Origin of the sequence: Flagellimonas okinawensis, assembly GCF_029194005.1 — a bacterium.
GTDB lineage: Bacteria > Bacteroidota > Bacteroidia > Flavobacteriales > Flavobacteriaceae > Flagellimonas > Flagellimonas okinawensis.
Genome location: NZ_JARFVA010000011.1, coordinates 1 through 57,671, shown reverse-complemented (window position 1 = coordinate 57,671; position 57,671 = coordinate 1). Strand labels below are relative to the sequence as shown.

Here is a 57,671-nt window from a genome sequence, read left to right as displayed (position 1 = left end):
AATATCTTTTCTCGATTTGATAGGTGCCTCGCTTACCTTGTATCAATTCTTGGAGTAATTTTAAATCGATTTCAAGGTCGTCTTCATGGGTGATGTCTTGGAATTTGAGACTCAGGAGCTCATCCTTGGAATATCCCAAACTATCGCAAAGGCTTTGGTTTACTTCCTTGAAACCTCCTTGTCTGTCAACCAAGGCCATTCCAATGGAAGAATTCTCCAAAGTGCCCTGTAAAGATTCCTCACTTTTGATCAATTGAAGTTCCGTGGTCTTCAAATTGGTGATATCCTCGTTGACACCGATCATTTTTATAGGGTTGCCTTCCATGTCACGAATGGTTGTCGCCTCGGCCTTTATCCATCTCACTTCCCCATTGGGCCATAAAACCCTGAATATCGTATCAAAATCCTTTATTCCTTTCATGGCGAGCTCTACTTCCTCGACCATCTTTTGCTTATCATCCGGGTGTACACAGGATTCCCAGGCATCGTATACCCCTTCGAAATCCGATTCTTGGATACCGTAGAGTAGATACATGTTGTGGTCCCAGTACACCTGGTCTTCTGGAATGTTATATTCCCATATACCGATCCCGGCACTTTTGGTCGCTAAGGACAGCCTTTCACTGACTTTGTTAAAATCGAGCTCTATGTTTTTCTGTTTGTCTATATCTTGGAATGTACCTACTATACGAACACACTTACCATAGATCATTTCCGGTTCTCCAATGGCCCTCACCCAAATTTCCCTGCCCTTGGCAGTCACGATAATTAGCTCCGTGTCCCAAGGTTTTCCGGTTTCAATGCCATTTTGTACCAATCGTGTGATGGTTTCCCTACTATGGCCCTCCTTATAAAATGAAATGCCTTTCTCCAGGTCGGGAACATAATCTTGGGGTACTTCATGTATTTCCTTGGTGATTTGTGTCCAATAAATACTGTTTTTTACCAAATCAACTTCCCATCCACCGATACGTGCCACCTCCTGTGATTTGATCAAAAGATCTTCCTCTCTACGTTTATGGGTAATATCCTCTAGGATGACCAATATACTGGGTGGCATGTCCCTATCTTCATGGATACTGCTGATTTTCCAATCATACCATATGGCGTCACCATTTTTTAGGACAAGGCGTTTGGTGCCGGACCTTTGTTCAATGCCCTCCAGGCAATATTTGATATCGGATTTCAGCTCATTTGGCAATTTGGGCATAGCCTCAAAAAAATCTTTGCCCTCAATATCATTGTCCAAATTGAATTGTTTCAACCATTCTTTGGAAAAATCGACAAAGGTGAGCTGTTCGTCCAATAGGGCAAAAGGAACCGCAGCATGATGGAAAATGGATGGGTTAACGGTCATTGAGGAATTCTTTTGATTGTTAAATTTATCAAAACAAGATTATTCCCACAATAGTATGTAAAAACTTCTTTTTTTTCTTGTACGTTTTGGAAAGCAACTTTCTCTTATGTCCTAAAGCATTGGACCTAAAACTTTCCAAACATTCTGGGCCACGATTTTTTGTCCCTTTACAGTGGGGTGGATACCATCACCTTGATTGAGTTCCGGGATTCCGGCAACATCTTCCAGTAGGAATGGTATTAATTCAATGTTTTCGGATTCGGCCAATTCTGGAAATATGTGTTCAAATTTTGAGGTGTATTCCGGCCCCATGTTGGGTGGGATCATCATCCCTGCAAGAACAATCCTGGCCTCTGGCAATTTGCTCTGTACTTTATTGACCATTTCCTTCAGGTTCTGCTCGGTCTCGGTCAGAGGTACGCCCCTGAGACCGTCGTTGGCCCCTAATTCAATGATGACGATGTCCACATCATCAGTCAGCACCCATTCCAATCTGTTTTTTCCGCTGGCCGTGGTCTCCCCACTCAATCCGGCATTGATCACCGTATAATCCAAATCCAAGGAATCGATTTTTTGTTGGATCAGAGCAGGGAATGCTTGGCTTACTTCCAGTCCATATCCGGCAGTTAGACTGTCACCGAAAAATAGGATCTTCTTATCGGTTCCACTGCTCTGGGTTACTTCCACCTCTTCCGCTGTCGATATGGCTGCGTCCTCTTTTTTTGGGCCTTTTTCACCACAACCCAAAAGGAGGGTCGTCAAAAAATAACAAAACATTAACGGGAAACTAAAGCTTGGGATTTTCTTGGTCATGGGCAATTTTAGTATTTTGAGAGTTTTAACCAAAAGCGTGTTATGTCAAAGATATTAAAAGTTCAGCAGCTCTCTAAAACCTACCGGAGCGGTGAGCACGACCTCAATGTTCTCAATGATGTTTCCTTTGAAGTGGAAAGTGGTGAAAGTTTTGCCATTGTCGGCCCCTCGGGAAGTGGTAAGACCACCTTGTTGGGTCTCTGCGCCGGACTGGACGTTACGGATAAAGGGGATATATGGCTGTGTGGACAAAACCTTTTTGCACTTGATGAGGACGGAAGGGCACGCTTGAGGAACGAGAACGTTGGTTTCGTATTCCAAGATTTCCAACTGTTGCCTACCTTGACTGCCCTGGAGAACGTAATCGTTCCCTTGGAGCTGAGAGGTGTGAAAAAGGCATCGGAACAGGGAAAGGAACTATTGGCCAAGGTCGGTTTGCAGCATAGGGAAGGACATTATCCGTCCCAATTGTCCGGTGGGGAACAACAGCGAGTGGCCCTTGCCCGTGCTTTTGCCAATAAACCTTCCATATTGTTCGCCGACGAGCCTACCGGGAACCTGGATGATGAGACCGGCACCAAAATAGAGGACCTCCTCTTTGAACTCAACAAGGAGCAAGGGACGGCTTTGGTCATTGTGACACACGATCTGGAACTGGCCCAAAAAACGGATAAGAGCATTCGCCTGAGATCGGGCAAAATCGAGGAAACCATTGGGTAATATGGAAAAGAAAAAAGCAGGATTTTCATGGTTGCTCAAAATGGCGTGGCGCGATGGTAAAGCAAGCTATGGTAAACTATTATTGTTCGTTTTTTCCATAACCCTTGGGGTCGCCGCCGTGGTGAGCGTACACTCCTTTAGTGGGTTGCTCAAGGAAAATATAGCTTCACAGTCCAAGGCCCTTTTAGGTGCGGACTATGTGATAGAGAGCGACAAGCCTGTCAACGACAGGGTAATCGCTGTAATGGACTCCCTTGGTGGGGCTGATGCCCGGGAAATCAATTTTATGTCCATGGCCGCTTTTCCTGGTAACGAAGGTACCAAGCTCATGGAGGTCAGGGGAGTGGAAGGCGGTTTTCCGTTTTATGGAGAATTGGAGACCGAACCCAACGATGCCGCAAAGACCTTTGCAAATGGTGGGGCCCTAGTGGACGCCACCACAATGTTACAACTCGGCCTTAAGGTGGGCGACAGTATCAAATTGGGCGCCGTGGTCCTTACCATTGCCGGTGAACTGGAGAACGTACCGGGAAGCACATCCTTTTTTGGGGCCATTGCGCCACCCGTGCTGATCCCATTTGGGCAAATTGCCTCCACTGGTCTTGTGCAGACCGGTAGCAGGGTCGAATATAAATATTACTTCAAGGCGGGGGAAAATGATGATATGGCCCTTTTGGACGATAAGTTAGACCCTGTGCTCGATGCCGAGGATGCGGATTTGGATACCCATTTGTCCGAAGCGCGGCGGTTGGGCAGACGCTATGAAAACTTTGGAAAATTCCTCAACCTGGTCGGTTTTATCGCATTGCTCTTGGGATGTGTAGGGATCGCGAGTGGAATGGGCATATATGTGCAGATGAAGATCAGGTCCATTGCCGTACTCAAGTGCCTGGGAGCCTCAAAACGCCAGAGTTACATGATCTTTTTCATCCAAATAGCCTGTATGGGACTGTTGGGCGGTCTGATGGGCACGGCCATTGGATACGGGCTCCAACAATTGTTTCCCATATTGTTGGGTGATCTTCTGCCCGTTGATGTCGCTATAACCTTTTCTGTTCAGAGCGTTGTGCTCGGGCTGTCCCTTGGATTGGCCATGTCAGTGCTCTTTGCCCTCTATCCTTTGATGAAAACGCTATATGTTTCCCCATTACAGGCCTTGCGCGTGGTACAGGAAACACAGTCCCGTTCCAAATGGGCGACCTCGGCGGTCGGGTTGGGCATTGTCCTGTTCGTGTTCTCCTTTTCCTATTGGCTCTTGGGCGATCTTATGCGTTCCCTGTTCTTTGTGGTAGGTTTGCTGGTCGTCTTTTTGATCTTGACCGCAGTGGCCCGTTTCTTTATGGCCCTATTGAAAAGGTTTTTCCCTTATTCGTGGAGCTTCATAGCCCGACAAAGCCTAAAGAACCTCTTCCGACCACAAAATCAGACCTTGGTGTTGGTACTTGCTATTGGTATCGGGACCTTTTTGATCAGTACCCTTTATTTTACAAAGGACATGCTCTTGGAAAAAGCGGCCATAGAGGACAGTGCCAACAGTGCCAATATGATTCTGATGGACATTCAGAACCAGCAGGTCGATGGGGTATCCAAAACTATATCCGATGCAGGTTATCCGGTAATAGATAACATTCCGATAGTGACCATGAGGGTGGAGGAAATTAAAGGCGAGCATGTGGATAAGATCAGAAAGGACACGACTTCCCAAGTGGGGCGTTGGATACTGAACCATGAGTTCCGGGTGACCTATAGGGAAAACCTTATCGGTTCCGAACGGATTTTGGAAGGTGATTGGGTCGGACAAGTGCAATCGGACACCAAGGTACCCATTTCCGTGAGCAGTGATTTTGCACGAATGGCAAAAGTGACCATAGGTGATCCTGTGGCCTTCAATGTTCAGGGAAGGATCATGAACACTGTGGTACAGAGCATACGTGAAGTGGATTGGAGCAGATTGCAGCCCAACTTCTCGATTGTATTTCCTTCGGGGATCCTCGAAAATGCCCCTCAATTTGGGGTGATGACCACCCGGACTACCGATGATATGGGATCGGCAAAACTTCAACAGCAATTGGTGAGGCAATTTCCCAATGTCTCCATATTGGACCTCAAGCGGATCCTGTCCCTTTTGGAGGATATTTTGGGCAAGATCGGATGGGTGATCAATTTTATGGCCTTCTTTAGCATCTTTGTAGGGGTGGCGGTTCTTATGGGAGCCATCTATAGCAGTAAGCACCAGAGGGTCAAACAAGGCGCTTTGCTAAGGACGCTTGGTGCCCAAGGAGGTCAAATTCTTAAAATGATCGCCATTGAATATGCCATCCTGGGGTTTTTGGGTGCGTTCATGGGTGTTTTGCTCGCTGTTTTGGGCAGTACCTTATTGGCTTATTTATTGTTCGAAACCGCTTTCTCTCCATCTTGGATTCCGTTCGTTGTCATATTACCGGCCATAACCCTCTTGGTTTTTGCACTTGGCGTGGGAAACAGTATCGGTATTGTCAGGAATTCACCACTGGCGGTCCTGAAAAAGGAAAAGGAATGATGGGTCATTACCATTATTGGAGATGCTTTCATGAATGGACCCTGCCACAGGACCCCATACCCTTGGAAGCTTTGAGCGTGAGACCTATTCTTTTTTGATGCGCAACCTGTAGCTTTATATTGACATGGGAAGAACAACTGGGATGTATGGATTTAGTTGTTGTATGGTAGCTGATTGGGTAGGTTCCATTATATAACGACTGTTCTCAGACCACTTACTTTTTAATCAATAGTCAGGTCCATATTGTACTGTAAGCCCCTTAAGAAGTCAAAAATTGACGTTCAGGGGGTCCGTATGGTTGTTGAAACGGTTTTATTTTTAAAAAACCTTGAAAATCACGTACTTAAATAGGCATGGTTCTTAAAGGGACCGTATCCATCAAATCAAGGTATGAGAAAAGAAACCATCTTGGGAATACATCCAAAGGTAGGCCGTTGGCGGAGCTTGGCCTTGTTTTTCCCCTTATCCGTAATTGTAACGCTCTGTTTGAACTGTTCCCCAAAATATTCAGAGATATCCCCTCCCATCAAAGAATATCAGGAATTCACGTCAACTGGGGACAGTGTCGTGACCGAAAGATGGTGGGAAGTTTTTAAAGATCAGCATCTGAACGCCTTGATCGATAGTGCCATGGAATCCAATATGAATTTGGCGGCCACATGGCAGCAGTTTTTGGCGACCAAGGCCTCCGTGAGATCACAGGCTTCCAATAAATGGCCTTCTCTAGAAGCCTCGGCCCAAACCGCAAGGACACTTCCCGAACCTGATTTTGTCGGTGGGGAAAATACGCAATTGGGATTCCTTTCCAGTTACGAGCTCGACCTATGGGGGCGAATCGGTACTGCTGTCAATGCAGAGAAATTCAGATCCGAGGCCAGTTATTTCGACTATCAAGCCCTTGCTCTTTCCCTATCGGCCGAAATAGCCGGTACTTGGTATCAATTACAGGCGGCCAAAGAACAATTGCGGATTACCGAAAATCAGATAAGGACCAATGAGGCCATCATCAAATTGATCCGTTCCCGTTTCGTGGGAGGACAGATCAGGGCCGTGGATATCTTGCGACAGGCACAACTGTTGGAGAGCACCCGCGAACAGAAGATCATTTTTGAGACCAATGTACGCTTGTTGGAGAATCAATTGGCCGTGCTCTTGGGCAAACAGCCCCAAGCCATGATCATCGAGACATCTTCTTCCTTGCCGACCATTTCCGGACTGCCCGAAATCGGTCTTCCTTTGGAACTGGTCAGGAGAAGACCCGACCTTAAACGTTCCTTCGCCCAGTTACTGGCCGCGGACAGGGATATGGCCTCCGCAGTGCAGAGCAAATATCCAAGGATATCGTTGAGCGGTAGAGGGCAATTGCGTTCCAATAATTTTGATAACCTTTTTGATAATTGGGCCTATTCCTTGGCGGGAAATATCCTAGCCCCTCTTTTTTATGGAGGTCGGCTGAATGCCGAAGTGGACAGGGCCACTGCTATCAAACAGCAACGGTTGTACGAATATGGACAGGCGACTTTGGTCGCTTTTCGTGAAGTCGAGGATGCCCTGGTCCAAGATATCAACCAGTTAGATCGACTGGAAAAGATCGAACGGCAATTGGAGCTTGCGGAAAAGAGCAATAAACAACTTCGAGTGGAATTTTTAAATGGGTTCAGTCCTTATCTGGACGTACTGTTGGGCCTGGACCAAGAACAACAGTTGAGAAGGGACCTGGTGGCGGCCCGATTACAACATGTACAGATTCGAATCGGCCTTCATCGCGCATTGGCGGGAGGATTTGATTCGGGAAGAGACATTGAAAATGGACAAAGTAAACTGGACGAACTCTATGAACAATAAAAAAGTACTCTATATCTGCCTGGCCATTTTGGCGGCAGGAGCATTGATCACGGTGTTGATATTTTCCACCGAGCCTGAAGCCCAAAGTGAAGGGGCATCGATTGAAACTGCTATTTTGGTCGATGTGGTAAGCACGGAGAAAGGTACCAACACACCGACCATCGTCGCTACCGGAACCGTACAGCCCGTGGAGGATGTGATCTTGAGTCCATTGGTGCCCGGACAGATTATCCGACGGGACCCGGCCTTTACCCCGGGGGGATTTGTCAAAAAAGGGGAGGTGCTCTTGCAGATAGACCCATCCGATTACAGGAATACATTGGAACTCAGGAAAAGTGAACTCCTTCAGTCGGAAACGGCCCTGGCCACTGAAATGGGACGCCAGCAAATTGCCGAACAGGACCTTGAACTCATCAACAACGATTCCCTCTTCGGGGACAATCCCCTTTCCGATAACGAAACACAATTGGTATTGCGCCAACCTCAGTTGAATGCCGTAAAGGCAAACATAGAGGCTGCCAGGGCCAATATGAACCAAGCTCGATTGAACTTGGAACGCACCACGATACGTGCGCCATTTGATGCCCATATCCTAACGCAGAATGTCACGGTGGGATCCCAGGTTTCCCAAGGTGATGCCCTTGGGCGGATTGTGGGGACCGATAGTTATTGGGTCATCGCCACGGTGCCCACATCACGTCTCCGATACCTCAAATTCCCAAGCTCGGGCAATGAAAAGGGTTCCGGGGTGGAAATCGAAAACCCTTCGGCATGGCCCCAAGGTGCCACTCGAAAAGGCTATTTGGATAGGCAGATCGGAGCCTTGGACGACCAGACCCGATTGGCCAGGGTACTGGTAAGGGTCCACGATCCCTTGGCAACAGGGACTGAGCTCGAGGGAAAACCCAAATTGATGATCGGAACCTTTGTTGAGGTCAATATCGAGGCCGACTCCATTTCGGATGTGGTCAGGCTCGATCGAGATCTGGTCAGGACGGATCAAACCGCATGGGTGATGAAAGACGGTCTGCTTGAAATAAGGGAATTGGATATTGTGCTCATCGATAAACAATATGCCTATATCCGTGAAGGGTTAAATGATGGGGACAAGGTAGTGACCACCAACCTCAGTACAGTGACCAATGGAATAGCACTGCGGACGGGCTCCGATGGGAACCCGAAAGGGGAAACGAAATAAGTTAAAGATGATGGAGGAAAAGGATAAGGAAAAGAAAGTCAGAAAAGAAGGGGCGATAGGCTATATGGCCCGGAATTCCATTGCCACCAATCTATTGATGTTGATACTGTTGGGTGGTGGTATATTTACCATGTACACAATTCAAAAGGAGGTGTTCCCTGAATTTCAATTGGATTTTGTGGATGTCTCCGTTGCCTATCCCGGGGCCTCACCGGCTGAGGTGGAGCAAGGTGTGCTACAGCCCGTCGAAGAGGCCGTTCGGAGCGTTCAGGGAATCAAGGAAATCGTTTCCCAGGCCAACGAGGGCTCAGGGGAGATAAGCATCGAGCTCATCGCCGGTTCCGAGCGGATGAAGGCTTTTCAGGATATCGATCAGGCCATCAACCGTATCCGTACCTTTCCCGATGATATCGAAAGGCCGGAGGTGAGCCTTAGGTCCCGCCAACGGGACGTTTTGCAGATCGGTCTGTACGGAAAGGCGGATATCTGGACATTGAGGATCCTGGCCGAGCGGCTCAGGACCATTCTTCTAAGCAATCCAGCGATCACCCAAGTGGAGCTCAACAATGTTCCCGACTATGAGACCCGCATAGAGATTACCCGGAACAACCTTCAAAAATATAACCTCACCCTTGGCCAGGTCGCCGACATCATACGCCAGAGCAGTAATGATGTTCCCGCAGGTGCGGTACAGACCCAGAGCGGTGAGATTTTGTTGCGTATGAAGGAGCGCAAACAATGGGCGGACGAATATGCAAACATTACCGTGGTCTCCGCACCCTCGGGGGCGAAGGTCAGCTTAGGGGATATTGCCACCATTACCGATGGTTTTGAGGAGACCGGTTTCCACGGCCAATTCAATCAGGAGAACTATGTGGAACTGCAGATTTTTAGGATAGGGGACCAGTCCCCCATGGAAATCGAGGACGTGGCCATGGGAATCCTTGAAGATTTTCAATTGCCACCAGGGGTAAAGTTCCGGACCGATAGCAATCGCGCCGCAGATTATCGTGAGCGTTTGTCGCTCCTTACCGAGAACGGAGTGCTGGCCATCATCATCGTACTGTTGATCCTTACCCTGTTCTTGGAATACAGACTCGCTTTTTGGGTAATGATGGGAATGACCGTTTCCTTTATCGGGGGGATGATATTTCTTCCCCTGATCGGAATCAGTGTGAACATGATTTCCATGTTCGGTTTTTTGGTCGTGCTCGGTATCGTTGTGGATGATGCCATCGTTGTGGGGGAAAATGTGTACGAATACCGTAAAAAGGGCCTAAGTCCCATCAAAGCGGCCATTGCGGGTACCAAGGATGTTTCCCTGCCCGTGGTCTTCAGTATAACCACTACCATTATCGCTTTTGTGCCGTTGCTGTTCATGCCAGGGGAAACAGGTAAGTTTTGGCAGCCATTGCCCGCCGTGGTAATCGTCATACTCGCTGTCTCCTTAATGGAGGCCCTGTTCATCCTTCCATCCCATTTGGCCCATTTGAAAAAGGATCCGAGCAAGAACAAATGGGTCCAAAAACTCGAGGGTTGGCAAGGTGCTTTTGCCAACAAATTCAATGAATTCGTGGATAAAAGGTACCGTCCCTTGCTCGACACTTGCCTAAGGCATCGTTACATTACCTTGTCCGCGGCCATTGCCCTGCTATTGATTGTCGGCGGTTATGGATATAGTGGGCATATGGGCATGATCATGATGCCCGAAGTGGCCGCGGACGAAATCGAGGCCGGTGTCCGTTTGCCCGTGGGTACCACCCCGGACCAAGCGGCCAAAGTGGCGCATGACATCTCCGATGCCACACAACGGATGTTCGAGGAACACGATCTGTACGAAGTGGCCGAGGGTATCAAGACCAATGTCAGGGGGCAGAACTTCATCGACGTCGAAATCGTAATGTTGCCACCGGACCAAAGGGATATCACCGCTGGTGAGGTTATTGCCCTGTGGCGTGACAACATTGGTGACATTGAGGGCGTCGATCAGATTACCTTTGAAGCAGAACGTGGTCCTGGTGGTGCCAGACAGGCCATTAGCATTGATTTGAGTCATACCGACATCAATGCACTGGAAAAGGCCAGTACCGCTTTTGTGGAACGTATGGAGGCTTTCTCGAATACCCGTGATGTGACGGATAATTACAATAAGGGAAAGCTGCAGTACGATTTTAAGTTGTTGCCACAGGGAAGGAACCTTGGATTGACCTCCAATGATGTGGGAAGACAGGTCAGGAACGGTTTTTTTGGTGCCTTGGCCATGAGGCAGCTCCGGGGAATGGATGAAATTGAAGTACGGGTAAAGCTACCTATGGAAGAGCGAAAGGACATCATGAACCTTGAAAATTTCCTTGTCAGGACCCAGGACGGGGTTGAGGTGCCCCTGATGGACGTGGTCGAGGTAAATCAGCGCGAGGCCTTTACCAGTATCAACCGAAGGGACGGACGACGGGTGGTCAATGTAGGGATGGACGTAGAGCCCGCCAATGCCGTGAACAGGGTAATTGCCAAGGTACAGGAGGAGACGCTGCCCCAACTCCGTGCCGACTTCCCGGGTATCACATGGACCTTTGAAGGGAGCCAGGCAGATATGCGGGAGAGCACCAGCACACTTCGTGCCGGATTTGCCATTGCCATGCTGTTGATCTATGCACTGTTGGCCGTTGCTTTTGGCAGCTACGTGCAACCTTTGATCGTGATGACGGCCATTCCTTTTGGTATCGTCGGTGCCGTCATAGGCCATATCCTTTTGGGTTACGACCTGTCACTTGTGAGCTTGATGGGGGTCATTGCCCTTTCAGGTGTTGTGGTCAATGATTCCCTGATCATGATCGATTATGCGAACAAACGCAGAAAGGAAGGGGACCCCATCTACAAATCCATACATGAGGCCGGATTGCGGAGGTTCCGTCCAATCATCCTAACCACCATGACAACCTTTGGTGGGTTGGCACCCATCATCCTGGAGACTTCCAGCCAAGCCTTTTACCTCATTCCCATGGCGATCTCCCTGGGATTCGGGATTGTATTTGCCACGGCCATTATCCTTGTAATCGTGCCCTGTCTGTATTTGATATTGGAGGATATCCGCCTTTACTTCCAAAAAGGAAGGACGGTAAGGGAAGTGGAGGTTGCCGAGAGTCCTTTGTCATAAATCGATTTATAATGCCCTTGGACAAAAGATGGAACCAATGATAGTGGATTTTAAAAGGTTGCGTATTTTAGTGGTATGCTCACCGAGGAGTTCCATATCACCAAATCAACGGGCGAAAAGGTCCGGTTTTCAGTGGAAAAGCTGGAAAGTTCCCTTCGCCATAGTGGGGCCACGGATGAAACGATCCAAGAAATCGTGCATCGGGTAGGGGATGAACTCTATCCGGGCATATCCACCAAGGAAATATACAACCGAGCCTTTGCCCTTTTGAAGAAAAAGGAATCCGTTTTCGCATCCAAATACAAATTGAAAAAGGCCATTTACGAATTGGGGCCCACGGGTTTTCCCTTTGAAAGGTTCGTCAGTGGAGTTTTGCATTATTCGGGCTACCGAACCAAAGTGGGCGAAGTGTTGCAGGGAACATGTGTTTCCCATGAAATAGACGTGATCGCCACCAAAAATGGGACCCTCAACATCATTGAATGTAAGTTCCATGGAGAGGACGGCCTAAAATGCAATGTGAAAGTTCCGCTGTATATCCATTCCAGGTACATGGATGTCAAACCTCCCCTCGATAAAGAAAAGGATGGCGGTTTTGAGGATACACGGGCATGGTTGGTGACCAATACGCGGTTTACCCAAGATGCCCTTGCCTACGGACAATGCGTCGGGCTCTACCTGTTGAGCTGGGACTTTCCCTTTGGTGATGGTCTCAAGGAACGGATAGATAGGCTGAAGCTCTATCCCATCACTGTATCCACATTGCTATCCGGTCGTGAGAAACATTTTTTGCTCGATCGGGACGTGGTCCTGTGCAGGGAATTGATCAAGAACAGTTTTTTACTTGACCATCTCGGGGTATCCAATGGTAGAAAACAACGGATATTAAAGGAAATGAAAACATTGTGCAAACTCTAAGATGATCATGGAAAGACTTCAAGTACATTTTTTGGGAGCTTCAGAGACCGTTACAGGTTCCAAGTTCTACCTACATACCGAGGAGATAAGGCTCATGGTGGACTGTGGCCTTTTCCAAGGGGTAAAGGAGCTTAGGAAACAAAACTGGGAATCATTGCCCATAGCGGTCAAGGATATAGACTATGTCCTGCTTACCCATGGGCACCTCGACCATTGCGGATACCTTCCGTTGTTGGTTCGCCAAGGCTTTCGGGGCAAGGTGTTGGGAACCGCACCTACCTTGGAAATCGCTAGGATCATACTGGAGGACAGTGCCAAGATACAGGAGGAGGAGGCCGAAAGGGCAAATAAGGAGCATTACAGTAAGCATGATCCCGCACTGCCATTGTATACCAAAGCGGAAGCCTCCTTTGCCATGAATTTTTTTGCCCCGGTGGAGGAGGGCCACGAGGTGGTCCTTTCAGATCATTGTTCCGTAAGGTTCCTGGCCAATGGGCATATCCTTGGTTCGACCTATCTGGAAATCGACCTATTTGGTAAACGTCTGGTCTTTTCGGGCGATGTGGGAAGACAACGGGATGAATTGTTGGACGCTCCCAAGCGACCGGAATGGGCCGATTATCTTTTTGTGGAAAGCACTTATGGTGATAGGCTGCATCCCGATGAGGACGTGGAGGAGATTTTGACAGGGCTAGTACGCGATACACTGAAGCACAAAGGAACTTTGATCATACCGTCGTTTGCCGTGGAACGCTTACAGTCTTTGATGTATCAACTTTGGAAACTCTACCAGCGCAACCGTATTCCAAACATCCCCATTTTTGTCGATAGCCCTATGGGAAACAACGTACTGGAAGTTTTCAAGAAATTCCCCGACTGGCATAAACTCGGTCCTTCGGAATACAGGAACATGTGCAACCATATCAATTTGGTAAGTTCCTATGCGGAAACATGGGAGACCATTGACGACCCTAGGCCCAAAATCGTCATTGCAGGAAGTGGAATGGTAACGGGAGGACGCGTGCTCACTTATATCAAACAACTGGCCGATATCCAGACCACAACTATTTTATTGGTCGGGTTTATGGCCGAGGAGACCCGGGGAAGAAAATTGTTGGAAGGGGCCCAGGAACTGAAAATATATGGAAAGTATGTTCCCGTTAAGGCCAAAGTACATCATTTGGAAAGCCTTTCCGCACATGCGGACCAAAAGGAACTACTGACCTGGATGGGGAACATCAAAAATGTTCCTGAAAAGGTTTTCCTGGTCCATGGGGAAAAGTCCGCAATGGAAGCCTATGGAAAAAAAATTCGGGAAGTCCAGGGATGGGACTGCCATATACCTCAAATGAACGAAATGGTCGAAATCCTGCTCTAAGACATGGGATATCCTACAATTTTTCACCGTAACTGAGGTCCCCGGCATCACCAAGCCCGGGAATAATATATCCCTTGCTGGTCAAGTGTTCGTCCACGGCCGCGATCCAAAGATGGGTATCCTTTGGGAATACCTTTTCGACTTTGGCCAGGCCCGACTTGGAACCGATCACCGAAATGATATGGATCTGTTTGGGCGTCCCATGGCTCTTGAGCGAATCCAGCACGTTTTCCAAAGTTTTTCCGGTGGCCAACATCGGATCGGTCAATACCAAGATCTTGTCGTCCAAGGCGGGTGCGGCAAAATATTTTACAATGACCTCAAAGGCATCATCGTTGTTGGGATGGTGTCGGTATGCCGATATAAAAGCGTTCTCGGCCCCATCAAAATAGCCAAGAATGCCATGGTGCAACGGCAGCCCTGCCCGCAATACCGAGCAGAGCACAAGCTTTTCGGTGCATAATAAGGATGTTTTGGTGCCCAATGGGGTCTTTACCTCGCTTTCCGTGTACCCCAAGGATTTGCTCATTTCGTATGCCAGTACTTCACCAATTCGTTCAATGTTCCTACGGAAACGCATTGGGTCTTTTTGGATGTTCACATCCCTTATCTCCGCGATAAAGGTGTTGAGTATGGAGGGGGACTGGTCAAATTGATGGACGATCATATCGGTACGCTTGTTTTTCTCTTAAAGGTAATCCTTGCTCCCCAGATATAAAAGTGAAATTCCGATTCGAGCGGTCGGACCAATCCTGATAAAGGTCATTGGCGATAACCGGTAATTTTACCGAAATTTGAGTATGACCGTCGATGTGGCGGTAAAGGAGTTCAAGAATTCAGATTGTTGTATCGAGCTATGGAATTTATCGATTATTACAAGGTACTTGGAGTGGATAAAAAAGCGTCCACCGAAGACATTAAGAAGGCCTATCGCAAATTGGCGAGAAAATACCATCCAGACCTCAACCCGAACGATAAGGAGGCGGAGATGAACTTTAAGCGGGCCAACGAGGCCAATGAAGTATTGTCGGACCCCGAAAAAAGAAAGAAATACGATGAATACGGCCAAGACTGGCAGCATGCCGAGGAGTTCGAAAGGGCGAAACGCTCCAGGGCCCAACAAGGTCGACAAGGTGATCGATCGGGTTACACCTATAGCCGAACAAGCGGTTCCGATCAAGATTTTTCGGATTTTTTTGAATCCATGTTCGGAGGAGGTGGCCAAGGTTTTGGAGCCGGGGGACAGCGTGTACGTTTTAGGGGCCAGGATTACAATGCCCAATTGCAACTGTCTTTGATGGACGTATATACGCCCCAAAAACAGACCCTTACGGTGAACGGCAAAAATATTCGCCTGACCATACCGGCCGGTATCGAGGATGGACAGACCATCAAGATAAAGGGACATGGTGGCCCCGGAATCGAAGGGGGACCGGCAGGAGATCTATATATAACCTTTTCGATCGTCAACCATACCGCCTTCAAACGGGATGGGGCAAACCTCTATAAAACGGTAGAGGTTCCCTTGGTAAAGGCAGTCCTCGGCGGTGAGATACAGGTGGAGACCTTGACGGGAAAGGTAAAATTGAAAGTGGCAGCGGGAACCGATAACGGTACCAAGGTAAAATTGAAGGGCAAGGGGTTCCCTAAATACAAGAAAGAGGGACAGTTCGGTGACCTGTACCTGACCTATCAGGTCAAAATACCCAAGCAACTGACACAGGAACAGCGCGAACTGTTCGAATCCCTTGAGAAAACCAACCTAGTTTAGACGTCATGAAACAAGATAATTATATTTCGGTAAAGACTTTTTGTAAGCTCCATGGGGTGGGCGAATCCTTTGTTCATACGCTTTGCGAGTACGAGATCGTGCAAGTGGAATATGGACAGGAGGAAAGCCGCTTCCCTATCGAGGAGCTTCCCTTGATGGAGAAAATGGTGCGGTTGCACAACGAGCTTGAAATCAACCCGGAGGGCATACAGGCCATTTATCACCTGCTGGGACAAGTGGAAAGCCTACAACAGGAAGTGGCCTCCTTAAAAAAGAGACTTGAGGCACTGGGTTAGCTTTTATGGAGCCCAAGGGTTTATGACCTTGGTCATAGGAGCCCTTGATGATGTTGATTAATTTTAAGGTCAACATTAAAACAAATGGAAGCTGTTGCCGGCATAGGACTTTTGGAAACTGCCTTTGTATGGAAGGAACGGCACTATTTTGTTCAAACACTGGACATCATGAAAAAAATATTGGTACCCATCGATTTCTCGGAACATTCCGAATACGCACTTCAAGTAGCCTCCAAAATAGCCAAACAACATGGAGCAGGTATCATATTGCTCCATATGATCGGAATCTCCGATTCGGTATTGGCCAATTCTGAGATAGCCGAGGAGGCCGAGGCCAAATACTTTCTAAAGCTCGCCAAGGAAAAGATCAAGGAGTTCACCAAAAGGGAATATCTCAAAGAAGTGCCCGTTGAGGCCATAATCCAGAATTACAAGGATTTTGAGGAGGTGAACAATGTGGCCAGGGAGCAGCATTGCGATCTTGTGGTGATGGGTTCCCATGGGACAAGTGGTTTCAGTGAACTGTTCGTCGGTTCCAATACCGAAAAGGTGGTCAGGAGCTCGGAATTACCGGTGATCGTAATAAAGGGCGAGCACGAGGATTTCAAGATCGCAAAAATGGTCCTTGCCTGTGATCTTGGAAAGGAGAGCATTCCCGTTTATACCAAGGCCAAGGCATTCGCGGATCTTTTTTCCGCATCCCTCGAGGTGGTATATGTAAATACCGCGGGTGCCAATTTTATGGGATATGACGATGTGGAGAAAAGGATGGAATCCTTTAAGAAAGCATTGGGCCAGGAGGTCAAGGTGAATTTCTACAACCACCATAGTGTGGAACGGGGGATTTTGAACTACTGCGCTGAACAAGGGGCCGACCTATTGGTGATCCCCACCCATGGCAGGAAGGGGCTCGCACATTTTGTAGTGGGCAGTTTGGCCGAAAATGTATCCAATCACGCGAAAATGCCAGTGATGACCATCAAGCTGTGATCATTTGTCAAAAAGTAACTGAAGGCGTCCCAATAAGATCAGTTCGGACTTGTTGCTACCGGAGAAGGCTGCTGCTATTGCCCTGGAGGTGGACATGGCCAAATGTTTTATGGCCGGTGTAAAGGCTACTTTGTGGTCCATGTAGAAGGCTTCGAACTCTTCATAGATCTCTTCCTGATCCTTTTCATATTCCAACAGCCAGTCAAAAACGGATATGATCTGGAAAGCCGCATCGGTGCCATAGGCGTCCTCTATATCATCGACATCCAGCCAATGGTCCTTGACCACTTCATTGAGTTTTTCCATTTCCTTCATATGTACGCTGTGGTCGGCCATGGCAATGGCGTAGAACAATTTGCCCAGGTTTTGGTACAGTTTATTGCCGAGTTCTTTTTTGGATTCCAACATTTTCTGTAAATTTTCAGTGATCGATCTTAAATATACTCATGTAAATAATTTCCCCCCATGATCTAAATCAGTAAATTTATTTATTGTTTTGGAACTGTTCGCAAAAAGTAACGTACTAGGAATTTTGTCGGAGGCCATCTCCGAGGGCATCCTTATTGTCAATGATCAACAACTGATCACGGCCAGTAACTCAGCGGCCAACAAAATGTTCGATTATGAGACCGGGGAACTCAATGGCAAGCCCCTGCAAGATCTGATTCCCGAACGTTTCAAGCACAGGCACGATACCTTGGTGTCCGATTTTATCGCCAAGGGGAAATCCAGGCAAATGGGACCGGAAGTAGACCTTTTGGGAGTCCGGAAGGGAGGGGAGGAGTTTCCCTTGGAAATCAGCTTGAACCCATTCAAACTATTACAGAAGCATTATGTGCTCGCCCTGATCAAGGATATCACCGAACGTAAAAAGGCGGAACAGACCATTGACTACTGGTTCCAGATCTTTGATGAATCCCTCAATGAAATCTATGTCTTTGATGTGGAAACGTTTACCTTCATCAACGTCAACCGTGGGGCACAGCTCAATCTGGGCTACCAGATGGAAGAACTGAGCGATATGTCCGTAATGGACATCAAGCCCAAGGTCACCATCGATGTCATGAAGCGATTGGTCTCGCCATTGCTCTCCTCAAGACGGGAAAAGGTGATCTTTGAAACGGTCCATGAACGAAAGGACGGGACCCGCTATCCGGTAGAGGTCCACCTGCAATTATCTTCGATAGGGAAAAGAAAGGTTTTCGTGGCCATTGTGCTGGACATCACCGAAAGAAAGAACTATACCGAGCAACTTGAGCATACGGTCGAGGAACGGACACAACAGTTGCAACAGGCCTTGAAGGCGGAGAAAAAACTCAACGAGCTCAAGACGAAGTTCCTATCCTTGGTATCCCATGAGTTCAAGACGCCTCTGACAAGTATATTGACCTCCACCTCACTTTTGACGAAGTATACGGATACCGAACAACAGGACAAAAGGGACAAACATATCTCCACGATCAAATCCAAGGTAAAGTACCTGGATAATATCCTGACCGATTTTCTCTCCATTGAACGGTTGGATATGGGCAAGGTGAAATATAACATGGTCCGTTTTCCACTGAGCAAATTGATCAATGAGGTGGTCTATGATTCCAATACCCTTTTAAAGGAAGGGCAGCGGATTCGCTATCCCGAGGATATTGATGGGATAGTGGTCTATTTTGATGAAAAAATATTGGGCCTCGCCCTTTCCAATCTCGTGCACAATGCCATAAAATATTCGCCCGAACATTCCGATATTGAACTTAAGGTCGCCAAAGATGGGAACCAGTTGAGAATCGATGTGATCGATAATGGATTTGGGATACCCCCGGAAGATCAGCCCTTTATTTTTGATCGATATTTTAGGGCCAGTAATGTGCTTACCTTTCAAGGAACCGGTATAGGTCTGAACATTGTCCGCCAGCATATGCACAACCTCGAGGCCAATGTGACCTTTAAAAGTGCCATGGGCGTTGGATCGACCTTTACACTCTACCTACCAATACATAACACAGAAGAAAATGAAAAAGATACTACTGGTCGAGGATGACACCTCACTACGTGAAAATATGGCCGAACTGTTGGAACTGTCCGGTTTTGATGTCCGTTCCGCATCCAATGGTAAAATGGCAGTGGAAATGGCGATAAAGGATCGCCCCGATCTGGTACTGTGCGATATCATGATGCCCGAAATGGATGGCTACGGGGTCTTGGAAGCCCTCTCCACAACGGAGTCGACAAGGTATATTCCTTTTATTTTCGTGTCTGCGAAGACCGAAAGACAGGATGTGAGGAGGGGAATGAACCTAGGGGCCGATGATTACCTGACCAAACCTTTCGAGGAAGAGGAACTCCTGTCGGCCATCAATTGCCGTCTTGAAAAGGCGGAGCACATGGAGCGCGTGTTGGTCGAACATCCCAAAAAAGTGCAATGGGGAGAGGAAATACGGAACTTGAACGAGCTCAAAAACTTTTTCGACGACCATGGCCAAATATTCTCCTTTAAAAGGGAGGAGACGGTCTATGCCAAAGGGGAACATTCCAATATGGTCTACCTGATCCTTAAGGGAGTGGTAAAAAGCTGTGGATTGGACGAGGAGGGCAAGGAACTGATCACTTCCATTTATTCCGAGGACGATTTTTTGGGATTTACCTCCCTTACCGACCACTTGCCCTATCAAGAATATGCCGTGGCCTTGGAGGATGTTGAACTCGCAGGAATATCAAAGGAAAAGGTAAAGGCCATTTTGGAGGACAACAGAAACGTATCCCTTGAACTGATGGATGTCATTGCCGGGGATTTGGAAAATATTAAAAAACAGCTGCTCCAGATGGCCTATAGCTCCGTGAGAAAGAAAACCGCCCAGACCCTTTTGATGTATGCCAAGGCAATGCACAGGGACAAGGACGGGGGCCTGAAGATCGCAAGGAGCGATCTGGCAGGAGTGGCGGGCATTGCCACCGAGAGCCTTATCAGGACCCTTTCCGACTTTAAGCACGAGGGATTGATCGCCATCGAGAACCGGAATATCATCGTGCTCGATAGGGAGGCACTCGAACAGGTACATTGATAAAATGGGTGCCCTGTAGGCGCAAGTGATATTTATCATTCCTTTTTTGACCCTGAATCACAAACTTGCCCCATCAATTCATGACAGATGAAAAATATTCTGGTCCCAACGGATTTTTCCGATAACTCCCTGCGGGCCTTGAAGTATGCTCAAGTACTCTTCAGTTCGGTAGAATGCAATTTCCATTTGCTCTATGTGGGTACTTTGCTGGATACCAAAAGGGATGCCGAGTCCTTTGAGCAGGTGGGAGGCGGTCCCACCGACAATACCAAGGGCCAATTGACCGATCTGGTCAGGGAAAGTCGTAGACACAGCACGGAGGCTAATCATTTTTTCTTTGCGCTTCACGAGTACGGTTTTTTTATTCCCAGCATCAAGAAACATATCGAGGAACATAAGATCGAGCTCATTGTCATGGGGACCAAGGGCGCCAACGGGATCAAGGGGAAGGTGCTTGGGAGCAATGCGGGCGATGTGATCACCAAAGTACAGTGCAATACCCTTGTTGTACCGGAAGAAGTCGTGCTCGCCAAACCAAGGGAAATAGCTTTTCCCACCGATTTCAATATCTTTTATTCCCTGCACATTTTACATCCCATGGAGGAGATGATACGTTTGGGCCATTCCAAGTTTAGGATCATGAACGCCATCAAAGAGGACGAAGTGCTCAATGTGGAACAGCGAGAGAACAAAGAGCAGCTCTCCGATTTCATGGAGGCAACATTCCCGGGGCTCCATAGCTTCCATACCATCACCAATAAAAAGGTCAAATCGGCCATACAGTGCTTTGTGGAAAGCAGGGACATCGATATGATGGTCATGGTGGCCAAGAACCTGAACTTTATCCAACAGATCTTGTTCGATTCCACGGTCGAGCAAATAAGCTTTCATACCAAGATCCCATTTTTTGTGATTCACGAATGACCCTCTTTTTTGGACTTCCTTGGGATAGTGTTAAATTCTCGCAATGTGATGGAAATCATGGTATATGATGCCGGTTCCAAATAGCTTTGTTCCCATAAAGCTATAAACACTACCGTGCCATGATCAAAGTAGTCCTGCCCACCGATTTCTCCGAAAATGCATACCATGCCATCTCGTATGCCGTAAGGTTATTGGAAGATGCTACCTGCATATTTTACTTGGTACATGCCTATACACCACCGGTGTACCGTGTGGATTACGCCTTGGGAAGTCCGGGTCAATTGGGCTTGCCGGATGATGAGCGGTACAGGGCGGAGGAGGCCCTTGACAAAACCATTGATCGGATAAAGAAAGAGTTCAACAATGCCAAGCACCAGTATGTCGGCCATGCTGCCTTCAATACCTTGGTGGAAGAGATCGATTCCATATCCAGAAGGGAGACCATCGATTTTATCGTAATGGGAACCCAAGGGGCAACAGGGGCCAAGGAAATACTCTTCGGTTCCAATACGGTGCACGTCATCCAAAAATCGAAGATCCCCGTTTTGGCGGTCCCTTCCGATTTTCGGTACAGGCCACCTTATAATATCTTGTTCCCCACGGATTACGAAGTGGACTACAAAAGCCCCGATCTTGATTTTTTGCTCAAGTTCTCCAAACTGTGGCATTCCAAGCTCCATGTGCTCCACGTAACCGCTCCCGAGGGACTGGATCCCGAACAGGAAGAACGAAGAGCCTATTTGGAAGGCAGGCTTTTGGAGTACAATTATGAGTTTTACGACCTGTCAGACCAAGGGTTGATTACCGCGATCAACGGTTTTCAGGAGAAGGTACCGGTAGAACTGTTGACCATGGTCAAGAACAAGCATTCGTTCATTGAGCGCCTTTTTGTGGAACCCATCATCAAAAATGTGGGCCTGCATAGCAAAGTCCCATTTTTAGTACTTCCCTATAACCAATAATAAAAGACATGTTACAAGTATTAGTGCCCACCGATTTTTCGAACAATTCCTATAACGCATTGTATTATGCGGCCCGATTGTTCAAGGACAGACCAGCCACTTTCCATATTGTCAACGTTTGCAGTAGCGGGAACGATCCCCAAAAGGAAAAAGCGGAATCTGCCGCCATTCAGGAACTGGATGCCCTGGTCCACCGTTTGGTCAGGGATGCAGGGGAGAATGAAAGGCATATGTTTAAAAAAGTACCCCTCTGTTGTGATCTGACCACCGGTATTGCGGCTTATGCGCTTAAGGAAAAGGTGGATGTGACCGTTATAGGCAACAAGGAAAAGGAAGAGATCAAGCATATATTGTTCGGTAACAATGCGATGCAATTGGTACGGGATATCAAGAGCTGTCCCGTTTTGGTGGTCCCTTTGGAAATCGACTTTAAAAAGGTCGAAAAATTGGCCTTTACCTCTAATTACGCCAACCCCATTTCCCAAAAGAACATCGATACCATTACTTTTTTCGGAGGATTGATGGACAGCGAGATCATACCTATGAGCATTGAGGAGAAGGAAGGGGACGCCCTGGTAAAAAAACATAGGTCCGACTTTCTTGAAGCTGTTTCCGCAGATGCCTCCAAAGAGGTCAAACTGCCCGTTTTTGACGGAAAGGTGAACACTATTTTGGAATTCATAGAACTTTGGGGCATCGATATGCTCTGTATGGTCTACCATCCACACCACTTTTTTCTCGAGTTTATCGGTAAGGGGATCATCAAGGAACTCAACACCAAGTTAAAGGTGCCTTTCTTGATCTTGCCCGACAACCCGAATTGACCTATATCATAGGATTTGATCCCAAGGGGACGTAACTTTTCCATAAAACAAGATCAACATGGACAAGAGGATATTGTTACCCACCGATTATTCCCAAAATGCATGGAACGCAATTATTTATGCAATGGATCTATATCAGAATGTGCGTTGTGACTTCTATATTCTCAACGCCTTTCAAGTCTCTGGCTATACCTTGGACAGTATGCGCGTGCCGGAAACAGGGGAACCTTATTACGAAGCGGCAAAACAAGAGTCGGAGGAGGCCATGCAGCGCGTGATGCAAATGATCGAACTTCACCCACGCAATGACAAACACCGGTTTCATACCAAGACGACGCTGAACAGTTTGACAGAAGCCGTAAAAAGCACCGTTGCCAAAAAGGATATCGACCTTATCGTGATGGGCACCAAAGGTATCACCGAGTCCAAGGCACGTATTTTCGGTACCAATACGGTGAATGTAATGGAACAGATAAGGGAGTGTCCGGTCATCGCCGTCCCAAACGGGTATAGGTTGGGCGGATTAAAGGAAATTGTTTTCCCCACAGATTACAGGACCGCCTTTAAAAAAAGAAAAATGTCCGATTTGGTCGAGCTGGCCCGCCTATGGGATGCCAAGATCAATGTAGTGCATATAGACAGGGACAGGGACGGTACGCTGGACCGAAAGGAACAGGCCAATAAGGAACTCCTACAGGAAATTTTACAGGGCACGGATCATGAAATGCATTTTTTACCGGCCGATAAGATAAGTAGGGGCATCAATACCTTTATAGACGATAACGGGTGTGATATGGTAGCCTTTCTCAATAAAAAACATCTTTTCTTCGGTAGCATACTATCCAATCCCTTGGTGAAAAAGATAGGGTACGACCCAAAGGTGCCCATTTTGGAACTCAACGATAACTAAAAAAAAGCAGGAGTCATGAAGCAAGTAGGTATATGGTTGGACAAACAAGAGGCCAACGTAGTGGAACTGGACAAAGGGAAGGAACGTTTTTATAACATTCCTTCGGAACTGGAATTTTTCAACCCCAAGGGAGGATCAAGGTCCAAGACAAAATGGGGTCCACAAGATGTGGTACAGGACAGCAAATACTTGGAGCGGGAAAAGCACCAGTTGAAAAAGTATTTTGAAACGATCGCGGAAAAGATCTCCGGGGCGGACCGGATCGGTATTTTTGGGCCGGCAGAGACACCGGACAGGTTTTTGGAGGCGCTGAAACAGAACCACCCCGATCTGGCGGATAAGGTAAAGGCCACCGAAACAGTGGACAGTATGAGCCAAAATCAGTTCAAGGCATTGGTAAAACGATCTTTTGGCCTGGATGATCGCTACCCCGATGGAAACTGATCGGGCTTTCCGTATGATGTAGATCATTTCAGGTTCACCGAACAAGCATTATATTCATGATCGAATACAAGTAAAAGTTCCCCAATGATGATGGTAAGGGATAGGAAAATAGAGATAATGCGCGGTGAACTGCAGAACTGGAAGTCCTATTTGCAGTTCATCGAAGACGAAATGCTCTTTATCCAAGGGATGCTGGACTCCTATGTATTTGAACCTAGGACACCCGAACTTTTTGAACTTTTGGAGCTGTTCAAACAACATTTTGTCACTTCAAAAAAGGACAGAAGGTCCCTCTCCAAGGCCATCAAGGAACATGAGAACGAACTAGGGGGCATTTTTGAATGTTCCCGGCCGGAGTGCGATGGGCCATACTACGAAAGTCACCTGGCACTCAAAGACAGGATGACGGATTATATCAAGGCTTATATAGCACTTAAAAAGGAGGTTTATGATTATGCCGGGTCCATACTGAAAAAGAAAAAGCCCTGATACTGATCTGGTTGGCTGCCACTGTAAGGTATGTTGCCTGGTCGGATTGCCGCACATTTACATGAATCTATAAATTAAGTAGTTATGTCACTTGTAAAATTGGATGGAAAGCGATTTCCATGGAATGAGAGATTGATTGATTTCTTCAATCAGGATGCGTTCATCGATGATGATTTTTTCAATTTGGAAAAAACCCACCCTGCTATGAACGTGAAGGAACACAAGGATGATTTTGAAATCGAGTTTGCCGCACCGGGATTTGAAAAGAAAGATTTCGAGATCACCATGAAAGACGATGTACTGGAGGTTTCCGCACAAAAGAGTAAAGAGGAAAAAGAAGAGGACGAAAACTTTACCCGTCGGGAATTCAACTACAATGCATTTACCAGGACCCTGCAGTTACCAACATCTGTCGACCATAACAAAGAGGTCAAGGCGGTGTACGAAAACGGTATCCTTAAACTTAATGTCCTAAAAATGGAAGAGGCCAAGAAAGACCATAAAAAGGTCATAGAGGTCGCCTAAAGAACAACTGCGGCAGGTGAAGCTCCATCTGCCGCTTAAAATATTGCATTATGAAAACAGCATCAAACAAAAGAAAGTTCAGAGAATGGTTCAGTGCGGACGAACTACATGAAGAATCAAAAAAATGGTTCTCAGAACTAAAGTTCGCCAAGGACGAACAAAGATTCCTTGACAATATGGTTAAAGACTACACCTTGGATATCATCGATTCCGATATGTTCAAGACCGTACAGCCTGTAGTGGAATCGCTCAACAAATCCGAAAAGGACCTGATCGAACTTTTCAAGAAAGTTCAGTTGCACGAGAACCAACTCCAGATCATGGTTGATGAGGTAAACCAAGAGAAGATGGAAGCGGCTTATTTGGACACCCACAATGACCTGGCCATGGAAGTGGAGGATTATTTTATCAAGTATAGGGATGCGAAGACCAAAATGTTCGATATCGTGTCCAACGTGATCAAACGTAAAAAACAAAAACGACTGCTAACCTAAAAGAGATTTAACAAAGCATATGAAAGTATTGGTGTACAGCGCAAAGGATTTTGAGATAAAAAACCTGGAAAAGCAAAATGCGGGCAAACATAAAATGAGGTTTGTGCCCGACTCCCTTGATCCCACAACAGCGGTCATGGCGGCCGGGTACGAAGCCGTTTCCATTTTTTCAAATGATGATGCATCCCTAGTGGTCCTTGAAATTCTCCGTGAGATGGGGGTAAAGTACATCACCTTGAGATCGACCGGATATAACAATGTAAGCGTCAAATCGGCCAAACGGATCGGTCTTAAGGTGGCCAATGCTCCAGAATACTCACCACATACCATAGCGGAGCACGCCATTGGACTTTTGTTGGCGCTCAACCGTAAATTGATACAAAGCCATCAAAAAGTACAGGCGTACGATTTTCTGTTGGACGACCTGATTGGTTTCGATCTTCATGGCAAGACCGTTGGTATTTTCGGCACCGGACGTATCGGTTCCAACTTGGTACATATCTTTCATGCCTTTGGTTGCAAGGTAGTGGCCACCGATATCAAAAGAAACCAATATCTCCAAAACCACTGCGAGGTGGAATACCTGCCCTTGGAGGAAATGTGCAGAGTGTCGGACATCATTAGCATCAACACGCCATTGACCTACGAGACACACCATCTTTTTAACGAATCCCTGTTCAAGGCAATGAAAAAGGATGCCCTGTTGGTCAATACCGCCAGAGGCGGTATCGTAAAGACGGATGATTTGATAAAGGCGCTAAAGGACGGTGAATTTGCGGGCTACGCGACTGATGTCTACGAACACGAAAGGGGCACTTTTTTCATGGACCACACCAAGTCGGGACTCCATGATGCCCTGTTGAAGGAACTGATTGCACAGCCCAATGTATTGTTGACCCCCCACCAAGCGTTTGCGACCAAAGAGGCCCTGGTACGTATTGCCGAGACCACCATCTATAACCTTGATTGTTGGGAGGGGGACAGGAGCTGTAAAAATGAGCTGGGCTTTGAAAGTGTAATGCTATAACAAAGGGCTCAATAATTTAGCGAAACCTTCGATCAGTTTTTTTGTCCAAGGCCTTTCCTTGTAAGCTTTGTAATCGCTCAATAGCCGTGCCTTTTGACAGTCCTGCAAGAAATCGTTCTTCATGGATCCACAGAGTGCCTTGTCGTACACAAATACCTGGGCCTCGTAATTTTGCTGCAGGCTCCTGTTGTCCAGGTTTGCCGTTCCAATGCTCGCGATCTCATCATCACAGAGCATGACCTTGCTGTGCAAAAAACCATCATCATAGAGATATATCTTGATCCCGGCCTTTAGATAGGACTCGAAGTAGGCCCTCACACACCAATCCACAAGTTTGATGTCCGTACTCGAGGACATTAGGATACGAACGTCCACACCGCTCAGTGCCGCCGTCATCAATGCCTGCAATATGGCATGGTTGGGAATGATGTAAGGGTTTACGATGTAAAGGTATTTCTCGGCACTGTTGATGATGGAAAAATAGACCTGTTCCATCACATCAAAATCGTCGTCCGGGCCACTGGGAACCATTTGCAGTGATGTTCCTTTTTGGGGCAAGGTATGGATATGGAACGATGAGACATCCACTTTTTTTTCACTGGCCAAGAACCAGTCCGTGACAAAGGTCCGGTTCAAAAAGTCCACGGCTTCCCCTTCGATCTTTAAATGCGTATCGTGCCATTTGCCCAAAGCGGGATCCCCTTTGAGGTATTTGTCCGATATATTGATGCCCCCGGTAAAACCGATCTTGTTGTCGATAACGATGATCTTACGATGGTTCCTGTAATTGAGGGCGGATAGAAACCTTCCGAACTTGAATGGTAGAAATTGGGCCGTTTCCACTCCGATGGCCTTAAGCTTTTTTAAATATTTTTTACTGAGGGAGTAACTCCCGATACCGTCATAGAGCAATCGAATGGTCACGTTTTCCCCGATTTTGCGTTCGAAGACCTCCAAGAGCTTGTCGGCCAATACCCCGTCCTCAAATATGTAGTACTGTAAATGAATATGGTCCTTTGCCTGTTCAATGGCGCGGAAAATACTCTCAAAGGTGTTCTTACCATCTTTTAGCAATTCCAATCGGTTATGGCAGGTCACCGGGCACTTGGCCGTATTTTCTATCAAGGAAGTGATTTTCTGTTTATTTCCCGATAGCTCCGGATAACAATGTATGGTCCTGAATTCCCCTACGGTGGCAAATTGGTTCTTTAGGGTGAACAACTTGCTCTTTCTCCTGTTCCTTCCGAAAAGAATATAAAAAAGTACCCCCGCCACTGGAATGGTAAAAATGGCCAATAGCCATGCCAGTGTCTTGCTTGGCCTGACACCGTTCAATAATAGCCCTATCACCATGATCAGGGCGACCAGTGCATAAAGTCCTATGAGAATGGGGATGAGCATTTGATCCATCTTGGCCAGCTTTACAACAAAGATAAGCTACCATTTGTATCCATACATTGAGCCTTGTCACTATTTGATCGCTGTACTTTTTTTGTTTCGGGCAGGTATTTTTGCAGTAAGTTTACCGAAACAACCAACAAACCACCAATGCCGATGCGAGCGATTGTTTATGAAAAGTTCCAGGGTCCTGTAAGTGTTCAAAATGTTACCGATCCCAGCCCGAAAGATCACGGTGTGATCATAAAGGTTTCCGCTACGGGATTATGCCGTAGCGATTGGCACGGATGGATGGGGCACGATTCGGATATTGAACTGCCACATGTGCCCGGCCACGAATTGGCGGGTATCGTTGCCGAGGTTGGAAAGGATGTTAAAAATTTCAGGCTAGGAGACCGGGTGACCGTTCCCTTTGTCTGCGGATGTGGATCTTGCCGGGAATGCCGGTCCGGAAACCACCAGGTTTGCGATTACCAGACCCAACCTGGTTTTACACATTGGGGTTCCTTTGCGGAATATGTGGCCCTAGATCATGCAGATATCAATTTGGTGGCCATACCGGACCAAATCGCGGATGTGACGGCCGCAATTTTGGGTTGTCGGTTCATCACCTCGTTCAGGGCCGTTGTGGACCAAGGAAAGGTACAAGGTGGTCAATATGTAGCGATTCATGGTTGTGGTGGCGTTGGACTCTCCGCCATTATGATCGCCAATGCACTTGGGGCTGAGGTCATAGCCGTTGATATCGACGACCGGACCCTTGGCCTTGCCAGATCCCTTGGGGCAACTTGGACCATAAATGCCAAGGAACGGTCAAGTGTAGTGGGCGAGATAAGGGAGATTACCCAGGGTGGCGCCCATGTATCCATTGATGCCCTGGGCAGCCAAGCGACCTGTTATAATTCCATAGCCAACCTAAGAAAGCGAGGTAGGCATATCCAGGTAGGATTGATGACCGGTGACCATAGACACCCTAAGGTGCCCATGGACTTGGTATTGGCCCATGAATTGGAGATTTTTGGTAGCCATGGCATGCAGGCCTTCCGCTACCCGGAAATGCTCGAAATGGTAAGATCCGGCAAATTACGGCCCGAACAATTGGTGGAACGGACCATATCTCTGGAGGAGGCGGCCCAGGAACTTCCCAAAATGGACCGATTCAACCACCAGGGCGTATTGGTGATCGATTCATTTTAAGGGGACTGAACATTAAAAAACCCCTCGTTATCGAGGGGTAGCGCCTAACTGAAATCCTTTACATTCTCACTAAGGTCGTAGACCTGTACGTTTTCGTCCAGCCCTTCGACAATACTGCTTCCCGCAGAACTGCGGTAACCACCGGCACAATGGACAATGATAGGTTTGTCCTTGGGAATGTCCGATAGTGAATTTCTAAGGTCGTTCAATGGAATGGAAAGCGCCTGTTCAAAAAATTTGCCTTCCTCGACCTCGCTACTGTTACGTATGTCAACAATGGTATAACTGTCCGGATTGTTCTTGAAGTGGGTCAGGTCCAGTTTATGGCTCTGCACCGTTTTGGCCCCGTCAAGGGTGATCACCGATCTTAGCTGTTGCTCATACCCTATTTTGGCGATGCGTTCCAACACCTTTTGCATATCCTCCGGTTTTTCAACGACCAGGCTAAAGGGCTCCTCCGGCCGGACTATGGCGCCTAACCAAGTTTCAAACTTGGAATCCTCTGACACGGCCATGATATTGATGCTACCTGGCAGATGTCCTTTTTTGAAGGTTCCCTCCTCACGGGTATCCACAATAAGTCCATCAATGACCGTATTGAGCTTTAAGGGGATTCGTGCAAGTGAGGTCCTCACGTTTTCGGGACCTTTTCTATTGGTATCCACATCATACCCAAAATAGGAGGGGATAAAGGGTTGGCTGTCCAACAATGTGGCAACGAATTCCTCTTTCGATTGTGGTTTAAAGGCCCAGTTGCCCATTCTTTCGTTCCCGAGGGTACTACTGTTGTCGGCGCTCAGGTTTTTTCCGCAAAGGGAGCCGGCACCGTGTGCTGGGTATACCAAGGCCCCATCGGGCAGATCTTTGAATTTATTCTGGATGGTATCGTACATCATTTCTGCCAGCTCTTGGCGTTTTGCGGTCATGTTACCTGCCTTTTCCCGAAGATCTGGCCGTCCAACATCGCCAATGAACAAGGTGTCACCTGTGAAAAGTGCTGTTTTTCCATCTTTTTCCGCTACAATGGTGATACTGTCCGGCGAGTGTCCGGGCGTATTCAATGCGGAAACCTTGATATCCCCGATCATAATGTGCCGGCCTTCATCAAAAGGTTCAAAATGATAATCAGCCCCCAGGTCCTTACTGTGATAAATGGATGCACCGGTCTCTTCACGTATCTGTACGTGGGAACTCACAAAATCCGCATGTGGATGGGTTTCTATCACCGCTACGATCCGAGCATCGTGCTGTTGGGCGAATGCATAGTACTGCATGGGGTCCCGCTCCGGATCGATGATGGCCATTTCACCGTTGTCCACGATGGCGTAGGAATAATGGGCCAATGGTTTGTATTCGAATTGTTTGATTTCCATATAAAAGTATCTGGGTTTAAGGACGCCCTAGGTCGGGCGTCCCGAATTCAACATTATTTTTAAATCTCTTTCTTGGCAAGGTACCAATCCACTTTTTCAAGGGATTCGTCCTCGATCCTTGCATTGAGCTCGTCAAGGGTCTTTGGAGGGGATACTATGACTTTTTCTCCTCTTTTCCAATCCAAGGGCATGGCAACCTTATGTTTGTCCGAAGTTTGAAGTGCTTCCAAGGCCCTTAATATCTCGTCCATGTTTCTACCAACATTGAGCGGGTAGTACATGATCAAACGGATTTTCTTTGATGGATCGATAAAGAAAACGGCACGGACCGCTGCAGTTTCACTTTCATTGGGCTGGAGCATTCCGTAAAGTTTGGATACCTTCATGTCCAGATCGGCGATAATCGGGAAATCAAAATATACACCGGTATTTTGCCTTACGTTCTGGACCCATCCCAAATGGGCATGGATACTGTCGATGCTCAGGCCCAAAAGCTCCGTGTTCATGGCGTCGAACTCGTCCTTTCGTTGGGCAAAACCGCTCATCTCTGTAGTACAAACCGGTGTGAAATCCGCTGGGTGGGAGAACATTACCGTCCATTTATCCGTGGCGAACTCGGAGAACTTTATTTTTCCTTTAGTGGTAACAGCCTCAAAGTCAGGGGCAATGTCCCCGATTCTTGGCATTTGATTGACCTTTTCGATTTCTTGATAGGAATTTTCCATAGTATTATAAGTTATATTTATTGATATTAAATTCATGATAAAATTAACTTATAATAAAGCTCTTTGCAGTAACGAATGTTACACAAAGGATTTTTAACATGGGCTTAACAGGACAGGAACCCATCTGGGGTCATAGTTCGCCAAAAATAAAATCGACCGCCATTTGTGCGTGCAGGTCCGTTGTGGCAAGTGTGGGTATGTTCACATCGCTCTGCTCCAAGAGCAAGGGAAGCTCGGTACATCCCAAAATGATTCCGTCCGAACCCCTTTCCTTTAACAGTACTATTTGATCCAGAAAGAAGCGTTTCGCTTGATCAGAAAAAATGCCCTGCGTCAGTTCCTTGGAGACATACCCATGGGCTTGGTTGATGGCATCCCCTTCTGGAGTTATGGTTTCCATCCGATAATTGTTCCTTAAGATCTTTGGGATAAAATCACCCGTCATGGTAGGTCGGTTGCCCAGTAGCCCCAGTTTTTTGAGCCCTTGTTTTTGGGCCGCCTGACCTGTGGCATCCGCAATATGCAATATGGGAATGTCAATTTGGGGCTGCACATGTTCGTAGGCCATATGGGGGGTGTTCGCACAGATGATGATCGCCTCGGCCCCTGCGGATTGGAGTTTGTTGGCGGTGTCCAGATAAGTGGCATTGATCTTTTCCTTGTTCTGTTCCCGCATCACTTCGATATTGATACTGTGTATGATCAGGGGCGGATTGGACCATTGGCCGATCCGTTCCGATGCCGATTCGTTGATCAACCTGTAGTATTCAATAGTGGAATGCCAAGAGGTCCCGCCTATCATTCCCAATGTTCTCATTTGATGTGCCATAATATGATAAAGTTATCCATGTTATTGTAACAAATTACACATTATCGGTACAAATCAAATGACGGACCTCATTTCCTGTGGCCATTTTTTTTATAGCGGGGAATAGATTCACCAACTCATGGTTTTGGGATTTTTACATAGACTGGTTTCAAATTGGAGGTCGTTCGGGCATTCAAGCCTGTCGTTGGGGGATTTTAGGTTAAAATTAACATAATACTAAGGAAGGGGTACTTAATTTTAAGACCCATGGTCGGGAACGGAGTGGTGGCAAAGATCATCGGTTCCTGAAAAACCCATTGTAACTCAAAGTAAATTAAATAACTAACATATGAAAAGAAGAGATTTTGTACAGTACGCCGGTATGGGTGCAGGGGCAATGATGATGCCCTCGCTTCTTTTAGGGAATGAAATTCCCGTGGAAGCATTGCTCGAACCGGGCATGGATACCGTACTTAAAAAGAAAATGGCCGATGTTGCCCTTAATACGGCAAAATCCATGGGCGCCAGCTATGCCGATGCCCGTATCGGAAGATATTTGAACCAGTACGTGTTCACCAGGGAGGACAAAGTCCAAAACGTGGTGAATACCGAATCCTTTGGTATCGGGATACGCGTAATTGCCAATGGTACTTGGGGGTTTTCCTCGACCAATGACGTCACAGAGGATGGAATCAAAAAGGCTACCCAACATGCCGTTTCCATTGCAAAGGCCAACTCTAAGATCCAAAAGGAACCCGTGGTGCTTGCTCCGGTGCAAGGACATGGAGAGGTCTCTTGGAAGACCCCGATAAAAAAGGATTTTAAGGAAGTGCCGATTTCAGAGAAAGTGGACTTGCTGCTCAGTGCCAATGCCGCTGCTATGGACAATGGTGCCAACTTTGTGAACTCCGCTCTTTTCATGGTCAATGAGCAAAAATATTTCGCTTCGACCGATGGATCCTATATCGACCAGGACGTTCACCGTATTTGGCCAACCTTCAACGTTACCGCGATCGACCGTCAGGCAGGTAAGTTCAAGACCCGTCAGGCATTGAGCGCCCCAATGGGAATGGGATATGAGTATATGGATGGACTGGAATCCGAAAAACTTTCCGGACCTGAGGGTATCAAGCTTTATAGTAAAAGCTATGACATCGTTGAAGATGCCACCATGGCCGCGCAACAGGCCAAACAGAAACTTTCTGCAAAGTCCGTGGAGCCAGGTAAATATGATTTGGTCCTTGAACCCAACCACCTTGGTCTGACCATACACGAATCGGTGGGCCACCCAACGGAATTGGACCGTGTACTCGGTTACGAGGCCAATTATGCAGGGACCAGTTTTGCCACCTTGGACAAATGGAAAACCAAAGACTTTAAATACGGTAGCGATATCGTGAACATCGTTGCCGATAAGACCCAGGAAGGTTCGCTCGGTGCAGTTGGTTTCGATGACGAAGGGGTGAAGACCAAAAAATGGGATTTGATCAGAAACGGTGTCTTGGTAAACTATCAGGCGATCCGTGATCAGGTTCATATGATCGATCAAAACGAATCCCACGGATGCTGCTATGCCCAAAGTTGGGAAGATGTGCAGTTCCAGCGTATGCCCAATGTTTCCTTGGAGCCAGGTAAGGAAAAGTACTCTATGCAGGATATGATCAAGGATGTGGAAAAAGGTATTTATATATTGGGCCGTGGATCGTATTCCATCGATCAGCAGCGCTACAACTTCCAGTTTGGAGGAACATTGTTCTATGAGATAAAGGATGGTGAGATCGTGGGCATGCTAGAGGATGTGGCATACCAGTCGAATACGCAAGAATTCTGGAATTCCTGTGCCAAAATATGTGATAAGGACGACTACAGGTTGTTCGGGTCTTTCTTCGATGGCAAGGGCCAGCCTTCTCAGGTAAGTGCCGTTTCACACGGTAGTTCCACTGCAAGGTTCAACGGAATCAATGTAATCAACACAGGTAGGACCATTTAAGGTTTATTCATTTTAAATAATAAGACAATGGCTATATATACTAGAGAAGAAGCAAAAAAGATTTTGGAAAAGGCTTTGAGTTTTTCCAAGGCCGATGCCTGCGAAATAAACCTAAGTGGAAGTAACAGCGGAAATATCAGATATGCACGTAATACGGTTTCCACCGCAGGATATAGATCAACACAGAGTCTGGTGGTCCAATCCAGTTTTGGTAAAAAAGTGGGAACAGCGACCATAGATGAGTTCGATGACGCCTCCTTGGAAAAGGTGGTGAGAAGAGCAGAGGAGCTGGCCCAATTATCGCCAGAGAACCCTGAGTTCATGCCTCCTTTGGGACCTCAGACCTATGATGAGTCGATCACCTATAAGGAATCAACGGCCAAGGTAACACCGGAGTACCGGGCAGAGGTGGCCTATAAAAGTATCGAGCCCGCAGCAGCTCAGGATGTGACCGCTGCCGGTTTCTTGGACGATTCGGCCGAATTTTCGGCCATGATCAATTCCAATGGACTGTTCGCTTACAACCAATCCACGGATGTGGATTTCACCGTGACCATGCGTACCAATGATGGTACCGGTTCGGGTTGGGTAACCAGGGATTACAACGATATCGATAAGTTCGATGCCGCAGAGGCATCCAAGATTGCGATAGACAAAGCCGTAATGTCCAGGGAAGCACGTGCCATAGAGCCAGGTAAGTATACGGTGATCCTGGAACCTGCAGCTTCCATCGGTCTGTTGCAGAACATGTTCCGTTCGTTCAATGCAAGATCAGCGGACGAGGGAAGGAGTTTTATGTCCGCAAAGGACGGTGGTACAAAACTGGGACAGAAGATCGTGGATGAACGCGTCAATATCTGGTCCGATCCTTTGAATCCCGAAGTGCCGACATCCACATGGAACGGTGCGGGACAGCCACTCAAGAAAACCAGTTGGATCGAGAACGGTGTGGTAAAGAATTTGGCCTATGACCGTTATTGGGCGGAACAAAAGGGCGTAGACCCTGTTCCTTTCCCAAGCAATGGTATCATGGAAGGTGGGGACGAAAGCCTTGAGGATATGATCAAAGGAACCAAAAAAGGTATTTTGGTGACCCGTTTTTGGTACATCCGTAGTGTGGATCCTCAGACCTTGCTTTATACCGGTCTGACCAGGGACGGGACTTTTTATATTGAGAACGGAAGAATCAAGTTCCCCGTGAAAAACTTCAGGTTCAATGAGAGCCCGATCATCATGTTGAACAATTTGGAGTCCCTTGGACAACAAGTACGTGTCAATGGGAACCTGATACCCTATATGAAGATCCGAGACTTTACGTTCACCAGTCTTTCGGACGCCGTATAAACGGCAATAATACAGTAAACTGGTGGTCAGGTCATCCTTGATCGCCAGTTTTTTATTTCGGCAATTTTAGCCTACGACCCAAATGGCATTGGACAACGAATTCTTTTTTACACGCTTACAGTACGAATCAGGGGATTGGGATGTAGATCAGCGCATGCCCTCCAACCTGTTGAACTCCTTGGTGGAGTACACCACATTAAAGGTGGATACCCAGGAAAGGATCATAACGCTGTCAAGTGACGATATTTTTAAAAGTCCGTTCTGTTATATATCTGGACATAAATTGGTACAGTTCACCAAAAAGGAAAGGGAGAATTTTGAAAAGTATGTCCGAAATGGGGGATTTGTCTTTGCCGATGACTGCAACCATGACATCGACGGATTGTTCGCCAAATCGTTCGAACGCCAGATGGATGAGATCTTTGGGCCGGGAGAGTTGAAAAAAATTCCCAACGACCACGAGATATATACTATTTTCTTTGAATTTGATGATGGACCGCCCACCACCTCACAAGAGCTGAATGGATGGGGGGACGACTTGGTGCACGACTACCTCAAGGCCATTGTGGTCGATGGAAGGATAGCAGTGCTCTACAGCAACAAGGACTATGGATGTGAATGGGACTACGATTTTAGAAACAAACGCTGGTACAAAATAGACAATACCCGGTTCGGGGTGAATATTGTGCTTTACGCCTTAACCTCTTAACGACATTAAATTGGATAAAGAACTACAACAAATTGCAACTGAAGTAGAAGGGCTTTCCGAAAAATTGACCGCCCTCAAAAAGGAAATAGGCAAGGTGATCATCGGTCAGGAAGAGACCGTTTCACAATTGCTGATCACATTTCTTGCCGGTGGGCACGCCTTACTGGAGGGAGTTCCCGGGCTGGCCAAAACCCTGATGATCCGTACACTCTCGAATGCCATAGATTTAAAGTTCAAACGCATACAGTTTACCCCCGACCTTATGCCGTCCGATATTATCGGGACGGAAATATTGGAAGAGGACCATACCACGGGCAAGAAGTTTTTCAAGTTCAACAAAGGCCCTATTTTCTCCAATATCATTTTGGCGGATGAGATCAACAGAACGCCCCCAAAAACACAGGCTGCCCTTTTGGAGGCCATGCAGGAATTCGAAGTGACCTATGGCGATAAGACATACCCGTTGGACAAACCCTTCTTTATCCTGGCCACCCAGAACCCTATCGAGCAATCGGGAACCTTTGTACTGCCAGAGGCCCAACAGGACCGCTTCCTGCTCTACATTAAAATCGGTTATCCCACGGATAAAGAGGAAACACAGATTCTAAAGGCCACTACGGGGACAAAAAAAGCCCAACTGGACAAAGTATTGTCAGGGGACGATATCGTCAGATTACAGCAACTGGTGCGTGAAGTTTCGATTAGCGACGGGTTGATCCAATATGTAAGCGATGTGATACGGGCCACCCGTCCGGATACCACCCAAGTGGATTACGTGAGACAATGGGTGGATTGGGGGGCAGGACCTCGTGCGGGCCAGGCCATGATCTTGACGGCCAAGGCCAATGCACTATTGGAAGGCAGATTGGCCGTGACTTTGGAGGACCTCCAAACCGTAGCGCTCCCTGTCCTGCGCCACAGGGTGCTGGTTAACTTTAGGGCAGATGCGGAAGGCATCACATCGGATACGGTGACCACCGAAATCCTCAAGGCAATTCAATTAAGGGACAACTAATGGCGAAAAGGGACTATCACGATCTTTTACGACCTGATGTCATCAATTCGGTATCGGGCCTAAGCCTCATTTCGCGTATTGTGGTGGAAGGTTATACCTCTGGTCTGCACCGGAGCAAGAGCGTGGGGCCCGGTATGGAATTCAGTCAATACCGAGGTTATGAGCCCGGGGACGATCTACGGCTGCTGGATTGGAAAATGCTGGCCCGTTCTGGCCGGTACTATATCAAACAGTCCGAAGTGGAAAGTCATGTAACCGTCAAGTTTATTGTGGATGCAAGCGCGTCCATGGATCATAAGGAGAACGGGGTGAGCAAACTGGAATTTGCCCGTGTCATGGTGGCCTGTCTATCGCATATGGCACAAAAACAAGGCGATTCCGTAGGGCTTTTTGCCCTTAATGAGGATGATTTTGTGAGCATTTACCCCAAAGCGGACCGGAAACATTTCAACCGTTTGTTATTGGAGCTGTTGAACATTTCGACCAAGGGCAAATGGCCCGAACTCTCCATTGCATCCCAAAGGCTGCACAACAGGGGCGAAAAGGAGCTGGTGTTTTTCCTGACCGATATGTACGAGGATGTCTCCGAACTTTCGGACTTTGTGAAAAACCTGAAAACCGCCAACAATGAAGTCATAGTACTTCAACTTATGACGGGCAGTGAAATGGACTTTGATTTTAAAAAATCCGTCACTTTTGAAGATTTGGAGACCGGTGCCAAGGTAAAAGTGGACGTCAACAAGGCCAGGTCGACCTATTTGAAGAACTTGGCACAAAAGATAGCGAACACAAAGGAACGATTGTTGATGCAAGGGGTCCATTACCATGTATTTCGAATGGACAGTGACTTGGGTGATGCATTGCAACTCTTTTTAAAAGAACGAATACGATTGGTGTAAATGGTTTTTACAGATCCATCATATCTCTGGGCACTTTTGGGACTTTTGGTTCCCTTGGCAATTCATTTATGGAGCAAGAAAGAGGCCAATACCATTAAAATAGGGAGCATCCAATTATTGGATGAATCCAATTCCAGGCAATCCAGTAGCATACAGTTGAACGAATGGCTCCTATTGTTGTTGCGAATGCTGATCGTGGCATTAATAGTTATGTTGATGGCGGGGCCGCACTGGCGAACCAAGGGCAATCAAAAAAAAGTTACCTATTTGGTCGAAGAGTCTTTGGTGAACGATGCCTCCCTTCGAACGATATTGGATAGTTTACAGGAAGGGTCCCCTGTTCGATTGCTGAAAAATGGATTTCCCCATTGGAATCCCGATATGGAATATCGACAGGACCGGGAGCAACCCTATTATTGGCAATTGGTGCCAAAAATGGATTCCTTGCACTCCGATAGCATCGTGGTCTTTACCAAGGCATTGGTGAAAGGATTTCGGTCCATGAGGCCCAATACCCAAAAGAAGATCCACTGGGTGGTCTTGGAATCTGAAGAAACACCGGTCCAGCCGTTGAAGGCCATAGACCGTGATCCCCAAGTTGAGTTGATAACCCTTTCCAGCAATAGCAGGGCCACTAAGATCGAAAGGGAAATGTTGGATGATGGCTTTGAGCTTACTACTGGGGGCGATAGTCTTCGGTTACTTTCCAAAAGTGAAGAAACCGTTCCATTGGCTAGCTTGGACACCCTCCATATAAATATGTATGTGGAGGAAGAATTTGAACGCGAGGGGCACTATATCGAGGCATCCTTTAAGGCTTTGTCCACATATTTGAAGCAACCTATCATCGTTCATCGAGAAGGGGATTTATTGGGAGAAAATAAAGCCCAATTGAATGTTGCCTTGGGTACGGAACCAAAATATGGGGATGGCAAGTGGTTGGTTTATCGAGCAGATCCCATTGCCGATCGTTTGATCCAAGCCGGTCAAACAAAGGATGTATATTGGCTCACTTCACGATTGGATCCCAAAAACACGGTAGAACAACACTTGACCGAACAGTTGCTCTATATTTTGGGGGTGGCCAGTGAACTGGATAAGCTGGTGGAAAGGGCCGATGGGCGACAGCTTGAGGTAACAGAACTAGAGCCCAATTATGTGGCCCCTAGAAAAAAACGGGAAAGAGCAACAATGATCGATGTTTCCTTTTGGGTATTCGGTCTGCTCGGCTTGTTGATGCTTTTGGAACGGGTCATGGCACACTTTAAGAAACAATGATGGGAGCAGGGGATATCAAACAATTTCAATGGCGGTGGCAGCAATCCAAATATGTAGAGGCGGTTCTTTATGCCGTGGGCTTTGGTGGTTTTGTATATCTACTGACGAATCAGGTGCTCTATGGTATCATTGTGTTACTGGTAACGGTCGCTGTCGCGGTACTTATATTAAGACCCTGGAGGATAACTGTCGATAATGCGGTAGGGTATATCGATGCCCATCTGCCGGAGGCGGGATATAGCAGCGGGCTTTTGTTGTTGGCTTCAGGCGAACTCTCCAATTTATCCAAACTCCAGCAATATCGCGTTTCGGAACAATTGGAGCCTATTTTGCCCAAGTTAAGACCACCCCATAAGTTGTTCAGGGCAGCCTTGGTGATGTTCGCCATGGTATTGGTAGGGATTGCGGGCCGTTGGGCACTACAGGGTATGGGGGATTCAGCGGAACTTGACAAATCAAACAAAGAATCCATCAGCTTTGAGCCCAAGGACAGTCTATTGAATACAGCGGCGATTCCTACATTGACCCGGACCATGATTACCATACAATATCCTGGTTATACGGGGCAAGGGACATTGCGAACCACAGACCCGAACCTAAGGGCCGTGCAGGGCTCAACGATCATATGGGACTTGGAGTTTGACGGTGGTGTACAGGATGTGAAAATGGATTTGATGGGTGAACCGATCGCATTTACAAATTCCGGCCAAGGCCATCGTTTAAAAATGGACTTGGGAGCTTCGGGATTCTACAGTTTTGTCTTCACCGATAGGGAAGGCCATGAGCATGTGAGCGATCTCTATTCTTTGGAAATGGTCACGGACGAACCTCCACTGGTCCAGATCGAAGGTCTGGACAATTATAGCTACTTTGAATTCGACCAAGATAAACGAATGGTGTTCAATACCGACATTTCCGATGATTTTGGGATTGCCGATGCCTACATCATCGCTACAGTGAGCAAAGGCTCCGGGGAATCCGTAAAATTCCGTGAGGAAAAAGTTGCGTTTGATGCCAGCATTGGAAAAGGGAGCAGGATACTCCAGCTTAAACAGGCATTGGATCTGGATGAGCTTAAAATGGACCCCGGTGACGAACTCTATTTCTATGTCGAGGCACTTGACCAAAGGACACCTTCCGCAAACGTTGCAAGGAGTGAAACTTTTTTTGCCGTTATTCGGGATACCATTACAGATCCCTTCGCCGTGGAGGGCAATCTGGGCGTCGACCTGATGCCGGACTATTTTAGGAGCCAACGTCAATTGATCATAGATACCGAAAAGTTATTGGCCGAACGGCCCGATATTACAGATAAGGAATTCAATTCAAGGAGCAACGAACTGGGGTTTGACCAAAAGCAATTGCGATTGAAATATGGTCAGTTCATGGGAGATGAGACAGAATTACAGGCAGCTCCAGGGCAAGTGTCATCCAACCAAGAAGGGAATGATGGGCATTCGGGAGAAGATGCAGAGGAAGACCTTTTGGATGGGTATAGCCATAAACACGATAGCGATAATGAGCACAACTTGGTAGAGGAACACGATCATGGGAATGAGGACCAGGAGGAGGAGGAAGACCCGCTTCACGATTATCTTCATAACCATTCGGATCCAGAGGAATCGACCCTGTTCGAAAAATCGTTGAAAGCAAAGCTCAGGGATGCCCTGAACATCATGTGGGAAGCCGAATTGTATTTGAGGTTGTTCGAGCCGGAGAAATCGTTGCCCTATCAATACCAGGCCCTCGATATTATACAGGAAATAAAGAACAGTGCCAGGATTTATGTGCACCGTATCGGATTCGACCCCCCTCCCATTAAAGAGGAGAACAGATTGAGCGGGGATATAGAGAAGATCACCAACTATAGTAAAAACGAAACTTATGCGTACCAAGGGTCCTTTGCATCGGCCAGGAAGGTAGTTTCCCGATTGGAAATCTTGATCGATGGCAATAGCTCGTTTTCCAATGCCGATCAGAATCTTATTCGGGATGCAGGGAACGAATTGGCCCAAAGGGCCGTTTTGGAACCCTTAAAATATTTAAAAGTACTGCAAGGGCTTCGTGATCTGGAAAAATCAGTGAACAGGACCACGGAAAAATTTACGGCGGTACGTAAAGATCTATTGTCCGTATTGCCATCGATAAAGAGTAATCCCATGAAGAATGCCGGTCAAAAGAACGAGATGGATTTATTGTTTTTAAAAGAATTGGGAGTATATGAACAATAGTGTGGTGTTCTTGAATCAGCAATGGCTATGGCCCGTTATGCTTGTAGGAGTGCTCCTTTGGGCGGTTTTTGTTTGGAAGGAGAGCTCCCAACGATACCGACCTAGGTTTTGGTTCAAAACAGTGGTGGCGTTTTTAGGTATGGCTTCGCTCGTCATGTTGGTATTGAAACCCAGTACTTGGAGGGAATCGACCCTTGGGAAGGGCATTATACTGACAGAAGGGTATCGGCCTTCCCAATTGGATAGTTTACGGGCTATGTATAAAAGAATTCCCTTGGAAACATATGCCAAGGGAAAACCCTTGTCCATTTTGAACGGGGCAGACTCCTTGTTCCTTTTGGGGCATGGCCTGGAGGATTTTGACCTCTGGCAATTGGATGAAAAGGCCGTCGCCTTTATGGGAGGCGAGGAAGTATCCGGATGGACCGCTATCTCAACTGGAAATGAAACGATGTTGGGTGAAACCTTGGAAGTACGTGCCAAGTATTCGGGACCTGAGCAGGGCCATTGGGCGGTTCTGGCCGACAATGGGGGCAATCCCTTGGACTCGGTGCCCTTTGAGCAAATAAAGGAACAAGAGATTATCCTCAAGGCAGAGCCAAAGGCCAGTGGTCGTTTTGTCTATCATCTATTGGAAAGAGATCAAGAGGGCACTCTATCCGATGAGCCCATTCCGGTTGAAATAGTCGAGGGAAAACCTTTGAAGGTTCTTATGATCAATACATTCCCGACATTTGAGGCGAAATACCTAAAAAATTTCTTGACCGAACGAGGCCATGAAGTATTGGCCCGCACACAACTTACCAAAGGCAAGTATAAATTTGAGTTTTATAATGGCGCATCCAACCCCATATATGGGTTTACCAACGAGAATTTGGCATCCTATGATTTGCTGATCATTGACGTTGATTCCTATATTGGTCTAGGTGATAGCTCTAAAAATGCATTGGAACAGGCCATTAAGTCCAATGGGCTCGGTGTTTTTATACAGCCTGACGAAGGCTTGTTCCAAGTATCACGGGACCATCTCCCTTTTAAGTTCAAGCGTGATGTTGCTTCAGAGTTCGGCACCGGGGAAACAGGTCGGAACCTGCACAAGTATCCTTTTCAATTTCAAAGTTCCGTTCGTAAGCAGGACATCGGTTTGGATTCCTTGGTCGTGGCTGCTTATGTTCCTATGGAAAAAGGAAAGGTTGGTACTACGTTGCTCCAAAACACGTATCAACTTGTATTGGATGGAGAACAGGACCTTTATGCCCGTATTTGGACACAAATCTTAAAAAACACTGTTAGCTCATGGGAAGGTGCATTGCAATGGAAGAGGATTACCCGATATCCGAGAAAGGACGAACCGTTCGACCTTGAGATTCGGACATCATATGAAGATATGACCCTTACTACAGAAACGGGAGTTTCGATACCATTGCTTCAAGATGCTTTGATCGCACAGAAATGGACGGCTAGGCATTATCCAAGGAAAACAGGATGGAACCAGCTTCAGTTTGCTTTGGATTCATTGGTCCCGGTTTCATTTTTTGTTCATGCTGATGAAGCATTGACATCCATCGATAATTATCAAACCTTAAAGGCCAACCGCTATAGGTTCGGTTCTGAAAATGATTTTGGCGTTTCGGTTTCAGCACCTAAAGAGGAACTATTGCCCATTTCCCCAATTTGGTTTTATGCCGTACTGCTTTTAAGTTTGGGTTGGTTGTGGTTGGAACCAAAACTAATCTCCTAGGTCAATCACCCTTTTTTTCAGACCTTTTCTTTTTGCTCAGGCCAAAAACAACCAGCAGTCCACCAATGGCGACCAAAACATTGCCGATGGGTTCCAATGGGTCCTTCAAAGCCATGGTGCAAACAAGACCAACAAGTACGAGCAGTATTCCCGTGAACAGATATTTTTGGTACAATCCTTTATTTTTCATCGTGTATGGAATTAGTCGTTCTATTAATCATATCGAACACCAACTTTTAAAAGTTGGTGATTTTAGTTTCGGTCAACATATGGATCAGCTCAGCGCAGCCTCCACTATCCAAAAACCTAGAGTGTTCTTCAAGATTTTTAAAATGGGTTCCCGAAATTTCGGAACAGCGCATTTTTTTGTTGGTGTGCCCTTGGAACACATTCAATGTATCCATGGCATAAGGGTTGTCCATAGATGATTTTTTTGGTATCTCTCGGCACCATCGTAGGGATTTGAGCCAAATGGCCGCTGCCAATGCCCCACATCCACCTCCGCTAAGTCCCAGCCCACCGGCAAACCCAGCCACCATTATGGATTCCTCATCTGTCGCACCCATTTTTTTGGCAGTCTCAGAAGCACAGCTTACGCAATTAGTTGTTTGGGGTCGGGAAGCTGTGTTCAGTCCTTCGTGAGCAGACCTTACTGCCTCAGGGGCCCAGTCCTGCGCAAGCTGAAAACAATGTAGGAACCTTCCGGTGATCATATATTTGGCCATGCTCAGTTTATTGGAGAAATCACATTGGGTGATCTCCCTGCAGTCCATGGTCTTTTCCCGTTTTCGGAAAGAGGCCATGATCTCTTGTGTTGCGCGAACGGCCACTGCAATGGCAAGACTGCTGTGATGGTATCTTCGGTACGCTTCCGCACCTACGGCCAATGAAGCGCCCCACAGCATGCCGCATTGGTGCCCCTCTTGCAGAATACCACCTGCCAAGGAGTCCGAAGCCCGTTCTTCGGGTTCTTTTAAATGACCGAATTCACGGTTCAATAGATAGAAAAAGGTACGGGAACAGGTGCGTTTTTTCCTGAAGATCTTTTTACCGTCATCTGGGCCATTGTGCACCTTGTTTTCGCTTTTGTCCATTTCAGTGGAATTTGAAATCAAGGTAGCATGGTTTTAAATTCAATCCTATGATATTCATTAGTTTGAATAAAATCATTGGGTTTGTAGAAGATGATTTTGAGCATTCAAAAAATGCAGCTTTTATAAAAGCTGAAGTATTTAAAAACCATCTAGCGGAAAAGAACAACCTTATTTGTACGTGTATTCGTTGGGTTCGATATGAATGAGGACATGGCCCAAATTGGGGATTTCCTTGCGGAGGTAATCCTTAAGTTCGTGGGCGATCCAGTGTCCTTTTTCCACGCTTATCCCACCATCTACAATGGCGTGGAGGTCCACATGGTATTTCATTCCGGATTTTCGTATAAAGCATTTTTCGGTCCCTAAAATACCTTCGACCTGGGAGGATTTCTTTCTTATCTCCAAGATCAGGTCATCGTATTGGTGTTCATCCATGATCTCTCCCAAGGCCGGACGGAATATCAAATAACTGTTGTACAGTATAAAGCCAGAGGCCAATAACGCGGCCCAATCATCTGCTGTTTCATATCCTTCGCCGAAGAGCAGGGCTATGGAAATACCGATAAAGGCCATTACCGAGGTAATCGCATCACTGCGATGGTGCCACGCATCTGCCCGCAACGAGGTGCTCTGGGTCAATTTGCTCTTTCGAATCACTACCTGAAATGAAATCTCCTTCCATAGAATGATACCTCCCAGGACAATAAGGGTCCAAGGCTCGGGTACCTTGTGCGGTGTTCGTATATGTTGGATACTCTCGTAAGCGATGATCGTGGCCGAGGTCACCAAAAAGGCAACGACAATGAAAGTAATGAGAGGTTCGATCTTTCCATGTCCGTAGGGATGGTTTTCATCGGGTGGCTTTTCGGCGTATTTGAAACCGAGCAGTACCAGGAAGGAAGAGAAAATATCCGTCGTGGATTCAATGGCATCTGCAATCAATGCATAGGAATTGCCGAAAAAGCCGGCCAAGCCTTTGGTCAAGGCCAGTGCAATATTGCCTACAATACTGAAATAGGTGGTCTTAATGGCCGTTTTTTCGTTGCTATTTTCCATGCTGGTCGTCCGTAGGACAAAGATGCCCATAATTACGTTCGATTTAAAATTTATGGGGATAATAAAAAAGATCCCCGACACTTTTACGATAAAGGTCGGGGATCAAAAAAACAGAATGGTTAGGTCTATTTAAATTTATGAAATCACGGCTTGTGCCGCTGCTACGCGCGCAATCGGAACCCTGTAGGGTGAGCAGCTTACGTAGTTCATTCCAACCTTATGGCAGAAACCTACGGAGCTTGGCTCGCCACCGTGTTCACCACAGATGCCTACTTTTAGCCCTGGTCGTGATGCACGGCCTTTTCGGGTTCCAAGTTCCACCAATTGTCCTACGCCTTTTTGGTCCAATACTTCAAAAGGATCGGCCTTTAGGATTCCTTTTTCAAGGTAGACCGGCAAGAACTTACCGGAATCGTCCCTTGAATAGCCAAAGGTCATTTGGGTAAGGTCATTGGTCCCGAAAGAGAAGAAATCGGCAATTTCAGCGATCTCATCGGCAACAAGGGTCGCCCTTGGTGTCTCGATCATGGTACCCACGGAGTATTCCACAGTGTCCTTACGTTTCTTGAACACGTCTTGGGCGGTTTTGTCGATCACTTCTTTTTGTTGTCTGAATTCCTCAACGGTACCTACCAAGGGAACCATTATTTCAGGTTTGGTCACGATACCCTCTTTTTTCAGGTTGATCGCAGCTTCCAATATGGCCTGTGTCTGCATTTCGGTAATCTCCGGATAGGTATTTCCCAAACGGCATCCACGGTGTCCCAGCATGGGGTTGAACTCTTCCAGTTCGGCTACTTTGGTCTTCACGGATGACAGTGAAATATGAAGGTCGTCCGCAAGCTCTTTTTGGGTGGCCAATTGGTGGGGTACGAATTCGTGCAACGGTGGGTCCAATAACCTTACGGTCACGGGATGGCCCTTCATGGCACGGAATATTCCCTCAAAATCGCCTCGTTGCATCGGCAATAGTTCTTTAAGAGCCTGTTTGCGTCCCTTGACGGTATCGGCCAAGATCATTTCACGCATGGCCTTGATTCGGTCCACTTCAAAGAACATATGCTCGGTACGGGTAAGACCAATACCTTTTGCGCCAAAACTTCTGGCGATTTCGGCATCTTTAGGGGTATCCGCATTGGTGCGTACTTCCAGCTGTGCATAGGAATCCGCCAATTCCATGAGCTCGGCAAATTCACCGCTCAATTCGGGTTCCTTGGTACCTACCTTGCCTTCCAAAATATTACCGGTAGAACCATTGATGGAAATCCAGTCCCCTTCATGATATTCATGGCCGTCCACTTTCAATGTTCGGGTCTTGTAGTTGATCTTAAGCGCTCCGGCACCGGAAACACAACATTTACCAATTCCCCTTGCCACTACCGCAGCATGGGAGGTCATTCCCCCACGGGCCGTAACAATACCTTTGGCAACGTTCATACCTTCCACATCTTCAGGGGATGTTTCCACACGCACCAATATGCTGTTTTTGAATTTATCGGCTTCATCGGCAAAGAAGACAATCTGGCCGGTGGCCGCTCCAGGTGATGCGGGAAGACCTTGTGCGATTACTTCGGCTTCTTTCAGGGCCTTAGGGTCAAAGATAGGGTGCAATAGCTCGTTTAGTTTGTTGGGCTCTATGCGCATTAGGGCCTTTTTCTCATCTATCAGTCCTTCTTTGAGAAGGTCCATGGCAATTTTTACCATGGCCGCACCGGTACGTTTACCGTTACGTGTCTGTAAGATCCAGAGTTTACCTTGTTGAATGGTAAATTCCATATCCTGCATGTCCTGATAGTGGGTCTCAAGTTTGTTTTGATATTCGAACAATTCCTTGTAGATCTTGGGCATCAATTCTTCCAGTGAAGGGTACTTTTCCTTGCGTTCCTCTTCATCGATCTGAGCTAGTTTTGCCCAGCGCTGAGATCCCAAAAGGGTAATCTGTTGCGGTGTACGCACTCCAGCGACAACATCCTCGCCTTGTGCATTTATAAGATACTCTCCGTTGAACATGTTCTCACCGGTACCCGCATCCCTGGTAAAGCATACCCCAGTTCCAGAATCCTCACCCATGTTACCGAATACCATGGCCTGTACGTTTACCGCGGTTCCCCAATCTTCTGGGTAACCGTGCATTTTTCTATAGTAAATGGCACGATCACCGTTCCAGCTGTCGAATACGGCGGTAATGGCGCCCCATAATTGGTCCCAAGGGTTGGTAGGGAAAGGTTTTCCAGTTCTTTTTTTAACGATGTCCTTAAAGTCGTACACCAAATCCTGAAGATCTTGAACGGTGAACTGGGTGTCCTGATCGATTCTTCTTTTGTCCTTTAAATGATCGATGATCTCTTCAAATGGATCGAGGTCGTCCTTGGATTCCGGTTTAAGGCCCATGACCACACTACTGTACATTTGAATGAACCTACGATAGGAATCCCAAGCAAACCTTTCGTTGCCCGTCATTTTGATCACGCCTTTAATGGATTCATCATTAAGGCCCAGGTTAAGTACCGTATCCATCATCCCAGGCATGGATACCCGAGCACCGGAACGTACCGAAATCAGCAGGGGATTCTCATCGTCGCCGAAAATAGAGCCCATGGTCTCCTCAATACTTGTTATGGCATTGCGGACCTCAGGTTCTATACGTGCGATCACGGATTCCCTTCCCTCTTCATTATATTGTGTACATACTTCTGTGGTTATGGTAAAGCCCGGGGGCACAGGTATTCCAATGCGGCTCATCTCGGCCAAATTGGCTCCTTTACCACCAAGCAGGTTCTTCATGTCACGCCCCCCATCGGCCTTTTTATTACCGAAAGAGTAAACGCTGAGTTGGTTCTCTGTAAGTGTTTCCATCTTTATATCTATTAAGAGATTGATAAATGCTAAAATCTGATTGTAAAATTAGATGGTACTACCGGGCCAGAACATGATAAAAGTCAGTGTTTCAGGAGTTTTGTCTGTGATTCAGTGGATTATGAAGTACTTTTTGAAAAGCTGGGGCTTTCTAGCCATTCAAATGGAATCCGGTTAGGTGAAATTGAGCCTATATTCGGTTAAAAATCAATAAAATAGAAATATTTTGTAACTTTTGTTACTGAAAATCAGCACATTATGCGAATCATGACATTTATCATATTTTGATTTTGTTTCCTACCTGAACTTTGTCCCCAACAAAACCAAAATACTATGCAATCACAATTCAAAAAAAGACCGTTTTCAATCAAGTCAGTCATTATGTTAATGACATTCGGATTGATTCCGATCGCACTTGCCGCACAGAGCTACCAAATTAGTAAAGGTGAAGGAGAGGTCATGGTGACAGGTACTTCTACCTTGCATGATTGGGAAGAGGTGGCAGAGCAGAAATCAGGCTCCATTTCGGTTGATAAAACAGGAGAACTTCCAACAATCAGCACCCTTAAGTTTACGGTAGAGGCCGAAAGCTTAAAAAGTGGAAAAGGAGCAATGGACAAAAACACGTACAAAGCGTTGGATACCAAAAACCACAAACAGATCGTATTCAACATGAAGAGCGTGAAAAGTATCTCCCCTGTGTCCTCCAACAAATACAAAGTTGTGGCTAACGGAGACCTTACTATCGCTGGAAGTACCAAGACAATTGACCTTCCGTTCGACCTTACCCTGGATGAGGGTAAAGTACTATTGGAAGGCAAAAAGGGCCTTAAAATGACCGATTTCAACATTGAGCCACCAAAGGCCTTGTTGGGAACCATTACCACCGGTAATGAAATCGAGGTCCACTACAATACCGTTTGGAAATAATTTAAATCTTAATACTCAACTAATAAATCTACAACAATGAAAAAATACGCAAAATACGGATTATTGGCTGCTGCTTTCCTAGTAGGCCTATCGGGATATTCCCAAAACCGTCAACTGGACAATTTCCGTTCACCCGATAAAAACGGAATCAACGTTTTCGAAGCTCCAAAGGATACTGTTTCAACCTTTGATGGAGTGAAAGTTAGGGTAGGGGGTTCCTCAACCTTGCAGTTCCAAGCAATCGACCATGAAAACTCTGGTGCTGTTGAACTAATCCCGATCGGGGACAACTTTAACTTGGCAACTGCCAACTTGGATTTGGACGTGGCCTTGGCCAAAGGTGTTAGAATGCACTTAAGAACTTACTTGTCTTCTCGTCACCACCCAGAACCTTATGTAAAAGGTGGATACTTCCAAGTGGACAATTTGGATTTCATCAGCCCCGGTTTCTTGGAAGAAGCCATGAAATACCTAACCATTAAGGTAGGGCACATGGAAAACAACTATGGTGATGCCCACTTTAGAAGAACGGATAACTCCCAAGCCATGCACAACCCATTTGTTGGTAACTTGATCATGGATGCCTTTACTACTGAGGTAGGTGGTGAGGTGTACTTCAGAAAGAACGGTTTCATAGGAATGTTCGGGCTTTCCAATGGTAAATTGAACCAAGCTGTGAGCAACCCAGAGACTACAGGTGCCTCTATATTGGCCAAATTGGGATACGATGGTCAGATCAACGAAGATTTGAGACTTAGGATCACTGGTTCCATGTATAGCACAAGCAAATCTGCTATAACCTATCTTTACAGTGCAGACCGTTCAGGATCTAGATATTACTTGGTAATGGAAGATACAGAGGCCTCTACATCAGGTAACTTTAGATCTGGTAGATACAACCCAGGTTTCAACAACGAGATCACTGCCTTTATGATCAACCCGTTCGTGAAATATAAAGGTTTGGAATTCTTCGGAACATTCGAGACCGCTTCCGGTAAGACCGATGCCGAGACCGACGACAGAACCGCTACACAATTGGCAGGTGAATTGATCTACAGGTTCGGTAGCAGTGAGAACTTCTACTTGGGCACTCGATACAATACAGTAACTTCAGACGACCCATCCGGTTCAGAAGTGACCATTGATAGATTCCAACTTGGTGGTGGTGTGTTCTTGACCAAGAACATCTTGGCCAAAATAGAATATGTAAACCAACAATATGATGGTTACGATACCACAAGTATCTTCCATGATGGTGAATTCAAAGGGCTTTTATTGGAAGCTGTGATCAGCTTCTAGAATACGATTGGTTTTATTATGATTAGACCTAGGACAGCAATGTCCTAGGTCTCAAAACTTAAAAAAATAGTATATTTAGGCATCATGTTAACCTCCATTCCACATATCACCAAAATGCTTTTGATTGTTACCGTAGTGGTAGCCGTTCTTGGTTTTACCGATCCGGTTCGTGAGACCAAGGTTCGTGTGGCACCGGAAAGCGAGGTCGTTATTTCCGGCACGACCAATGTGAACGAGTTTACCTGTAAGTATAATCTACAGGAACTGGAACTTCCCATTAGGTTGACCTATGATGAAAAGGCGGAGCTCATACAATTCAAAAATGCACAGCTTAAATTGGCGAACGATTGTTTTGATTGTGGGGGAAAGGCCATAAACAAGGATTTTCGTGAGCTTTTACAGACTAAAAAGCATCCTCAGGTAGAACTAAGACTACTTTATGTTGACCCACCAAAACCTGATAATCAACAAATCGGGGTGGGTATGGAAATCAAAATAGCAGGAGTTACCAGAAACTACGAAACCCAATTGTATTGTGAGCAACAGGGCAATAATATTTGTGTGGATGGCACCATTGCCCTAAAATTGACCGACTTTGGGCTTGAACCGCCGCGAAAAGTGTTGGGAATGATCAAGGTACATGATGAAATAAAGGTAAAGTTGGCCCTTAGGCTAAATGAAATTTAAAAAAATAGCACTCATTTGTTTTTAAGCCCGTTACTACTCTCAGGTATGACGGGTTTTTTTATGCTTCGAACCAACTGTATTCTAACAATATCCCCTTAAAATATTAATGTGGAAAACCCTATATTGTACTACTTAAAAAACCGCAATTAACTACAAACTACAATGATGAACAGAAATTTAACTCAGAAAGGGATATTCACCCTTATTTTCACTTTGGTTTTTACATTATCGTTTTACGCCCAGGATAGCTTTGGTGGTCTTGCGCTTTACACGGTCAGGGATAACATGGGCGAAGATGCCAAAACAACTTTGCAGAAAGTGGCCGATGCCGGTTATGCGTATATCGAAGCTGCTGGATACAACGAAGGTAAGTTCTATGGAATGGAACCACAGGAATTCAAATCCTATTTGGAAAGTATTGGATTGACCCCTGTCAGCACACATATGGGCATGGTGACTATGGAAAATGCAGACCAATTGATCGCAGATACCAAAGCGGCAGGGTTTGAATATTTTACCATTCCGGTACCACCAATGGGTATGTTCACTTTTAACCGCGAGGAAAGAACAATGGGCATGAAAGGTTCTATGGAAGATTTTGCTGATATCTTGACCACTTTGGGCAAGAAATGTGAGGCAGTGGGATTAAAATTACTTTATCACAATCACGATTTTGAGTACAAGGACAACGAGGATGGCATTAAGCCGATCGACTATCTGTTGGAAAACACCGACCCTAAATATGTAAACTTCCAAATGGACCTTTACTGGGTAACCAGGGCAGAAGCAGATCCTGTGGCTTATTTTGAGAAGTATCCGGGAAGGTTCAAATTATGGCATGTAAAGGATATGGATGAAGAAGGTAAATTTGCTCCGGTAGGGGAAGGTACCATTGATTTTAAGAGGATTTTGGATAAAAAGGACACTTCCGGTATGGTAAAATATTTCGTTGAGCAGGATATGACCTGGGACAAAAAACCTTTGGAAGTTATCGAAATCAGCCATAAAGGATTGAAAGAGATAGGGTTTAAGTAAAAATTGATGGAGCTGGTCGATGGGGTTTTTTGATAAAAATTGCAAGAAATCAAAAAAATATTTTTTACAACCGGTTACATTAGTATCTTTGCACCCGCAAAGTTTGGTCGCGTAGCTCAGCTGGATAGAGCATCTGCCTTCTAAGCAGACGGTCGAAGGTTCGAATCCTTCCGCGATCACTAGTATTCATAGGGCCTCAGAGAGTTTCTCTTTCTGAGGCCTATTTTTTTGCAAACAATTTGCAAACACCTCATTTTTTAACAGTATTTAACACGATAATAGCCTATTTGTCAAATCTTGAATCGATTTATCTTGATTTCACTTGGTTTAATATTTAGTTCTATCTCTTCTTCATTGAAATTGTCAAACTTTGTTTTTAAGGCGTTTTTTAATTCGATTAAATACATTCAAACATATTGAGGCCAAAATCATGGGCAGAATAACACAAATAGCTGTTTGTAGCTCTAGATTATCTTTTCTGAATTGTGGTGAGGTATAATATTCCCAGATATACGAAAACAACTTTATAAAAAGTATTATCAATCCAAGAAACAATATAATCCCAAGAATAATAAGAACCCCATTGCCAAACATCGAAAATTCGTCTTTTAGGTTTTTTATAATCTTTGATTTACTTGGTTTTTCGTACATTTTCAGGAATATTTAAACATGAAAATAAAGAGTATAACATTCTCTCCACAGGAACCAAAGTTAAAAATCATCAAGAATGTATTTGTTTATATTTCTGAAAAGCATGAACAAATCATAGTCACCCCATTTTATAAAGAACCTAATCAAGGATACAGATACTCCCAAGAAGAGTGTGAAGTATTAAAAATTGATTCTTCTTATGACTTGATTGGAGAAGCGATAAAACGAAACATCCAGAAATTTGATATAAAAGAATATGATGCAAAGCGATCTAGTAAAAAGGACGGTTACACGGCTTTTCATGTGAGTAAAGAAAAATCAATGAGGGGTTTTGAAAAAAACTATACACTTATTGATGTAAGCGGATTAACGGATAGGAACAATACTTTCAGAATTCAAACTAGACTTGGGTTTATCAATAGACTTGAAATTACATCTACAATTTCGGCACATTGTGATAATGCAGAATTAGGGAAATTGGTCATGAAAATGTTTAATTCTGAAATCGTTGAAAGAAAATAATGAATGAGGTATTTCCTTGGATAGTTTTAAAGGATGAATTCTTTTTCAATGGGACCATTGAGCAATTAGAAGAAAAATTAAGGTTTCAGAATAACCAAAAATTTAGAGTTGAATGGATAGACTATCAATCATTTAAATTTTTATCCAACTTTTCGGTGGGAACAATAATGGTAAAATTTAATCCAGGGTTTGCAGATGGAATAAAAGGCTATGCCAATTTAATTGAAACGGAGTCAGGCAAGACAAAAGTTTCACTTAGAACCAAAATCCGAATTGAATTATACTTTTTCCTAGCAGTTATGGTAATTGCAATTATTGCAGCGTTAGCATCAGAAGAAGTTTTTCTAACTTGGGCGCTATGGCTTACACCTTTTGGTTTATTATGGTTTTGGTTTGTGTATCGAATACAAGAAAGAATCCTTTTCAATAAGTTGAAAAGCTACTTAAGTTAGTTAAAGAAAGACTTAAAATTAAACTTTGAGCATTACACTAATCAAAACAGATTATACTATTTCAGCCCTACATAAACTTGTATCAGGCGGAAAATATAAAGGCTTTGTCAATATGAAGGAATTCGAATTGGTAAGGCTAAAATCTCATAAGTTTTACAGAGTTAAGGGAAAATTGAACGAAAAGAATGAATTCGTTGTTGAAACAGACTTTATAAAATCTTTGAAAATTTTGGTCAAGACCTTTAATATTTTTGGGGTTTTGACTTCTTTGATTTTAGCGTTTGTAATTTCCAACTGGACACTTGTGATATTATACTTTGTTTTGAGGCTGTTTATGGAATTATATACAAGGTATCATGAAGAAAGGGAGATACGTTTGTTTTCTGAAGCCTATTATGGGCTAATTCGAGAAGTACAGCATAACTATTAGAATAATGGAAGGATTGATTAATGTAAAAGGCTATTCTGAGAAGAATCTAAAGTTGGCTATCAGACAATGGATTGATTTGTATTTCGAAAGTTTAGATAGCAAATTGACCATTAATCTGTTCCAAGTTGAAGACTCAATCCAGATAGAAGTTAATAACCTCTCTAACCAATTGTTCTTTTTCTTAATTAACTATTTAAAGTACCCTGAAGATATAAAGGGGGCCATAGAAATATTGGGATATACAGGAGGTGATGAGAGTAGTAATTTTAAAGGTCAGGACATATTGATTTATATTCCTTCTGATGATACTGAATATGATAACGTTTATGTGGTTACAGAAAATAATATTCATTTCAAGATTGACTTTGGTGGTGGAATAAAAAAAGTTAATTCCAGCATTCCAGAATTTTTTAAGTTAACACCAGTAAGCACATCACCGATAGATTCTATTATAGTTTCTAAAAAAGCGAGTGTCTATTTTGATAAGAAGCAATTCTTTAAAACCATTGAAGGAAGGTTTACCATAATATCTTTGGTACTCTTCATACTATTAATATTTCATTTTCTGTATATCAATGGAGATAGAGACATGCTTGAAAAAGAAAGAGCAACTTGGTTTTTATATGCCGGAGTTTCTATTTGGTTTTTTATTGATAATGAAATGCTTAAAAAAGATATTCTGTATCTAGGTTGTTTTGCAATAGCAATTGTATTGATGGTTTATGGGGGGGATTTTGTAAATAATTTTCCAAAAACATTAACTGAAAAGTTAGGGCCATTTACCTTAATGCCATTAACTTTTTTAATGTTGCAATGGCCTCTTCGAAGAATATACAAAGGATTATTTAAGAAAGAACCGAAGACTGATAGGGACGGGGGTGTAACTGATTTCATATATTCAATGGCACTTACATTTGGCTCAATTATTTTGCCATTCGTATTGTATGGATTAATAAATAAGTGATTGTTATATCTAAAAAAATAACTATTCAAATCAGTTCATATTACCATTCATCAATTCACAACGTATTTTTCTTTTAGTAAAAAGGTTATATTTATAATATGCTTTCAAGCATAATTTGTGCGGCAAATAAATAATTGATTTGACTTTCCTAAAGTCCGTACAAACCAAAGAAAATTTATAGGGCAGCTGATTTTCAATCATGCTGTATTCATTTGGTCCCGCTTGCGGGACGAAGGAATAGCAAGAGGGTGATGCGCAGATTGCGCCATCACGGTTGTTTTCGGGTCTTCAACAAGTTGAAAACCAGTCAATTGAACAGATTTTGGAATACTGTGCAAAATCAAGGGCTACAGTAGGCTTTTCCGAAATCTACAGTAAACCCTTTGGGAAGCCCCATAAACACTGGAAATTTTTGACGAAAAAATTGACACAATTTCACTAAAAAAACAAAATCGCACTTATGGAAAAGCAATCAACCAACGGTAAAATAAAGAAAGGGACGGGGGGTTATTCCAATATCACCGTAAAGAAGGAAACGGCCACACGCTTTCGCAGCTATTCCAAAAGGTTCAACAAATCCCATAGCGAGGTTTTGGAAGGAATGATACAATACTTCAAGGAGAACAACCTTGATCCTTTTGGAGAGGGAACAAAGGTCATCCTTGACAGCATCAAAAAATTGGAGCGTCAGATGATGAAAAAATTCGATAGGCTCATCGCCATTATCAAGAACATGGAAAAGACCAGTATCAGGCCCACCTATGAAATGGTACTCATCCTTTATGAAGCCTATGTAAAGGATGGGAGGAAACCTAAACGTGAACCAATCAAGATACAGGAAGAGCGAATGGATTTTTTGGAGTCTAGAAACACTGTTCCAAAAGTTGAGCACGAGAGAATCCTTCATGAATTTGAAAGCTATAAAAAGCGTTGCAATGAAATCATCGACAATGTGGAAAAGGTGGAGCCTATGATGGGAAAGCCCTATCTAAAGATCAATATGGGCATGGGGGATTATGAAAGTATTAAGTATCAACACTAGTGTCCCATTAAAATTGGGACGTTTTAAAAATTAAATAAATTTGGCCCATTAAGCCTATTTCGTTCTTTGTCATTTTGAAATTTAGTTTTGCTAAAGAGTTCCCGAAGGTTCGTTTTATCGGTCAGGGAGATGCTTAATATCTGCAGCACTTCATAAGTACTTCTCTCCAGTTTCATATCGTGCTGAACGATGGCCACCAAACAATAGGTGCAGATGGCAGCATAGATCTGGATTCGCACGGCATTCTCGGTAGTACCCCAGAACTTTTTGATTTTAAGGTGTTGTTTCAGCCATTTGAAGAACAGCTCTACCTGCCAGCGGTTCTTATAAAGTTCAGCAACCTGTAGGGCTGAGATGTGAGTAGCATTGGTCAAAAAGACGAACTCCCGTTGTTGTAGTTCATCCCAGTATCTGACAAGCCGCAGTGACCCAGGATAGTACTGCTTTGGGTAAAATCCAGTCAACCCAATGGTCAGATCTGAAAGCACGTTCCTGGGCAATCTGCGTTTCCACTTGATGGATCTGTACTGCAGGTTATTCTTTGCCCTGATCACAAAGTAAGCACCTATCTGATGGATTTTATACAGCATCTTAAAGTTGTTATAGGCTCGATCAAATATATAGTAGGACCCTGGTTCATAAGGAATTTCTTTCATAACCTTTGAGTCGTGTACTGAAGCTTCGGTAATATGAAAAAATGCCGGTATCTGTGTTTCCACATCATACAAGGTGTGTACTTTGATGCCACCTTTTCTCCTTCGGAACTTTGCCCACCAGAATACGGAAAGACACAGGTCGATCGTTGTCGAATCGAAAGCATAGACGTGGCCACTCAGATCGAAGATGTTGGTAGTTCTGGTTTCTCTGGCCTGATTTACCAAATAGTAGGCATACTCCTCAAAGATATGGTAATCCCTGTCCTGATTGGCCCTTGCCAAAGATGATTTAGAGACATTCTTCCCCATTCCCAAATGATAACATTTGGATCGGTGGGCATCAAGTGCGATTACCAGATCCCTAAGGCTTTCACGATTGGAGAGCTGGCCGAACATCAAAGCGAGCAACTGGTTCCAGCAGGTGAAGTGCTTCACATATTTATCCCCCCGATAGGTACGAACAATATAATTGAACTTGTTTCTATCCAAAAAGGAAACAAGCTGTGAGAAAACGAATTTGTCTTTATGCATTGCAAATCTGTATAAGAATTGCAAAAGTTAAAATTGAAATCCGTTTAATCGAAAAACCTCTGTAACTAACTATATTTCAAATATTTCAAAGAACTATTTTAGATTTTAATGGGACAGTAATGAA

52 protein-coding genes and 1 tRNA gene (1 of these 53 running past the window's edge) are annotated in these 57,671 nt (G+C 45.5%); 40 read left to right on the top strand and 13 right to left on the bottom strand.

The features are described from left to right. Window positions 1–1,357, bottom strand: partial view of a PAS domain-containing sensor histidine kinase gene (locus PY091_RS18465; protein WP_275650961.1) — the 5' portion only. The gene continues 836 nt to the left of window position 1, outside the view; the window shows 1,357 of its 2,193 coding nt (coding positions 1–1,357); the start codon lies at window positions 1,355–1,357; its stop codon lies off the left edge, out of view. 111 nt (window positions 1,358–1,468) lie between these two features. Further along, window positions 1,469–2,170: an arylesterase gene (locus tag PY091_RS18460; RefSeq protein ID WP_275650960.1), complete on the bottom strand. Its 702-nt coding sequence runs from the start codon at window positions 2,168–2,170 to the stop codon at window positions 1,469–1,471. A 42-nt stretch (window positions 2,171–2,212) separates the two neighbouring features. Here PY091_RS18460 and PY091_RS18455 point away from each other — a divergent pair, with 42 nt between their 5' ends. From PY091_RS18455 to PY091_RS18425, 7 genes are all read left to right on the top strand, one after another. Beyond that, entirely contained in the window at window positions 2,213–2,890 is a 678-nt protein-coding gene (locus tag PY091_RS18455) for an ABC transporter ATP-binding protein (protein ID WP_275650959.1), read from the top strand. A 1-nt stretch (window position 2,891) separates the two neighbouring features. Beyond that, complete coding sequence (locus tag PY091_RS18450; protein ID WP_275650958.1) at window positions 2,892–5,429, top strand: ABC transporter permease; 2,538 nt, start codon at window positions 2,892–2,894, stop codon at window positions 5,427–5,429. A gap of 390 nt (window positions 5,430–5,819) precedes the next feature. Beyond that, window positions 5,820–7,274 (top strand): TolC family protein, encoded by a 1,455-nt coding sequence (locus PY091_RS18445; RefSeq protein WP_275650957.1) that lies wholly within the window; start codon window positions 5,820–5,822, stop codon window positions 7,272–7,274. Next, window positions 7,264–8,472, top strand: coding sequence for an efflux RND transporter periplasmic adaptor subunit (locus PY091_RS18440; RefSeq protein WP_275650956.1), 1,209 nt, complete (start codon window positions 7,264–7,266; stop codon window positions 8,470–8,472). Before PY091_RS18445 ends, PY091_RS18440 begins: the two co-directional genes overlap by 11 nt. A gap of 7 nt (window positions 8,473–8,479) precedes the next feature. Next, window positions 8,480–11,626 (top strand): efflux RND transporter permease subunit, encoded by a 3,147-nt coding sequence (locus PY091_RS18435; RefSeq protein WP_275650955.1) that lies wholly within the window; start codon window positions 8,480–8,482, stop codon window positions 11,624–11,626. 75 nt (window positions 11,627–11,701) lie between these two features. Next, window positions 11,702–12,544: an ATPase gene (locus PY091_RS18430; protein ID WP_275650954.1), complete on the top strand. Its 843-nt coding sequence runs from the start codon at window positions 11,702–11,704 to the stop codon at window positions 12,542–12,544. A 7-nt stretch (window positions 12,545–12,551) separates the two neighbouring features. Continuing rightward, window positions 12,552–13,922, top strand: coding sequence for an MBL fold metallo-hydrolase RNA specificity domain-containing protein (locus PY091_RS18425; RefSeq protein WP_275650953.1), 1,371 nt, complete (start codon window positions 12,552–12,554; stop codon window positions 13,920–13,922). A 13-nt stretch (window positions 13,923–13,935) separates the two neighbouring features. Here the strand turns inward: PY091_RS18425 and upp are convergent, their stop codons facing one another. Beyond that, a complete protein-coding gene (gene upp, locus PY091_RS18420; RefSeq protein WP_275650952.1) occupies window positions 13,936–14,589 on the bottom strand; it encodes a uracil phosphoribosyltransferase in 654 nt (217 codons plus the stop codon). Window positions 14,590–14,778: 189 nt separating this feature from the next. On the opposite strand from upp, the gene PY091_RS18415 reads away from it, so the two are divergent. From PY091_RS18415 to PY091_RS18405, 3 genes are all read left to right on the top strand, one after another. Next, window positions 14,779–15,693, top strand: a complete 915-nt coding sequence (locus tag PY091_RS18415) for a J domain-containing protein (protein ID WP_275650951.1) — start codon at window positions 14,779–14,781, stop codon at window positions 15,691–15,693. A gap of 5 nt (window positions 15,694–15,698) precedes the next feature. Next, window positions 15,699–15,989, top strand: a complete 291-nt coding sequence (locus PY091_RS18410; RefSeq protein WP_275650950.1) for a chaperone modulator CbpM — start codon at window positions 15,699–15,701, stop codon at window positions 15,987–15,989. 84 nt (window positions 15,990–16,073) lie between these two features. Then, entirely contained in the window at window positions 16,074–16,979 is a 906-nt protein-coding gene (locus PY091_RS18405; RefSeq protein WP_275650949.1) for a universal stress protein, read from the top strand. Here PY091_RS18405 and PY091_RS18400 read toward each other — a convergent pair whose 3' ends face one another. After that, complete coding sequence (locus PY091_RS18400) at window positions 16,980–17,387, bottom strand: hypothetical protein (protein ID WP_275650948.1); 408 nt, start codon at window positions 17,385–17,387, stop codon at window positions 16,980–16,982. An 88-nt stretch (window positions 17,388–17,475) separates the two neighbouring features. Here PY091_RS18400 and PY091_RS18395 point away from each other — a divergent pair, with 88 nt between their 5' ends. The 11 genes from PY091_RS18395 to PY091_RS18345 all read left to right on the top strand — a co-directional run bounded on the left by PY091_RS18395 (window position 17,476) and on the right by PY091_RS18345 (window position 26,634). Further along, window positions 17,476–19,014, top strand: a complete 1,539-nt coding sequence (locus PY091_RS18395; RefSeq protein ID WP_275650947.1) for a sensor histidine kinase — start codon at window positions 17,476–17,478, stop codon at window positions 19,012–19,014. Continuing rightward, a complete protein-coding gene (locus PY091_RS18390) occupies window positions 18,986–20,035 on the top strand; it encodes a response regulator (protein ID WP_275650946.1) in 1,050 nt (349 codons plus the stop codon). Before PY091_RS18395 ends, PY091_RS18390 begins: the two co-directional genes overlap by 29 nt. Before the next feature lie 87 nt (window positions 20,036–20,122). Continuing rightward, window positions 20,123–20,959, top strand: a complete 837-nt coding sequence (locus tag PY091_RS18385) for a universal stress protein (protein WP_275650945.1) — start codon at window positions 20,123–20,125, stop codon at window positions 20,957–20,959. Window positions 20,960–21,078: 119 nt separating this feature from the next. After that, entirely contained in the window at window positions 21,079–21,921 is an 843-nt protein-coding gene (locus tag PY091_RS18380; protein ID WP_275650944.1) for a universal stress protein, read from the top strand. 8 nt (window positions 21,922–21,929) lie between these two features. Continuing rightward, window positions 21,930–22,745, top strand: coding sequence for a universal stress protein (locus PY091_RS18375; protein WP_275650943.1), 816 nt, complete (start codon window positions 21,930–21,932; stop codon window positions 22,743–22,745). Window positions 22,746–22,803: 58 nt separating this feature from the next. Beyond that, complete coding sequence (locus PY091_RS18370; protein ID WP_275650942.1) at window positions 22,804–23,655, top strand: universal stress protein; 852 nt, start codon at window positions 22,804–22,806, stop codon at window positions 23,653–23,655. A 15-nt stretch (window positions 23,656–23,670) separates the two neighbouring features. Further along, window positions 23,671–24,099, top strand: coding sequence for a hypothetical protein (locus PY091_RS18365; RefSeq protein ID WP_275650941.1), 429 nt, complete (start codon window positions 23,671–23,673; stop codon window positions 24,097–24,099). 84 nt (window positions 24,100–24,183) lie between these two features. Continuing rightward, a complete protein-coding gene (locus PY091_RS18360) occupies window positions 24,184–24,588 on the top strand; it encodes a hypothetical protein (RefSeq protein ID WP_275650940.1) in 405 nt (134 codons plus the stop codon). Between the two features lie 84 nt (window positions 24,589–24,672). Beyond that, on the top strand, window positions 24,673–25,113 hold the full coding sequence (locus PY091_RS18355) for an Hsp20/alpha crystallin family protein (RefSeq protein ID WP_275650939.1): 441 nt from the start codon (window positions 24,673–24,675) through the stop codon (window positions 25,111–25,113). Between the two features lie 50 nt (window positions 25,114–25,163). Continuing rightward, window positions 25,164–25,607 carry a hypothetical protein gene (locus tag PY091_RS18350; RefSeq protein ID WP_275650938.1) on the top strand — a complete coding sequence of 148 codons (444 nt, stop codon included), beginning with the start codon at window positions 25,164–25,166 and terminating at the stop codon, window positions 25,605–25,607. Window positions 25,608–25,626: 19 nt separating this feature from the next. Then, window positions 25,627–26,634 carry a 2-hydroxyacid dehydrogenase gene (locus PY091_RS18345; RefSeq protein ID WP_275650937.1) on the top strand — a complete coding sequence of 336 codons (1,008 nt, stop codon included), beginning with the start codon at window positions 25,627–25,629 and terminating at the stop codon, window positions 26,632–26,634. Here the strand turns inward: PY091_RS18345 and cls are convergent. Continuing rightward, window positions 26,629–28,035, bottom strand: coding sequence for a cardiolipin synthase (gene cls, locus PY091_RS18340; protein WP_275650936.1), 1,407 nt, complete (start codon window positions 28,033–28,035; stop codon window positions 26,629–26,631). The two genes, PY091_RS18345 and cls, sit on opposite strands and share 6 nt — an antisense overlap. A 153-nt stretch (window positions 28,036–28,188) precedes the next feature. On the opposite strand from cls, the gene PY091_RS18335 reads away from it, so the two are divergent. Beyond that, window positions 28,189–29,229, top strand: coding sequence for a zinc-dependent alcohol dehydrogenase family protein (locus PY091_RS18335; protein ID WP_275650935.1), 1,041 nt, complete (start codon window positions 28,189–28,191; stop codon window positions 29,227–29,229). A gap of 44 nt (window positions 29,230–29,273) precedes the next feature. Here the strand turns inward: PY091_RS18335 and PY091_RS18330 are convergent, their stop codons facing one another. From PY091_RS18330 to PY091_RS18320, 3 genes are all read right to left on the bottom strand, one after another. Continuing rightward, on the bottom strand, window positions 29,274–30,602 hold the full coding sequence (locus PY091_RS18330) for an MBL fold metallo-hydrolase (RefSeq protein WP_275650934.1): 1,329 nt from the start codon (window positions 30,600–30,602) through the stop codon (window positions 29,274–29,276). Window positions 30,603–30,661: 59 nt separating this feature from the next. Continuing rightward, window positions 30,662–31,327, bottom strand: a complete 666-nt coding sequence (locus PY091_RS18325; RefSeq protein WP_275650933.1) for a peroxiredoxin — start codon at window positions 31,325–31,327, stop codon at window positions 30,662–30,664. 130 nt (window positions 31,328–31,457) lie between these two features. Next, on the bottom strand, window positions 31,458–32,156 hold the full coding sequence (locus PY091_RS18320; RefSeq protein ID WP_275650932.1) for an aspartate/glutamate racemase family protein: 699 nt from the start codon (window positions 32,154–32,156) through the stop codon (window positions 31,458–31,460). A gap of 328 nt (window positions 32,157–32,484) precedes the next feature. On the opposite strand from PY091_RS18320, the gene PY091_RS18315 reads away from it, so the two are divergent. From PY091_RS18315 to PY091_RS18280, 8 genes are all read left to right on the top strand, one after another. Continuing rightward, window positions 32,485–34,125, top strand: coding sequence for a TldD/PmbA family protein (locus tag PY091_RS18315; RefSeq protein WP_275650931.1), 1,641 nt, complete (start codon window positions 32,485–32,487; stop codon window positions 34,123–34,125). A gap of 27 nt (window positions 34,126–34,152) precedes the next feature. Next, complete coding sequence (locus PY091_RS18310) at window positions 34,153–35,469, top strand: TldD/PmbA family protein (protein ID WP_275650930.1); 1,317 nt, start codon at window positions 34,153–34,155, stop codon at window positions 35,467–35,469. Between the two features lie 88 nt (window positions 35,470–35,557). After that, window positions 35,558–36,178: a DUF4159 domain-containing protein gene (locus PY091_RS18305; RefSeq protein WP_275650976.1), complete on the top strand. Its 621-nt coding sequence runs from the start codon at window positions 35,558–35,560 to the stop codon at window positions 36,176–36,178. Between the two features lie 10 nt (window positions 36,179–36,188). Next, window positions 36,189–37,193, top strand: a complete 1,005-nt coding sequence (locus tag PY091_RS18300) for an AAA family ATPase (RefSeq protein ID WP_275650929.1) — start codon at window positions 36,189–36,191, stop codon at window positions 37,191–37,193. Further along, on the top strand, window positions 37,193–38,092 hold the full coding sequence (locus PY091_RS18295) for a DUF58 domain-containing protein (protein ID WP_275650928.1): 900 nt from the start codon (window positions 37,193–37,195) through the stop codon (window positions 38,090–38,092). Before PY091_RS18300 ends, PY091_RS18295 begins: the two co-directional genes overlap by 1 nt. Continuing rightward, a complete protein-coding gene (locus PY091_RS18290) occupies window positions 38,093–39,370 on the top strand; it encodes a BatA domain-containing protein (RefSeq protein WP_275650927.1) in 1,278 nt (425 codons plus the stop codon). Then, window positions 39,367–41,601, top strand: coding sequence for a tryptophan-rich sensory protein (locus PY091_RS18285; RefSeq protein ID WP_275650926.1), 2,235 nt, complete (start codon window positions 39,367–39,369; stop codon window positions 41,599–41,601). Before PY091_RS18290 ends, PY091_RS18285 begins: the two co-directional genes overlap by 4 nt. Then, entirely contained in the window at window positions 41,591–43,342 is a 1,752-nt protein-coding gene (locus PY091_RS18280) for a hypothetical protein (RefSeq protein WP_275650925.1), read from the top strand. The genes PY091_RS18285 and PY091_RS18280 overlap by 11 nt, the downstream gene beginning before the upstream one ends. 1 nt (window position 43,343) lies before the next feature. Here PY091_RS18280 and PY091_RS18275 read toward each other — a convergent pair whose 3' ends face one another. From PY091_RS18275 to ppdK, 4 genes are all read right to left on the bottom strand, one after another. Beyond that, window positions 43,344–43,532 (bottom strand): hypothetical protein, encoded by a 189-nt coding sequence (locus PY091_RS18275; RefSeq protein ID WP_275650924.1) that lies wholly within the window; start codon window positions 43,530–43,532, stop codon window positions 43,344–43,346. 46 nt (window positions 43,533–43,578) lie between these two features. Further along, entirely contained in the window at window positions 43,579–44,436 is an 858-nt protein-coding gene (locus tag PY091_RS18270) for a C-GCAxxG-C-C family protein (RefSeq protein ID WP_275650923.1), read from the bottom strand. Between the two features lie 168 nt (window positions 44,437–44,604). Further along, window positions 44,605–45,522: a cation diffusion facilitator family transporter gene (locus PY091_RS18265; protein ID WP_275650922.1), complete on the bottom strand. Its 918-nt coding sequence runs from the start codon at window positions 45,520–45,522 to the stop codon at window positions 44,605–44,607. 105 nt (window positions 45,523–45,627) lie between these two features. Beyond that, window positions 45,628–48,348, bottom strand: coding sequence for a pyruvate, phosphate dikinase (gene ppdK / locus PY091_RS18260; RefSeq protein ID WP_275650921.1), 2,721 nt, complete (start codon window positions 48,346–48,348; stop codon window positions 45,628–45,630). Between the two features lie 381 nt (window positions 48,349–48,729). Between ppdK and PY091_RS18255 the strand changes: the two genes are divergently transcribed. From PY091_RS18255 to PY091_RS18210, 10 genes are all read left to right on the top strand, one after another. After that, window positions 48,730–49,278, top strand: a complete 549-nt coding sequence (locus tag PY091_RS18255; protein ID WP_275650920.1) for a YceI family protein — start codon at window positions 48,730–48,732, stop codon at window positions 49,276–49,278. 36 nt (window positions 49,279–49,314) lie between these two features. Beyond that, window positions 49,315–50,577: a hypothetical protein gene (locus PY091_RS18250; protein WP_275650919.1), complete on the top strand. Its 1,263-nt coding sequence runs from the start codon at window positions 49,315–49,317 to the stop codon at window positions 50,575–50,577. Window positions 50,578–50,661: 84 nt separating this feature from the next. Then, window positions 50,662–51,264: a YceI family protein gene (locus tag PY091_RS18245; RefSeq protein ID WP_275650918.1), complete on the top strand. Its 603-nt coding sequence runs from the start codon at window positions 50,662–50,664 to the stop codon at window positions 51,262–51,264. A gap of 165 nt (window positions 51,265–51,429) precedes the next feature. Continuing rightward, window positions 51,430–52,299 (top strand): sugar phosphate isomerase/epimerase family protein, encoded by an 870-nt coding sequence (locus PY091_RS18240; protein ID WP_275650975.1) that lies wholly within the window; start codon window positions 51,430–51,432, stop codon window positions 52,297–52,299. Window positions 52,300–52,404: 105 nt separating this feature from the next. Further along, window positions 52,405–52,478 (top strand) — tRNA-Arg (locus PY091_RS18235). Between the two features lie 490 nt (window positions 52,479–52,968). After that, complete coding sequence (locus PY091_RS18230; protein WP_275650917.1) at window positions 52,969–53,472, top strand: hypothetical protein; 504 nt, start codon at window positions 52,969–52,971, stop codon at window positions 53,470–53,472. Further along, window positions 53,472–53,924: a hypothetical protein gene (locus tag PY091_RS18225; protein ID WP_275650916.1), complete on the top strand. Its 453-nt coding sequence runs from the start codon at window positions 53,472–53,474 to the stop codon at window positions 53,922–53,924. Before PY091_RS18230 ends, PY091_RS18225 begins: the two co-directional genes overlap by 1 nt. 25 nt (window positions 53,925–53,949) lie before the next feature. Further along, a complete protein-coding gene (locus tag PY091_RS18220) occupies window positions 53,950–54,354 on the top strand; it encodes a hypothetical protein (protein WP_275650915.1) in 405 nt (134 codons plus the stop codon). A 4-nt stretch (window positions 54,355–54,358) separates the two neighbouring features. After that, window positions 54,359–55,318 (top strand): hypothetical protein, encoded by a 960-nt coding sequence (locus tag PY091_RS18215; protein WP_275650914.1) that lies wholly within the window; start codon window positions 54,359–54,361, stop codon window positions 55,316–55,318. 460 nt (window positions 55,319–55,778) lie between these two features. Next, the gene (locus tag PY091_RS18210) at window positions 55,779–56,360 is read left to right on the top strand and encodes a BfmA/BtgA family mobilization protein (protein ID WP_275650913.1); all 582 of its coding nucleotides are present in this window, start codon (window positions 55,779–55,781) and stop codon (window positions 56,358–56,360) included. A gap of 23 nt (window positions 56,361–56,383) precedes the next feature. On the opposite strand, the gene PY091_RS18205 is transcribed toward PY091_RS18210, so the two are convergent. Beyond that, on the bottom strand, window positions 56,384–57,547 hold the full coding sequence (locus tag PY091_RS18205; RefSeq protein WP_093980379.1) for an IS4 family transposase: 1,164 nt from the start codon (window positions 57,545–57,547) through the stop codon (window positions 56,384–56,386). Window positions 57,548–57,671 lie beyond the last annotated feature (124 nt).

Coding starts and splice junctions, on each gene's coding strand:
- PY091_RS18445 (WP_275650957.1), top strand. CDS start 5,820: ATGAGAAAAGAAACCATCTTGGGAATACATCCAAAGGTAGGCCGTTGG.
- PY091_RS18370 (WP_275650942.1), top strand. CDS start 22,804: ATGGACAAGAGGATATTGTTACCCACCGATTATTCCCAAAATGCATGG.
- ppdK (WP_275650921.1), bottom strand. CDS start 48,348: ATGGAAACACTTACAGAGAACCAACTCAGCGTTTACTCTTTCGGTAAT.
- PY091_RS18295 (WP_275650928.1), top strand. CDS start 37,193: ATGGCGAAAAGGGACTATCACGATCTTTTACGACCTGATGTCATCAAT.
- PY091_RS18290 (WP_275650927.1), top strand. CDS start 38,093: ATGGTTTTTACAGATCCATCATATCTCTGGGCACTTTTGGGACTTTTG.
- PY091_RS18430 (WP_275650954.1), top strand. CDS start 11,702: ATGCTCACCGAGGAGTTCCATATCACCAAATCAACGGGCGAAAAGGTC.
- PY091_RS18330 (WP_275650934.1), bottom strand. CDS start 30,602: ATGGAAATCAAACAATTCGAATACAAACCATTGGCCCATTATTCCTAC.
- PY091_RS18390 (WP_275650946.1), top strand. CDS start 18,986: ATGAAAAAGATACTACTGGTCGAGGATGACACCTCACTACGTGAAAAT.
- PY091_RS18215 (WP_275650914.1), top strand. CDS start 54,359: ATGGAAGGATTGATTAATGTAAAAGGCTATTCTGAGAAGAATCTAAAG.
- PY091_RS18325 (WP_275650933.1), bottom strand. CDS start 31,327: ATGGAAAATTCCTATCAAGAAATCGAAAAGGTCAATCAAATGCCAAGA.
- PY091_RS18410 (WP_275650950.1), top strand. CDS start 15,699: ATGAAACAAGATAATTATATTTCGGTAAAGACTTTTTGTAAGCTCCAT.
- PY091_RS18315 (WP_275650931.1), top strand. CDS start 32,485: ATGAAAAGAAGAGATTTTGTACAGTACGCCGGTATGGGTGCAGGGGCA.
- PY091_RS18350 (WP_275650938.1), top strand. CDS start 25,164: ATGAAAACAGCATCAAACAAAAGAAAGTTCAGAGAATGGTTCAGTGCG.
- PY091_RS18440 (WP_275650956.1), top strand. CDS start 7,264: ATGAACAATAAAAAAGTACTCTATATCTGCCTGGCCATTTTGGCGGCA.
- PY091_RS18280 (WP_275650925.1), top strand. CDS start 41,591: ATGAACAATAGTGTGGTGTTCTTGAATCAGCAATGGCTATGGCCCGTT.
- PY091_RS18230 (WP_275650917.1), top strand. CDS start 52,969: ATGAAAATAAAGAGTATAACATTCTCTCCACAGGAACCAAAGTTAAAA.
- PY091_RS18320 (WP_275650932.1), bottom strand. CDS start 32,156: ATGGCACATCAAATGAGAACATTGGGAATGATAGGCGGGACCTCTTGG.
- PY091_RS18360 (WP_275650940.1), top strand. CDS start 24,184: ATGATGATGGTAAGGGATAGGAAAATAGAGATAATGCGCGGTGAACTG.
- PY091_RS18245 (WP_275650918.1), top strand. CDS start 50,662: ATGTTAACCTCCATTCCACATATCACCAAAATGCTTTTGATTGTTACC.
- PY091_RS18380 (WP_275650944.1), top strand. CDS start 21,079: ATGATCAAAGTAGTCCTGCCCACCGATTTCTCCGAAAATGCATACCAT.
- PY091_RS18205 (WP_093980379.1), bottom strand. CDS start 57,547: ATGCATAAAGACAAATTCGTTTTCTCACAGCTTGTTTCCTTTTTGGAT.
- PY091_RS18240 (WP_275650975.1), top strand. CDS start 51,430: ATGAACAGAAATTTAACTCAGAAAGGGATATTCACCCTTATTTTCACT.
- PY091_RS18210 (WP_275650913.1), top strand. CDS start 55,779: ATGGAAAAGCAATCAACCAACGGTAAAATAAAGAAAGGGACGGGGGGT.
- PY091_RS18415 (WP_275650951.1), top strand. CDS start 14,779: ATGGAATTTATCGATTATTACAAGGTACTTGGAGTGGATAAAAAAGCG.
- PY091_RS18435 (WP_275650955.1), top strand. CDS start 8,480: ATGATGGAGGAAAAGGATAAGGAAAAGAAAGTCAGAAAAGAAGGGGCG.
- PY091_RS18375 (WP_275650943.1), top strand. CDS start 21,930: ATGTTACAAGTATTAGTGCCCACCGATTTTTCGAACAATTCCTATAAC.
- PY091_RS18455 (WP_275650959.1), top strand. CDS start 2,213: ATGTCAAAGATATTAAAAGTTCAGCAGCTCTCTAAAACCTACCGGAGC.
- PY091_RS18275 (WP_275650924.1), bottom strand. CDS start 43,532: ATGAAAAATAAAGGATTGTACCAAAAATATCTGTTCACGGGAATACTG.
- cls (WP_275650936.1), bottom strand. CDS start 28,035: ATGCTCATCCCCATTCTCATAGGACTTTATGCACTGGTCGCCCTGATC.
- upp (WP_275650952.1), bottom strand. CDS start 14,589: ATGATCGTCCATCAATTTGACCAGTCCCCCTCCATACTCAACACCTTT.
- PY091_RS18345 (WP_275650937.1), top strand. CDS start 25,627: ATGAAAGTATTGGTGTACAGCGCAAAGGATTTTGAGATAAAAAACCTG.
- PY091_RS18250 (WP_275650919.1), top strand. CDS start 49,315: ATGAAAAAATACGCAAAATACGGATTATTGGCTGCTGCTTTCCTAGTA.
- PY091_RS18285 (WP_275650926.1), top strand. CDS start 39,367: ATGATGGGAGCAGGGGATATCAAACAATTTCAATGGCGGTGGCAGCAA.
- PY091_RS18270 (WP_275650923.1), bottom strand. CDS start 44,436: ATGGACAAAAGCGAAAACAAGGTGCACAATGGCCCAGATGACGGTAAA.
- PY091_RS18265 (WP_275650922.1), bottom strand. CDS start 45,522: ATGGGCATCTTTGTCCTACGGACGACCAGCATGGAAAATAGCAACGAA.
- PY091_RS18425 (WP_275650953.1), top strand. CDS start 12,552: ATGGAAAGACTTCAAGTACATTTTTTGGGAGCTTCAGAGACCGTTACA.
- PY091_RS18335 (WP_275650935.1), top strand. CDS start 28,189: ATGCGAGCGATTGTTTATGAAAAGTTCCAGGGTCCTGTAAGTGTTCAA.
- PY091_RS18460 (WP_275650960.1), bottom strand. CDS start 2,170: ATGACCAAGAAAATCCCAAGCTTTAGTTTCCCGTTAATGTTTTGTTAT.
- PY091_RS18310 (WP_275650930.1), top strand. CDS start 34,153: ATGGCTATATATACTAGAGAAGAAGCAAAAAAGATTTTGGAAAAGGCT.
- PY091_RS18400 (WP_275650948.1), bottom strand. CDS start 17,387: ATGTTGGAATCCAAAAAAGAACTCGGCAATAAACTGTACCAAAACCTG.
- PY091_RS18365 (WP_275650941.1), top strand. CDS start 23,671: ATGAAGCAAGTAGGTATATGGTTGGACAAACAAGAGGCCAACGTAGTG.
- PY091_RS18225 (WP_275650916.1), top strand. CDS start 53,472: ATGAATGAGGTATTTCCTTGGATAGTTTTAAAGGATGAATTCTTTTTC.
- PY091_RS18385 (WP_275650945.1), top strand. CDS start 20,123: ATGAAAAATATTCTGGTCCCAACGGATTTTTCCGATAACTCCCTGCGG.
- PY091_RS18405 (WP_275650949.1), top strand. CDS start 16,074: ATGGAAGCTGTTGCCGGCATAGGACTTTTGGAAACTGCCTTTGTATGG.
- PY091_RS18450 (WP_275650958.1), top strand. CDS start 2,892: ATGGAAAAGAAAAAAGCAGGATTTTCATGGTTGCTCAAAATGGCGTGG.
- PY091_RS18355 (WP_275650939.1), top strand. CDS start 24,673: ATGTCACTTGTAAAATTGGATGGAAAGCGATTTCCATGGAATGAGAGA.
- PY091_RS18255 (WP_275650920.1), top strand. CDS start 48,730: ATGTTAATGACATTCGGATTGATTCCGATCGCACTTGCCGCACAGAGC.